This is a genomic window from Thalassiella azotivora (genome assembly GCF_054781695.1).
The window spans coordinates 1-56,274 of the sequence record NZ_BAAGTX010000010.1 but is presented as its reverse complement, the minus strand read 5'-3'; the positions used below and the strand labels follow the sequence as shown (position 1 = coordinate 56,274).

General features: G+C 74.1%; 54 protein-coding genes (1 of these 54 only partly in view). 25 read left to right on the top strand and 29 right to left on the bottom strand.

The window, feature by feature from the left end; all coding sequences use genetic code 11:
• The 3 genes from ACYVQV_RS08460 to ACYVQV_RS08450 form a co-directional block, all read right to left on the bottom strand.
• Positions 1–132, bottom strand: the 5' end (the start) of a protein-coding gene (locus tag ACYVQV_RS08460) for a glycoside hydrolase family 6 protein (RefSeq protein WP_461022843.1). The gene continues 1,194 nt to the left of window position 1, outside the view; only the first 132 of its 1,326 coding nucleotides appear in the window; it begins with the start codon at positions 130–132; its stop codon lies beyond the left edge, outside the window.
• Between the two features lie 88 nt (positions 133–220).
• Positions 221–1,120: a hypothetical protein gene (locus ACYVQV_RS08455; protein ID WP_461022842.1), complete on the bottom strand. Its 900-nt coding sequence runs from the start codon at positions 1,118–1,120 to the stop codon at positions 221–223.
• 103 nt (positions 1,121–1,223) lie between these two features.
• Complete coding sequence (locus ACYVQV_RS08450) at positions 1,224–2,789, bottom strand: methyl-accepting chemotaxis protein (protein WP_461022841.1); 1,566 nt, start codon at positions 2,787–2,789, stop codon at positions 1,224–1,226.
• Positions 2,790–2,998: 209 nt separating this feature from the next.
• Between ACYVQV_RS08450 and ACYVQV_RS08445 the strand changes: the two genes are divergently transcribed.
• Together ACYVQV_RS08445 and ACYVQV_RS08440 are read left to right on the top strand one after the other, a co-directional pair.
• Positions 2,999–4,174, top strand: coding sequence for an RtcB family protein (locus ACYVQV_RS08445; RefSeq protein ID WP_461022840.1), 1,176 nt, complete (start codon positions 2,999–3,001; stop codon positions 4,172–4,174).
• Between the two features lie 53 nt (positions 4,175–4,227).
• The gene (locus ACYVQV_RS08440) at positions 4,228–4,929 is read left to right on the top strand and encodes an HAD family hydrolase (RefSeq protein ID WP_461022839.1); all 702 of its coding nucleotides are present in this window, start codon (positions 4,228–4,230) and stop codon (positions 4,927–4,929) included.
• A gap of 33 nt (positions 4,930–4,962) precedes the next feature.
• Here the strand turns inward: ACYVQV_RS08440 and ACYVQV_RS08435 are convergent, their stop codons facing one another.
• The 3 genes from ACYVQV_RS08435 to ACYVQV_RS08425 all read right to left on the bottom strand — a co-directional run bounded on the left by ACYVQV_RS08435 (position 4,963) and on the right by ACYVQV_RS08425 (position 6,523).
• On the bottom strand, positions 4,963–5,871 hold the full coding sequence (locus ACYVQV_RS08435; protein WP_461022838.1) for a sulfite exporter TauE/SafE family protein: 909 nt from the start codon (positions 5,869–5,871) through the stop codon (positions 4,963–4,965).
• Positions 5,872–5,916: 45 nt separating this feature from the next.
• Entirely contained in the window at positions 5,917–5,997 is an 81-nt protein-coding gene (locus ACYVQV_RS08430) for a putative leader peptide (protein ID WP_461022911.1), read from the bottom strand.
• Positions 5,998–6,064: 67 nt separating this feature from the next.
• Positions 6,065–6,523 (bottom strand): RrF2 family transcriptional regulator, encoded by a 459-nt coding sequence (locus tag ACYVQV_RS08425; protein ID WP_461022837.1) that lies wholly within the window; start codon positions 6,521–6,523, stop codon positions 6,065–6,067.
• 75 nt (positions 6,524–6,598) lie between these two features.
• On the opposite strand from ACYVQV_RS08425, the gene ACYVQV_RS08420 reads away from it, so the two are divergent.
• Complete coding sequence (locus ACYVQV_RS08420; protein WP_461022836.1) at positions 6,599–7,720, top strand: winged helix DNA-binding domain-containing protein; 1,122 nt, start codon at positions 6,599–6,601, stop codon at positions 7,718–7,720.
• A 17-nt stretch (positions 7,721–7,737) separates the two neighbouring features.
• A complete protein-coding gene (locus ACYVQV_RS08415; RefSeq protein ID WP_461022835.1) occupies positions 7,738–8,112 on the top strand; it encodes a VOC family protein in 375 nt (124 codons plus the stop codon).
• A gap of 234 nt (positions 8,113–8,346) precedes the next feature.
• Here ACYVQV_RS08415 and ACYVQV_RS08410 read toward each other — a convergent pair whose 3' ends face one another.
• Positions 8,347–8,736 (bottom strand): heavy metal-responsive transcriptional regulator, encoded by a 390-nt coding sequence (locus ACYVQV_RS08410; protein ID WP_461022834.1) that lies wholly within the window; start codon positions 8,734–8,736, stop codon positions 8,347–8,349.
• 97 nt (positions 8,737–8,833) lie between these two features.
• On the opposite strand from ACYVQV_RS08410, the gene merA reads away from it, so the two are divergent.
• Positions 8,834–10,225, top strand: coding sequence for a mercury(II) reductase (gene merA, locus ACYVQV_RS08405; RefSeq protein WP_461022910.1), 1,392 nt, complete (start codon positions 8,834–8,836; stop codon positions 10,223–10,225).
• 4 nt (positions 10,226–10,229) lie between these two features.
• Here the strand turns inward: merA and ACYVQV_RS08400 are convergent, their stop codons facing one another.
• The 3 genes from ACYVQV_RS08400 to ACYVQV_RS08390 all read right to left on the bottom strand — a co-directional run bounded on the left by ACYVQV_RS08400 (position 10,230) and on the right by ACYVQV_RS08390 (position 14,242).
• On the bottom strand, positions 10,230–11,885 hold the full coding sequence (locus tag ACYVQV_RS08400; protein WP_461022833.1) for a 3'-5' exonuclease: 1,656 nt from the start codon (positions 11,883–11,885) through the stop codon (positions 10,230–10,232).
• On the bottom strand, positions 11,882–13,381 hold the full coding sequence (locus tag ACYVQV_RS08395) for a hypothetical protein (protein ID WP_461022832.1): 1,500 nt from the start codon (positions 13,379–13,381) through the stop codon (positions 11,882–11,884). The genes ACYVQV_RS08400 and ACYVQV_RS08395 overlap by 4 nt, the downstream gene beginning before the upstream one ends.
• Positions 13,382–14,038: 657 nt before the next feature.
• On the bottom strand, positions 14,039–14,242 hold the full coding sequence (locus ACYVQV_RS08390; RefSeq protein ID WP_461022831.1) for a cold-shock protein: 204 nt from the start codon (positions 14,240–14,242) through the stop codon (positions 14,039–14,041).
• 345 nt (positions 14,243–14,587) lie between these two features.
• Between ACYVQV_RS08390 and wrbA the strand changes: the two genes are divergently transcribed.
• A complete protein-coding gene (gene wrbA / locus ACYVQV_RS08385; protein ID WP_461022830.1) occupies positions 14,588–15,196 on the top strand; it encodes an NAD(P)H:quinone oxidoreductase in 609 nt (202 codons plus the stop codon).
• A gap of 53 nt (positions 15,197–15,249) precedes the next feature.
• On the opposite strand, the gene ACYVQV_RS08380 is transcribed toward wrbA, so the two are convergent.
• Genes ACYVQV_RS08380 through ACYVQV_RS08370 form a run of 3 tightly spaced genes read right to left on the bottom strand, consistent with a single transcriptional unit; the run spans position 15,250 to position 18,164 of the window.
• Positions 15,250–16,629 (bottom strand): ArgE/DapE family deacylase, encoded by a 1,380-nt coding sequence (locus ACYVQV_RS08380; protein ID WP_461022829.1) that lies wholly within the window; start codon positions 16,627–16,629, stop codon positions 15,250–15,252.
• Positions 16,626–17,114, bottom strand: a complete 489-nt coding sequence (locus ACYVQV_RS08375; RefSeq protein ID WP_461022828.1) for a hypothetical protein — start codon at positions 17,112–17,114, stop codon at positions 16,626–16,628. The genes ACYVQV_RS08380 and ACYVQV_RS08375 overlap by 4 nt, the downstream gene beginning before the upstream one ends.
• Positions 17,115–17,123: 9 nt before the next feature.
• A complete protein-coding gene (locus ACYVQV_RS08370) occupies positions 17,124–18,164 on the bottom strand; it encodes a PHP domain-containing protein (protein WP_461022827.1) in 1,041 nt (346 codons plus the stop codon).
• Between the two features lie 296 nt (positions 18,165–18,460).
• Between ACYVQV_RS08370 and ACYVQV_RS08365 the strand changes: the two genes are divergently transcribed.
• From ACYVQV_RS08365 to ACYVQV_RS08350, 4 genes are all read left to right on the top strand, one after another.
• Entirely contained in the window at positions 18,461–20,167 is a 1,707-nt protein-coding gene (locus ACYVQV_RS08365) for a metallophosphoesterase family protein (protein WP_461022826.1), read from the top strand.
• A gap of 153 nt (positions 20,168–20,320) precedes the next feature.
• Complete coding sequence (locus ACYVQV_RS08360) at positions 20,321–20,506, top strand: hypothetical protein (protein ID WP_461022825.1); 186 nt, start codon at positions 20,321–20,323, stop codon at positions 20,504–20,506.
• A 167-nt stretch (positions 20,507–20,673) separates the two neighbouring features.
• A complete protein-coding gene (locus ACYVQV_RS08355; protein ID WP_461022824.1) occupies positions 20,674–21,297 on the top strand; it encodes a DUF47 domain-containing protein in 624 nt (207 codons plus the stop codon).
• 5 nt (positions 21,298–21,302) lie between these two features.
• Complete coding sequence (locus ACYVQV_RS08350; protein ID WP_461022823.1) at positions 21,303–22,298, top strand: inorganic phosphate transporter; 996 nt, start codon at positions 21,303–21,305, stop codon at positions 22,296–22,298.
• A gap of 144 nt (positions 22,299–22,442) precedes the next feature.
• Here the strand turns inward: ACYVQV_RS08350 and pstB are convergent, their stop codons facing one another.
• The 7 genes from pstB to mshD all read right to left on the bottom strand — a co-directional run bounded on the left by pstB (position 22,443) and on the right by mshD (position 30,882).
• On the bottom strand, positions 22,443–23,222 hold the full coding sequence (gene pstB, locus ACYVQV_RS08345) for a phosphate ABC transporter ATP-binding protein PstB (protein WP_461022822.1): 780 nt from the start codon (positions 23,220–23,222) through the stop codon (positions 22,443–22,445).
• A 26-nt stretch (positions 23,223–23,248) separates the two neighbouring features.
• Positions 23,249–24,334, bottom strand: a complete 1,086-nt coding sequence (gene pstA / locus ACYVQV_RS08340; protein ID WP_461022821.1) for a phosphate ABC transporter permease PstA — start codon at positions 24,332–24,334, stop codon at positions 23,249–23,251.
• A complete protein-coding gene (pstC, locus tag ACYVQV_RS08335; RefSeq protein ID WP_461022820.1) occupies positions 24,334–25,275 on the bottom strand; it encodes a phosphate ABC transporter permease subunit PstC in 942 nt (313 codons plus the stop codon). The genes pstA and pstC overlap by 1 nt, the downstream gene beginning before the upstream one ends.
• A 133-nt stretch (positions 25,276–25,408) precedes the next feature.
• Complete coding sequence (pstS, locus tag ACYVQV_RS08330) at positions 25,409–26,506, bottom strand: phosphate ABC transporter substrate-binding protein PstS (protein WP_461022819.1); 1,098 nt, start codon at positions 26,504–26,506, stop codon at positions 25,409–25,411.
• A 175-nt stretch (positions 26,507–26,681) separates the two neighbouring features.
• Complete coding sequence (locus tag ACYVQV_RS08325; protein WP_461022818.1) at positions 26,682–27,623, bottom strand: NUDIX hydrolase; 942 nt, start codon at positions 27,621–27,623, stop codon at positions 26,682–26,684.
• Entirely contained in the window at positions 27,620–29,863 is a 2,244-nt protein-coding gene (locus tag ACYVQV_RS08320) for an RNA degradosome polyphosphate kinase (protein ID WP_461022817.1), read from the bottom strand. The genes ACYVQV_RS08325 and ACYVQV_RS08320 overlap by 4 nt, the downstream gene beginning before the upstream one ends.
• 74 nt (positions 29,864–29,937) lie before the next feature.
• Positions 29,938–30,882, bottom strand: a complete 945-nt coding sequence (mshD, locus tag ACYVQV_RS08315; RefSeq protein ID WP_461022816.1) for a mycothiol synthase — start codon at positions 30,880–30,882, stop codon at positions 29,938–29,940.
• Positions 30,883–31,004: 122 nt separating this feature from the next.
• Between mshD and ACYVQV_RS08310 the strand changes: the two genes are divergently transcribed.
• On the top strand, positions 31,005–32,777 hold the full coding sequence (locus ACYVQV_RS08310; RefSeq protein WP_461022815.1) for a bifunctional metallophosphatase/5'-nucleotidase: 1,773 nt from the start codon (positions 31,005–31,007) through the stop codon (positions 32,775–32,777).
• Between the two features lie 84 nt (positions 32,778–32,861).
• Here ACYVQV_RS08310 and ACYVQV_RS08305 read toward each other — a convergent pair whose 3' ends face one another.
• Positions 32,862–33,611: a winged helix-turn-helix domain-containing protein gene (locus ACYVQV_RS08305; protein WP_461022814.1), complete on the bottom strand. Its 750-nt coding sequence runs from the start codon at positions 33,609–33,611 to the stop codon at positions 32,862–32,864.
• A gap of 184 nt (positions 33,612–33,795) precedes the next feature.
• Here ACYVQV_RS08305 and ACYVQV_RS08300 point away from each other — a divergent pair, with 184 nt between their 5' ends.
• The 4 genes from ACYVQV_RS08300 (at position 33,796) to ACYVQV_RS08285 (ending at position 37,023) form a co-directional block, all read left to right on the top strand.
• A complete protein-coding gene (locus ACYVQV_RS08300; RefSeq protein WP_461022813.1) occupies positions 33,796–34,641 on the top strand; it encodes an alpha/beta hydrolase in 846 nt (281 codons plus the stop codon).
• Entirely contained in the window at positions 34,638–35,372 is a 735-nt protein-coding gene (locus ACYVQV_RS08295) for a hypothetical protein (RefSeq protein WP_461022812.1), read from the top strand. The genes ACYVQV_RS08300 and ACYVQV_RS08295 overlap by 4 nt, the downstream gene beginning before the upstream one ends.
• Positions 35,369–35,938 carry an arsenate reductase/protein-tyrosine-phosphatase family protein gene (locus tag ACYVQV_RS08290; RefSeq protein WP_461022811.1) on the top strand — a complete coding sequence of 190 codons (570 nt, stop codon included), beginning with the start codon at positions 35,369–35,371 and terminating at the stop codon, positions 35,936–35,938. The genes ACYVQV_RS08295 and ACYVQV_RS08290 overlap by 4 nt, the downstream gene beginning before the upstream one ends.
• A gap of 146 nt (positions 35,939–36,084) precedes the next feature.
• Positions 36,085–37,023 carry a hypothetical protein gene (locus ACYVQV_RS08285; protein ID WP_461022810.1) on the top strand — a complete coding sequence of 313 codons (939 nt, stop codon included), beginning with the start codon at positions 36,085–36,087 and terminating at the stop codon, positions 37,021–37,023.
• Here the strand turns inward: ACYVQV_RS08285 and ACYVQV_RS08280 are convergent.
• The gene (locus tag ACYVQV_RS08280) at positions 37,017–37,379 is read right to left on the bottom strand and encodes a DsrE family protein (RefSeq protein WP_461022809.1); all 363 of its coding nucleotides are present in this window, start codon (positions 37,377–37,379) and stop codon (positions 37,017–37,019) included. The two genes, ACYVQV_RS08285 and ACYVQV_RS08280, sit on opposite strands and share 7 nt — an antisense overlap.
• Positions 37,380–37,533: 154 nt before the next feature.
• On the opposite strand from ACYVQV_RS08280, the gene ACYVQV_RS08275 reads away from it, so the two are divergent.
• The 5 genes from ACYVQV_RS08275 (at position 37,534) to ygfZ (ending at position 42,342) form a co-directional block, all read left to right on the top strand.
• On the top strand, positions 37,534–38,064 hold the full coding sequence (locus tag ACYVQV_RS08275) for a heme-binding beta-barrel domain-containing protein (protein ID WP_461022808.1): 531 nt from the start codon (positions 37,534–37,536) through the stop codon (positions 38,062–38,064).
• Position 38,065: 1 nt separating this feature from the next.
• Positions 38,066–38,680 carry a hypothetical protein gene (locus ACYVQV_RS08270; RefSeq protein WP_461022807.1) on the top strand — a complete coding sequence of 205 codons (615 nt, stop codon included), beginning with the start codon at positions 38,066–38,068 and terminating at the stop codon, positions 38,678–38,680.
• Positions 38,673–40,454: a DUF4012 domain-containing protein gene (locus ACYVQV_RS08265; protein ID WP_461022806.1), complete on the top strand. Its 1,782-nt coding sequence runs from the start codon at positions 38,673–38,675 to the stop codon at positions 40,452–40,454. The genes ACYVQV_RS08270 and ACYVQV_RS08265 overlap by 8 nt, the downstream gene beginning before the upstream one ends.
• A gap of 118 nt (positions 40,455–40,572) precedes the next feature.
• Positions 40,573–41,082, top strand: coding sequence for an LPXTG cell wall anchor domain-containing protein (locus tag ACYVQV_RS08260; RefSeq protein ID WP_461022805.1), 510 nt, complete (start codon positions 40,573–40,575; stop codon positions 41,080–41,082).
• Positions 41,083–41,256: 174 nt separating this feature from the next.
• On the top strand, positions 41,257–42,342 hold the full coding sequence (gene ygfZ, locus ACYVQV_RS08255) for a CAF17-like 4Fe-4S cluster assembly/insertion protein YgfZ (protein ID WP_461022804.1): 1,086 nt from the start codon (positions 41,257–41,259) through the stop codon (positions 42,340–42,342).
• A gap of 129 nt (positions 42,343–42,471) precedes the next feature.
• Here the strand turns inward: ygfZ and ACYVQV_RS08250 are convergent, their stop codons facing one another.
• A complete protein-coding gene (locus ACYVQV_RS08250; protein WP_461022803.1) occupies positions 42,472–43,914 on the bottom strand; it encodes a tyrosine-protein kinase domain-containing protein in 1,443 nt (480 codons plus the stop codon).
• A gap of 139 nt (positions 43,915–44,053) precedes the next feature.
• Between ACYVQV_RS08250 and ACYVQV_RS08245 the strand changes: the two genes are divergently transcribed.
• Genes ACYVQV_RS08245 through ACYVQV_RS08230 form a run of 4 tightly spaced genes read left to right on the top strand, consistent with a single transcriptional unit; the run spans position 44,054 to position 49,180 of the window.
• Positions 44,054–45,925 (top strand): polysaccharide biosynthesis protein, encoded by a 1,872-nt coding sequence (locus ACYVQV_RS08245; protein ID WP_461022802.1) that lies wholly within the window; start codon positions 44,054–44,056, stop codon positions 45,923–45,925.
• Positions 45,925–47,058 (top strand): DegT/DnrJ/EryC1/StrS family aminotransferase, encoded by a 1,134-nt coding sequence (locus ACYVQV_RS08240; RefSeq protein WP_461022801.1) that lies wholly within the window; start codon positions 45,925–45,927, stop codon positions 47,056–47,058. The genes ACYVQV_RS08245 and ACYVQV_RS08240 overlap by 1 nt, the downstream gene beginning before the upstream one ends.
• Positions 47,055–48,371, top strand: a complete 1,317-nt coding sequence (locus ACYVQV_RS08235) for a lipopolysaccharide biosynthesis protein (RefSeq protein ID WP_461022800.1) — start codon at positions 47,055–47,057, stop codon at positions 48,369–48,371. The genes ACYVQV_RS08240 and ACYVQV_RS08235 overlap by 4 nt, the downstream gene beginning before the upstream one ends.
• The gene (locus ACYVQV_RS08230; RefSeq protein ID WP_461022799.1) at positions 48,368–49,180 is read left to right on the top strand and encodes a glycosyltransferase; all 813 of its coding nucleotides are present in this window, start codon (positions 48,368–48,370) and stop codon (positions 49,178–49,180) included. Before ACYVQV_RS08235 ends, ACYVQV_RS08230 begins: the two co-directional genes overlap by 4 nt.
• Here ACYVQV_RS08230 and ACYVQV_RS08225 read toward each other — a convergent pair.
• The gene (locus ACYVQV_RS08225) at positions 49,144–50,499 is read right to left on the bottom strand and encodes an O-antigen polymerase (RefSeq protein ID WP_461022798.1); all 1,356 of its coding nucleotides are present in this window, start codon (positions 50,497–50,499) and stop codon (positions 49,144–49,146) included. The genes ACYVQV_RS08230 and ACYVQV_RS08225 overlap by 37 nt on opposite strands.
• A 105-nt stretch (positions 50,500–50,604) precedes the next feature.
• Between ACYVQV_RS08225 and ACYVQV_RS08220 the strand changes: the two genes are divergently transcribed.
• Entirely contained in the window at positions 50,605–51,813 is a 1,209-nt protein-coding gene (locus ACYVQV_RS08220; RefSeq protein ID WP_461022797.1) for a glycosyltransferase family 4 protein, read from the top strand.
• Here the strand turns inward: ACYVQV_RS08220 and ACYVQV_RS08215 are convergent.
• The 5 genes from ACYVQV_RS08215 to ACYVQV_RS08195 form a co-directional block, all read right to left on the bottom strand.
• Positions 51,738–52,346 carry a GNAT family N-acetyltransferase gene (locus ACYVQV_RS08215; protein WP_461022796.1) on the bottom strand — a complete coding sequence of 203 codons (609 nt, stop codon included), beginning with the start codon at positions 52,344–52,346 and terminating at the stop codon, positions 51,738–51,740. The genes ACYVQV_RS08220 and ACYVQV_RS08215 overlap by 76 nt on opposite strands.
• A 39-nt stretch (positions 52,347–52,385) precedes the next feature.
• Complete coding sequence (locus tag ACYVQV_RS08210) at positions 52,386–53,018, bottom strand: sugar transferase (RefSeq protein ID WP_461022795.1); 633 nt, start codon at positions 53,016–53,018, stop codon at positions 52,386–52,388.
• Positions 53,011–54,093: a GNAT family N-acetyltransferase gene (locus tag ACYVQV_RS08205; protein ID WP_461022794.1), complete on the bottom strand. Its 1,083-nt coding sequence runs from the start codon at positions 54,091–54,093 to the stop codon at positions 53,011–53,013. The genes ACYVQV_RS08210 and ACYVQV_RS08205 overlap by 8 nt, the downstream gene beginning before the upstream one ends.
• Before the next feature lie 61 nt (positions 54,094–54,154).
• Positions 54,155–55,414, bottom strand: coding sequence for a nucleotide sugar dehydrogenase (locus tag ACYVQV_RS08200; RefSeq protein WP_461022793.1), 1,260 nt, complete (start codon positions 55,412–55,414; stop codon positions 54,155–54,157).
• A 118-nt stretch (positions 55,415–55,532) separates the two neighbouring features.
• Positions 55,533–55,901 (bottom strand): hypothetical protein, encoded by a 369-nt coding sequence (locus ACYVQV_RS08195; RefSeq protein ID WP_461022792.1) that lies wholly within the window; start codon positions 55,899–55,901, stop codon positions 55,533–55,535.
• Positions 55,902–56,274 lie beyond the last annotated feature (373 nt).

The window sequence follows — 56,274 nt, the reverse complement described above, 5'->3', positions numbered from 1 at the left end:
CCCCGGCGTGGAGGCACCCGCCGGCGGGGGTGCGACGTGCGCCACGACCAGGGCGGCGCAGGCCACCGTCAGGGCGACGGCGACGCCGGGACGCCGTACCTCCGCGGGTCGGGGACGGGTGGTGAGGACCATGGCGACCTCCGCGTCGGAGAAATCGTGGGAGCGCTCCCGTGGGTAGTCACGACCGTGCCACCGACGACGGCGTCGCACAAGGGCCGGCTCAGGCGCCGACGACGTCCGGGACCGGCGCCGGCATCCGCGACGCGGGCAGTGCGGCGGCCGGGTCGTCGGGGAGCTCGAGCGGCGCGGACCGCCCACCGAAGACCTTCACCTCGACGGGGGCCTCCAGGCTCACGCCCTGCATCGCGTCGAGCTCGTCCCGCGGGACGGTGCCCCACAGCACGTCGCCCAACGCCATGGACGCCGCGACGAGCCTGCCGCCCCGGGTGATGGTGACGCTGACGGGCACTCGGGCGTGGGTGACGTCGACGCCGTTCTCCTCGATCATGGCGGTCGCCTGAGGGGGCAGTGCCAGCAGCGCGGACGAGCCGGGCAGTGCCAGCTCGTACGTCAGCTCGGGGCTCCACTCGTCACCGACGGCGAGCCAGGCGGGAGTGGTGGCACCCGCGAGGGCCTGCACCGCACCGGAGGGGACCTCGCCGGACTCCAGCCACTGTCCGACGGGCAGTCCCGTCATCTGCGGGATGCTCACCTCGTACCACGTCCCGGGCGGCTGCTCCCAGATCATCGGGGCGCGCAGGTACGCCTGGTCGCCGAGCAGCGCGAAGTGGAGGGTCAACGCGGTCCCGTCCGGCCAGACCGTCTGCGCGACCGTCATCGCGCGCTGCGCGACGTCGTAGCGGTACTCGACGAGGGCCTCGTCACCGACGCCGTCGACGAGGAAGCTGCGGCGCTCCTCCACCGAACCGGCACCCTCGGCGCGCAGGCGGTCCAGCGCCGCCCGAAGCACCCCGACGGGGTCGCCGGGCCCGTACCCCGGTCCGCTGTTGACAGGCGCCGCGCTGGGGGACGCGGTCGACATCGGGGACGACGCCGCGGCGCCACGCCCGCGCGAGGCGGGAGCGCAGCCGGACAGACCGAGGACGGACAGGGCTGACATCCCGAGCAGGGCACGACGGCGCACGAGTCGGGGACCCTACCGGGTGGGCCGGTCGTGTCGCGGGCGATGCCGATCAGGGGCAGTGGCAGGGTCAGCGGCGCGGTCAGTAGCGGAAGTGCCCCAGCAGCCGGCGCAGGTCGGCGGACAGGTCCGCCATCCCGCGCGCCGCGTCCTGCAGCTGGGTGACGCCCTCGCTGCTGGCCCTGGTGGCGGTGGCCAGACCGCCCACGGTGGCGGCGATGCCGTGGCTGCCCTGCGCCGCCTCGCCGACGTTGCGGCTCATCTCCGTGGTGGTGGCGGCCTGCTCCTCCACGGCCGCGGCGATCGTCGTCTGGTGCTGGCTGATGAGCTGGATGACCGCGACGACGCCCTCGATGGCCTCGGCGGCCTCGCGGCTGTCCGAGCGGATGGCCTCCAGGCGCCGGCTGATGTCCTCCGTCGCCTTCGCGGTGCCCTGGGCGAGCTCCTTGACCTCGTTGGCGACGACGGCGAAGCCCTTGCCGGCCTCCCCGGCGCGGGCGGCCTCGATGGTCGCGTTGAGCGCCAGCAGGTTGGTCTGCTCCGCGATGGTGGTGATGACCCGCATGACGTCACCGATGCCCGCGGTCGACTCGCCCAGCCGGCTGACGGTGGCGGTCGTCCCGGTGGCGGCCGCGACCGCCTGGTCGGCGACCGACACGGCCTCGGCGGCGCTGCGGGCGATCTCGTCGATCGCCGAGCCCATCTGCTCGGTGCCCGCGGCGAGCCGGGTGACGTGCTGGCTGACGTCCGCGGCGGACGCGCTCACGGCGCCGGCCTGCGCGGAGGCCTCCTCGGAGCTCGCCGCCACCGACTCGTTGACGTCCCGCAGCTGCGCGGCGGCGGCGTCCAGGGTGGCGGCGTTCTCGGCCACCGCGCCCAGCGTCGCGCCGATCCGCTCGGCGGCCTCGTCGACGGCGCGGCCGAGCTGGGCGATCTCGTCCGAGCCGTCCGTGCGCAGCCGGGTGGTGAGGTCACCGGCGGCCAGTGCGGACAGGGCCTCGACGGCACGGCGCAGCGGACGGCGCAGGCCGCGGACGAGCAGGACGGCCAGTCCGCCGGCCAGCAGGACCGTCAGGACGGCGACGGCCAGCCCGCGGGCGTCGGCGGCCCGGCGGGCACCCGAGAAGGCGGCGACCGCCTGCTCCTGCTCGGCGGCCACGGACTCGGCGTAGGCGGCGGCACCCCCCAGCGCGAGGCCGTAGGGCTCCTGCTCCTGCACGTTGACCACGTTCGCGGCGGTCGGCAGGTCCCCGCTGCGGACGAGGTCGACGACCTCGTCGTCCATGGCCTGGAACTGCTCGAACCCGGCCGCGACGTCGTCGAGCGCCGCGCGCTGCTCCGGTGAGGCGGGCATGCCCTCCAGCTCGGCGAGGACGTCGGTCACCCGGCCACGGGCACCCTCGAAGGCGTCCCGCACACCCGGGTCGCCCTCGATCACGTACGCGGTCTGCAACCCGTACATGTCGGAGAACCGGAACTGCAGCGTGGTGATGGCGACGGCCTTGGGGTCGACCACCTCGACGATGTGGCGGGCCTGCTCGTCGAGCGCACTGCGGACCCGGTAGGCGTCCACGGCCGAGGCGACGAGCATGAGGAGGACCACGCCGAAGGCGGCGTAGGTCCGGTGGGCCAGGGACAGTCGGTGCATCGGGTGCCCTTCTCGATGACGCGAGGTACGTCGACGGGAACCCATCGGCCGGTCGGGCGACGACCTGAGCAGGCGTCGGGGGCACGTCTCTGTGGAAACTCGGGTGCCCCGACGCCGTCCGGCTGGCACGGTGGTGCGCTCCCGCCGGGTCGCAGGCGCCGCGACCGGGCGGGAGCCTTGTGAGAGAACCCTTCGAGACGGAGAGAACCGTGAAGCAGCTCGGCCGCAAGCTCGTGTCCTGGGCGTCGATCCTCGAACCGACGACCGAGGCGCAGGCGCGTGCGGCGTCCACCATGCCCTTCCTCTACCCGCACCTGGCCCTGATGCCCGACGCCCACCTGGGCAAGGGCGCGACCGTCGGGTCGGTCATCCCGACGGAGCGGGCGATCATGCCGGCGGCCGTCGGTGTCGACATCGGCTGCGGCATGGACGCCGTCCTGACGCCGTTCACCCGTGGCGACCTGGTCGGGTCCGGTCCGCTGGGTGACCTGAGGACGGCGATCGAGCGGGCCGTCCCGTTGTCGGCGGGCTCGTACAACGCCGCCGTCACGGACGACCGGACGCGGGAGCGGGTCGAGCAGCTGGAGAAGGCGGCCGAGGCCGCGCGGTTCGACCCCGACCAGTACGCGGGTACGTGGCGGCGCCAGCTCGGCTCGCTGGGGTCGGGCAATCACTTCATCGAGGTGACCGCGGACGAGCAGGACCGGGTCTGGCTGTTCCTGCACTCCGGGTCCCGGGGCGTCGGCAACAAGATCGCGATGCACCACATCAAGGTCGCCCAGCGGATCGCGCAGAAGTGGCACATCGCGCTGCCGGACCGGGACCTGGCGTACCTCGTCGAGGACTCCGAGGAGTTCTGGGCGTACGTGCGGCAGATGCGGTGGGCGCAGGAGTTCGCGCGGCTGAACCGGGCCGAGATGATGGACCGGGTGGCCGACTGCGTGGGCGAGCACACCGGCACGCCGGTGGAGCGGCTGCAGGAGATCTCCTGCCACCACAACTACACGGAGCAGGAGGAGCACTTCGGCCGGACGGTGTGGCTGTCCCGCAAGGGCGCGATCGACGCGTCCGAGGGTCGCTGGGGCCTGATCCCCGGGTCGATGGGCGACGCGTCGTACGTCGTGGTGGGCAAGGGCAACCGGATGTCGCTGAACAGCGCCCCGCACGGCGCGGGCCGGGCGTACTCGCGGGCCGCCGCGCGGCGGACGTTCACGATGGACGACCTGGCCGAGCGGATGGCCGGCATCGAGTGGTCCGGCTCGACGGAGTTCCTCGACGAGCACCCGTCGGCGTACAAGCCGATCGACCAGGTGATGGCCGACGCCGCGGACCTCGTCGAGGTCCGGCACACCCTGCGTCAGGTCGTCAACGTCAAGGGCGACTGACCCGCACGTGGCCCTCGGGTTCGTCCCGGGGGCCACGTGCCAGGGTGGACCACGTGACCGAGCCGACGCCCTTCCCCGAGCCGGCGCCCGTGGAGGGCGTCCTCTTCGACTTCCACTCCACCCTGGTCGACCAGGGGGACGGTGCCGCCTGGCTGCGCCTGGCGTGGCAGCACGCCGGTCGTGACGGCGAGCCGGCCGCGGCCCTCGGGGCGGGGACGGCCGCCGAGCTCGCCGGGTACGTCGACCGCATCTGGGAGCACGCCCGCGAGGTCGACCCGCACAGCCGGCGCGACCTCGGCCCGGCCGAGCACCGCGGGGTGTTCGACACCCTCGTCGGCGCCGTGGAGGCGATCGACGCCGACCTCGCGCACTCCCTGTACGAGGTCATGCTCGAGACGTGGATCCCGTACGACGACGCCGTGCCGGTGCTGCAGGCCCTGCGGGACAAGGGGATCCGCACCGCCCTGGTGTCGAACATCGGTACGGACGTGCGCGCCGTCCTGGACCGCGCGGGCCTCGGCACGCTCCTGGACGCCGTCGTCCTGTCCTACGAGGTGGGGACCGTCAAGCCGCAGCCCGACATCTTCCGTCGCGCCCTGGAGCTGCTCGACGTCGCACCCGAGCGGGCGCTGATGGTCGGCGACAGCTGGAAGGACGACGCGGGGGCGGCTGCCCTCGGGATCCGGACGCTGATCCTGCCGCGCACCTCGGGCGCCAGCCACGGCCTCGACCAGGTGCTGCGGCTCGTCGGCTGACGCGTTCCGCGCCGAGGGCACGCCGACCCTGGGTCAGGCGGCCACCGGCTCGGGTGCCGGTGCACGCTCGTCGAGCCGGGTGTCCCGGCGGTGGCAGCGCACGCTGTGCGCCACGGCCGCCACCCAGACCGCCACGAGCAGGCCGTACGTGCCGTACGCGACGGCGTCGCCGGCGTCCACCCAGTCGCTGCGCAGCAGCGTGCGGGAGTTCGTCACGACGATGACGCCGCCGACGAGCGACCCGAGGACGCGTGGCGGCAGGAGCCGCACGAGCCAGGCGGCGATCGGTGCCGCGACGACCCCTCCGAGCAGCAGCGCCAGCACCCAGGTGAGGTCGATCCCGGCGGTGCCCAGGGCGAGCAGGAACCCACCGCTGGCCGCTAGGGCGACGACGAACTCGCTCGTGTCGACCGAGCCGATGACCTTGCGCGGCTCCAGCCGGCCGCTGGCCAGCAGCGCGGGGGTGCCCACCGGACCCCACCCGCCGCCTCCGGTCGCGTCGAGGAAGCCCGCGAGCAGCCCGACCGGGGACAGGAAGCGACGTCGCAGCGGCAAGTGGGTCCTCCCGGTCGGCAGGCCGCGCAGCGTGAAGCGGGCCAGCACGTACGAGCCGAGGGACAGCAGGATGACGGCCATCAGCGGCGCGGCGACGTCGGTCGACAGCGACGACAGGAAGGTCGCCCCCGCGAACGCGCCGACGGCACCGGGCAGGGCGACGCGGCGGACGACGCGCCAGTCCACGTTGCCGAACCGGGCGTGCGAGACGCCCGAGGCGAGCGTCGTGCCGATCTCCGCCAGGTGGATGGTGGCCGACGCCGCGGCCGGGTTGGTGCCGACGGCCAGCAGCAGCGTCGTGGACGTGACGCCGTAGGCCATGCCCAGGCTGCCGTCGACGAGCTGGGCGCCGAGACCGACGAGGGCGAGGAGGACGAGCCTGCGCACGGGGGCTCCTTCAGGTGGGGTGACGGGTGGGTTCCGGGTCGGCCGTCACCGACACAGCGCGCTGGCGACCCGCAGCAGGTCGACCGCGCGCCGGCTCACCAGCCGCTCGGGGCTCCCGTCGTCCACCACGAGGGCAACAATCCCGATAGGTCCAGTGGGATTTCAACTCGCGACCGCATCGTGGACGGCGGTCTCACGGGTTGTCCCACGCCGCGGCGTCCTGGGACAGCCGCAGCACGTCCTCCGGCAGCCGGCCGGAGGCCAGGTCCGCCAGCGTCACCGTCTCCAGCACCGCGCGGACGTTGGCCCGCACGGCGACCCACAGCGGCAGCAGCGGCTCGGCGGAGCCGGTGTAGGCCAGCTCCGGCGGCCGCGCCCCGCGCACGGACATCAGCGGCCCGTCCACGGCGCGGACGACGTCGGCGACCGACACCCGCGCGGCGTCGTGCGCGAGGTGGTAACCACCGTTGAGGCCCCGCACGCTGCGCACCAGGCCGGCCCGGCGCAGGTCCCCGAGGATCGTCTCCAGGAACTTGCGGGGGATCTCCTGCGCCCGGGCGAGCGCGTCGGCGCTGGTCGCGGCCCCCGGCTCCGCGCTGGCCAGCTCGATCGCCGCGCGCACGGCGTAGTCCGCCTTCGCCGAGATCCGCATCGGGCCATTCTCGCCGGTCGACGACGCGCACGCGGACCGGGAGGCGCTGTCGGCGCGACGGCCTAGCGTGCGGCCGTGCCCGCCCGTCGCGACCCCGTCGCCGTCCTGACCGCGGCCCAGCTGAACCGTGCCACCCTCGACCGGCAGCTGCTGCTGCGGCGACGGCGCCTCGGCGTCGCGCAGGCCCTGACCCGTCTCGTCGGGCTGCAGGCGCAGGCCACCGACCCGCCCTTCCTGGGGCTGCTGGCCCGGCTCGACGACTACCACCCCGAGCAGCTGTCGCGCGCCCTGCTGCGGCGCCGCGCGGTGCGCACGACGCTGCTGCGCGGCACCGTCCGCGTCGTGACCACGGACGACGCGCTGTGGCTGCGCCCGACCGTCCAGCCCGTCCTCGACCGCGGGTTCCGGGCGAACGCGCTCTCGGCCCAGCTGGACGGCGTCGCGGTCGCCGACGTCGCCGCGCACGCCGCCCGGCTGCTCGACGCCCGGGTGCTCACGACCGCGCAGCTCAGGGAGGAGCTGGGACGCGCCTTCGCGCGCCCACCCGCCGCGCTGGCCCACGCCGCGTGGGCGATGGTCCCGACGGCGCGGGTGGGCCCGAGGAACCTCTGGCGGGGCACGGGGCAGGTCCAGCACACGGGCCTCGAGTCGTGGGTGGGGCGACCGCTGGTCGGCGGTGACCACCGCGACGAGCTCGTGCTGAGGTACCTGCGCGGGTACGGGCCGGCGACCGTCGCCGACATGCAGAAGTGGAGCGGTCTGCAGGGTCTGCGGGACGTCGTGGACCGCCTCGGTGAGCGGCTGGTCCCGCTGACCGACGAGCGGGGCCGGCATCTCTGGGACGTCGCGGGTGCCCGCCGGCCACCGGCACGCACGCAGGCGCCGGTCCGGCTGCTGCCGGACTTCGACGACGTCCTCATCGGCTTCGACGACCGCACCAGGGTGATCTCGCCCGAGGCCCTCGGGGAGGTGTTCACCGTCAACGGGATCGTCCGTCCCACCGTGCTCGTCGACGGGCGGGTCGCCGGTACGTGGTCCGTCGAGCGCGACGGCGTGCGGGCCCGGCTCGTGGTGTCGCCGTTCGACCCGCTGCCGCCGTCGGTGACCGAGGGGCTGCGGGGCGAGGCGACGCGCGTCCTCGCCGTCCGCGAACCCGACGCCGACCGGTGCGAGGTCACCGTGGGCTGTCAGCGGTGACCGGCAGGATCGCCACCATGACCTCCTCCGCGTCCCCCAGGCACCACACCATCGACTACGTCGAGCTCACGGTCACCGACCTGCAGGAGGCGAAGCGGTTCTACGCCGAGGCCTTCGGCTGGCGCTTCACCGACTACGGGCCCGGGTACGCCGGGATCACCGACCCCCGCGACGAGTCGCCACCCGAGGTCGGCGGCCTCGCCCTCGGTGACGAGACGCGGCCGGGCGGCCCGCTCGTGCTGCTCTACTCCGACGACCTGGACGAGTCCGTGGACGCGGTGACCCGGGCGGGCGGCCGGGTGGTCGACGGCCCGTACGCCTTCCCCGGCGGCCGCAGGTTCCACTTCGCCGACCCGAGTGGCAACGAGCTCGGCGTCTGGGCGCAGGCGTAGCCCCCGCGGGACGACGAAGGCCCCCCGCCAGTGGCCCTGTTCGGCTTTTAGTGTGGGTTCACGGGGTGCAAATGGCGCACGCTGAGCGCGCCCTGGTTCGTAGAGCCGGGGCGCGCTTCGTCATGAGCGGCGCCACCCTCGGGCACCGGTAGCGTCGCAGCCCGGGTCGGCTTCCCTGCTCAGGCGGGGCGTGTCGGCGTGTCGGCCCAGGGCCGCTCCGCTGGCTTCGTTCTCCTACAGGTAGCGGCAGACGTCCTCGGGCCGGCAGGTGTCGGGGTCGGCTTCGTTGGCGTTGTCACGCAGCTGTGCGACCGTCTCTCGGAGCGCTTGCAGCTCGGCGATTCGCCGGTCGAGGTCGGCGAGTCTGGAGCTGAGCAGCCGGTTCACGTGCCGGCACGGGGTGGTTCCCCCGTCGCGCAGCTCGATGACGTCGCGAATCTGGGCCAGTGTCAGGCCGGCGGCACGGCCGCGGCGGATGAAGTCGAGCCGGTCCACGGCCTCGGCAGTGAACTGGCGGTAGCCGTTCGCGGTGCGTTCGGCAGGGGTGAGCAGGCCGGCGTCCTCGTAGAACCGCAACGTCTTCGGGCTGGTGCCGGTGGCCTTGGCGAGTTCGCCGATGCGCATGGCGGTCTCCTGCTGTGTCGGCTTGACCTTCCAGCACGGTGGAAGGTTGATGCTGGTTCCAGTCAAGCACCCCAGGCAGAGTGGAAGGGAAGCACCCATGGCGCAGGACTACCAGGTCGACTTGGCCGTCATCGGTTCCGGCGGTGCGGCGATGGCCGCGGGCATCGCCGCCAGGCAGGCAGGGGCGAGCGTGGTGCTGGTCGAGTCCGGAGTGCTGGGCGGCACGTGCGTGAACGTGGGCTGCGTTCCGTCGAAGATGCTGCTGGCTGCGGCCGGTGCCCGGCACGCGGCGCTTACGAACCCGTTCGGCGGGTCGCCGACCAGCGCCGACGGCGTGGACCTCGCTGCACTGGTGGCGCAGAAGTCCGAACTTGTCCGGTCGCTGCGGCAGCACAAGTACGCCGACGTTGCTGCTGCTTGGGGGTTCCCGGTCCGGGCGGGTCAGGCCAGGTTCGTGGACCAGGACACCTTGGACGTGGACGGCAAGCTGCTCAGAGCGCGTGCCTACGTCATCGCCACGGGCGCCGAGCCTCACACCGGAGGCATCGCGGGCATCGACGCGGTGGAGTACCTGACCTCGACCACCGCGATGGAGCTCACCGAGGTCCCCGAGTCGTTGGTGGTCATCGGCGGTGGATACGTCGGCCTGGAGCAGGCCCAGTTGTTCGCGCATCTCGGCTCCCGGGTCACGGTCGTCGGCCGGTTGGCGCCACAGGCCGAGCCGGAGCTGCGCGAGGTGATGCGCGGGGTCTTCGCCGGCGACGGCGTCACGGTCATCGAAGAGCACGCCACCAGCGTGACGACCGGCAGCGGCGGGCTGGTCACCGTGACCACCAAATCGGGCGGGGAGGCGACCGGGCACCGGCTGCTGGTGGCGACCGGACGCCGCCCGGGCACCGCCGCGCTCGACCTTGCCACCGCCGGGGTGGAGACCGACGCCCGTGGCTTCATCACCATCGACGCGCACCAGCGCACGAGCAACCCGAAGGTGTACGCGGCCGGGGATGTTGCCGGCACGCCGCAGTACGTGTACGTCGCCGCGGCGGCCGGGCGGGTCGCGGCCACCAACGCCCTGGCCGGCGACGACACCCCGGCCGCCTCGGTGGACTACACCGGCATGCCGGCGGTCATGTTCACCCGCCCGCAGTTAGCGTCCGCGGGACTGACCGAATCGCAGGCGCTGGCCCGGGGGCACGCCTGCGCCTGCCGTGTCCTGAGCCTCTCGGACGTGCCGCGGGCGCTGGTCAACCACGACACCCGCGGTGCGGTGAAACTGGTCGCGGACGTTGGGACCGGCAAGGTCCTCGGGGTGCACGCGGTCGCCGACGGCGCCGGCGAGATGATGCTCGCCGCTATCTACGCCATCAAGGCCGGGATGACCGTCGGCGACCTCGCCGACACCTGGGCGCCGTACCTGACGATGGCCGAGAGCCTGCGCATCGCGGCGGGCTTGTTCCGCGACGAGATGCCCACGTCCTGCTGTGCCTGATGCGTCAGCGGGGCAGGTAGGGGTTGTGGTTGACCCTGCCGGCGGGACGTGCCAGGCGCGGGTGGGTGATGGTGCGTGGCGCCCGGTTGCGCGCTGCCTGCACTGCCGCCTGTTCGTGCCATGTCATCCACAGCGCCAGCTCGTCGTAGGCGGGGTCAGTGGAGCGGGCGGTGAGCACCTTCTGGGCCGTGGCCCTTGCTTCAGTCAGGCTGCGGTTCTCGGCGAGGGACTGGCAGGCGAGTCGAGCTAGACGCGGTTCGAGCAGGTGAAGGTTTTTGGCCATGGTGGTGGCCAGGTAGTCGTTGCCGGCCAGGACGCGGTCGTGCTCCTCAGCGAAGGTGTAGACCATCCAGGCCATGTAGGCGGCCTCGCGAGGGTGGGTGGACGACCACCTGTGGATGCGCCGGTCGGGACGGTTGCCGAAGAGCCGGTCCTTGATGGCCGTCATCGTCAGCGTTCCGCGTTCGCCGAGGACCGCGACCCGGGTCACCGCCTGGTAGAGCGTGTCCCGGGGACAGCCGTGGCCCTCCCGGCAGTCCGGGCAGCAGCGGCTGCCGTTGGACGGGTCGCACGGTGGGGTTGTCTCGACGCGGGGTCGGGTCTTGGCCCACCACCGCAGCGCGCGGCTGTGAGTGAGTGCCGGCTTGGCTGCGGGCGGGTCAGCGCCGGGGGCGGCTGCGGTGATGAGGGCGGCGACGGCGCCGAGCAGGGTGCCTGCGCCACCGGGTTCGGTGACGGCAGGAAGCATCGCGACCAGCGGGTCGAACAGCTGCGCACCGTTCTCGGTGGCGGCCAGCGTGGCCTCGATGCGCAGGTCGGGGCAGCGCAGCTGGGCGCAGTCGGCTGCCATCTTCAGCCATGCCGCGAGTTCAGCGTCGCTGCCGGCGTGGGTGAGCGGTGAGCCGTGCCGGACCAGGTGCTCGAGGGGAACCACCGGAGACTGACGCCGGCCACGGATGTAGCCGGGCAGCCGCGGGGCGTGGGTGGTGCCGCGGGCGTGGTCGGCGAGCAGGGCGTCAAGGCTGTCGTAGGTGAACGCCCCGGCCGCGTGCACCAGCAGCCTGATTAGGGCGTCTGCGGTGGCGCGGGCGTCGCCGCGGGCGTGGTGAGCCGCCGCGTTCCTGACGCCGACGAGTTGGCACAGGGTGGTCAGGCTGACCACGTTGCGGTTGCCCAGTTCGGGGTAGCGCAGCAGCCGCGGCAGGGTGCTGGTGTCGATGATGGGCAGTTCCGGCAGGTCCGCGAGCCCCACCGCCGGACTGGGGTGCGCGTCGGCGGTGTCGGCTTCGTCGAGCCTTTCGAGTTCGCGGCGCAGCACACGGATGTCGCTGCCGGTGTGGCAGACCAGCACCGCGTCCGGCACGTTGAGGGCGGCCATGATGGCGGGGGCGTGGTGGTTGAACCGGCGTTTGCGCGCGACCGCTTCGGTGGTGAAGCCGTGGACCGCGGTCGAGCGAGGGTCGATGGGGACACCCGGGTTCATCTCCCGGTACAGCTCGCCGTCGCGCACGCGCTTGCCGCGCACGATACGGGTGATGGCGATGGAGATGAGGCGGTCCCCGTCGCCGTCAGGGTCGGGCGTGTACTCGGTGTCCAGGACCAGAAAGGTGCGGGCGGTCAGCCGCTGGAACAGGTCGAAGCCAGCATCGGTAAGCGTCATGACCGCCTCCTCAGCCGCTGCTCGGCCAGCGCTGCGACCAGCAGTGGGTTGAGCAGGGAGGAGTAGACCGGGGCGGGTTCGCTCGCGGCGCGCGGTGGGGGTTGCGCGTCCGCCAGCGTCCGTGGTGCCGGCGCCCAGCCGCCGGCGGCCTCGTTGTCCTCGCGGAGCAGGCGCGCAACTTCGTCCAGGTCGGTGAAGGCGCCCTGGGCTCGAGCCACGGCAAGGTCGAGAAGGAAGTTCGTGCGGGCCAGGTTGCGATACAGCTGTTTGCGGTTGTCCAAGAAGGGCTCCAGCGCGTGCCGGATACGGTTCTCCACCGCGGCGTTGGAGGCGGGTAGGTGCGGGTGCTTGGTCAGGATGGGTAGCGCCTTGGCGACGCGTGGCTCGTAGAGACGGCGCTGCTCCAGGAGGCTGGTCACCGGCGCGGGCAGTGCGGCGACCGTGTCGACCAGGTCGTCCCACCACGTCGACCAATCGGCGGGGTTGAGGTTGAGCAGGTCGTCGCGGTCGAGCATGTCGAGGTGCCTGGCCACAGGCTCGGCGAGCACGGTCCGACCTTCGACCTTCGTGGTGGCACCGGGCAGCTTCTTCAGCACTGCCCGGATGTTGCGCTGAATGTGGAACAGGCTCGGGACGAGCCCGACCGCGTCGGGGCCGTAGTGGCTGCTCACGGCGTTGGAAATGGCGCCCGCGTTGTCAGCCACGATGAAGTCCGGTCGGACCCCGAGTTCGTCGAGGACCAGCCGCCACGCCTGCTCGTTAGCGCGTGGGTAGGCGCGGGCCAGTCGCAGGCGGTACTCGCGGCCGGGGAAGCTCATCGGGTCCGGGGCCGGGTGCCAGCGGACTTCGACGGCGACCAGCAGGCTCCACTGCAGCCGCTCCAGCCTGCGCTCCCGGCCGCGGCGGCGGGACAAGATGACCGGCTGCTCGTCCAGCAGCCACGTCACCGGCGTGGCCAACGCGGCATCAGGTGACAACCCGAGCTTCTCGTCGTTCGCGGCGCGCTGCCGCTGGTCTCGCTCCCGCATCTGCTGCTCGACGCCGCGCCACAGCAGCGGCGCGTACTGCTCCACCAAGTTCGCGGCCAGGTGCCAGGCGCTCTTCCCCTGCTTAGCGGTGTACGACTCAGGGCTCCCGGCCGCCTGCCCGTTCAGAAGTACCGCTTCTCCCTGGTGCTCCAGCAGATGCCGGCTGGCTCGGTCACGGTGCTTACGCATCATCAGCGATACCGATGCGTAGCTGGCGCCCATCGACAGGTCGTTGAGCGCCCTGGCGTACAGCGTCAGCGTCCACGGGGTGTGACGGGCGCCGGTGAGGGTGCCGCGGTGCGGGGAGAGCAACTCATCACACGTGGCGCAGCTGTCGGCGCCGACAGCGACCACCTCGCGGGTCAGCGGCGGCGTGAACGTGTGCGCGGCACTCGGGTCGTCGAGCGGGATGCAGCGGTAGCGCTGCCGCTTACGGTGTCCCTTGCCGTAGACGCCGTGTCGGGTCACCCTCGAGCGTTTGTGCTCCGGACAGGGCGGTGGCCGGTCGAGCGAGGTGAGCTGACTGCCAGCGGCGGCAGCGGCGAGGACCTAGAAGTCATGCCGGGTGCCATCGGGCCGGATGCACCTGTAACGCTGCCAAGTGCCGGCCTTGCTCTTCCGTGTGCCGCGGGCGTGGATGCGAGCGTCGGCGTGACGCGGGTCCGGGCACCGCACTCGCGTCGGCGCCGGCGGCTCGACCGGCTGCGGGACGGGCAGGGTGAAGAAGTGCTTGCCGCCGTCGTCCGGCACGCACTCGAGCCGCTGGCGCGTGCCTGCGGCCGAGGTGCGCAACCCGCGGCGGCGTACCCGGCTTCCCACGTGGGACGGGTTCGGGCATGCGGGTGGTGCTTCGCTGTTGGTCAGGTGCCCTCCCGGCGAGGCGAGTTCACCGCATAGCGTGCCCTCCGGGTCATCGACGGCATTGCCAGACATCCCAGCGGCGGCGATGCGGTCAGCCATCGACAACCCCCCCCGACACACGCACGGCCCTCCCGGGCGCTCGACCAGAGGTCAAGCGTACCGGGAGGGCCGAAGGGTGTGCCCCCAAACCAACACTAAAAGCCGAACAGGGCCAGTGGCGGGGGGCCTTCGTGCTCGTCACCCGCGAGCGGGTGACGAGTGGTCTCAGACCGCGCGGACGTTCTCCGCCTGCGGGCCCTTCGGGCCCTGCGTGATGTCGAACTCCACGCGCTGGTTCTCCTCCAGCGAGCGGTAGCCGTCGGACTGGATGGCGGAGAAGTGGACGAACACGTCGTCCCCGCCGCCGTCCTGGGCGATGAAGCCGTAGCCCTTGTCGGCGTTGAACCACTTGACGGTGCCCTGAGTCATCTGGTGCTCCTCGGATCTGGGGCGAAACGGGCCGGCGGGTTGCCTGGCCCGGGCTGCCGAGGTCGCCTCCTGCGATCCAGAGCCTGGATGCACGAAACGCCCGTCGGAATCACACTCCGCGGGCGTTCTCCAACGTGCCACAAACTGCAATCTCAACCGCCGGGAACACTAGCACGGGGTACGGAGCCGGTGAACCAGCGCCGGTGAACCAGCGACGCCCGCCGGGCTGGCGGCCAGCCGCGGCCCTCACCGGCGCGGTTCGGGATGCGACCGCCGGAGCCAGCCCGCAGGCTCGAGTCGTCGCCGTCCCCCACCCCACCCCGTCCCCACCCCAGGAGGAACCCCGTGACCCGGATCGCCGTCGTCTTCTACAGCTCGTCCGGCACCAACCACGCGATGGCCGAGGCCCTCGCCGAGGGGGCTCGTGCCGAGGGGGCCGAGGTGCGCGTGCGCCGGGTCCCCGAGACGGCCCCACGCGAGGCCGTCGAGGGCAACGACGCGTGGCGGCGGTGGGTGGACGAGGTGGCGCCGTCCGTGCCGGAGGCGTCGCTGGACGACCTGGAGTGGGCCGACGGCCTGGCCTTCGGCACGCCCACGCGCTACGGCAACGTCGCCTCCCAGTTCCAGTCCTTCGTCGACACCACCGGGGGGCTGTGGGCCAGTGGCGCCCTCGCCGACAAGGTGGCGACGGCGTTCACCAGCGCCCAGAACCCGCACGGCGGCCTGGAGGCGACCCTGCTCTCCCTGTACACGACGATGTTCCACTGGGGGTGCGTCGTGGTCACCCCCGGCTACACCGACGACGCCGTCTACGCCGCCGGCGGCAACCCGTACGGCACCTCGCACGCCACCGGTCAGGAGGGCGCGCCGCCGTCCGAGGAGGTCCTCGCCGCCGCCCGCTACCAGGGCGGGCGGCTCGCGCGCACGACCGCGCGCCTGCACCCCCGCGACTGACGGAGCGCACGTCTGACGGACCCCGCGACTGACGGGGCCAGCCGGGCGCCGGGTCAGCCGCAGAGCGAGCGGACCGTCTCCACGAGCACCCGGGCGGTCTGCTCGACCTCGGCCACGGGCACCGACTCGTTGGGGGAGTGCGCCGAGCGCAGCGACCCGGGACCGTAGTGCACGACGGACGTCCCGGCGGCGCGCAGCAACCGCAGGTCGCTGCCCGAGGGCAGCCCGCGCACGGCGGGCCCCCAGTCGCCGGTCACCCGCTGGTGGGCCCGGGTGACGGCGTCCACGAGCGGGTCGTCCACCGGCGTCCGGCCGCTGGCGAACTGACCGCCCGTGAACTCCACCGTCGCCGGGTGCCGACTCAACCAGGCGTCCGCGCGGCACGCGGCCGCGACGGCGTCCACCAGGGCCCGCCGCGCGTCGTCGACGGTCTCGTCGAGCGCCACGCCCAGGCGCCCCTCGGCCACGAGCAGGTCCGGGACGGTGGAGGCCCAGTCGCCGGCGTGCAGCGTCCCGAGCGAGATCGCGTACGGCGTGTCCAGGTGATGCATCAGCGGGTCCGGGTCCGCGTTGCGGCGGCTCTCCAGCTCGTGCAGCGCACGCCACACCGGCCAGAACGCCTCGACGGCGCTCACGCCCTCACGCCGGCTGCTGCCGTGCGCGGCCTTGCCCGGCACGGTCAGGCGGAAGGTCAGCGCCCCGGCGCACGCGGGGACCAGCTCGCAGGACGTCGGCTCCGGGATGACCGCGACGTCCCCCCGGTGCCCCCGGCGCAGCGTCGCGAACGTGCCCAGGCCGCCGTCCTCCTCGCCGACGACGCACTGCACCTGGATCCGCCCGCGGCGTGGCAGGCCCTCCGAGCGCAGCGTCTCCACCGCGGCGAGCACGGCGACCAGCCCGGCCTTCATGTCGCACGCGCCGCGGCCGAAGACCGCGTCGCGCCCGTCGGCGTCCTCTCCGCGGTGCGGGGTGAACGCGGGCCGGTCCCACAGCAGCGGGTCGCCGGGCGGGACGACGTCCACGTGCGCGTTGAGCACCACGGTCGGGCCGTCGCCGGCGTCCCCGGCCGCCGGGGTCAGCTCGCCGACGAGGCCCCAGGCCTCCGAGCGGTCCGCCTCCCACCCCGGGAAGCCCGGGTCCCTGGTCAGCACGTCCAGGTCGAGCTGCCACAGGTCGACGGCGAAGCCCGCCTGCTGCAGCCGGTCCGCCAGCAGGTGCTGCAGCGCCGTCTCGCTGGCGGAACCCGTCACGCTCGGGACGGCCACCAGCGAGGCCAGGTCCTCGGCCAGCCGGTCCCGGTCGGCGAGGGCGTCCGGTGCGGCGACCTGATCGCGCTCGCCGCGGCCGTGCCCGATCCCCGGGACCGGCGGTGGTGCCGGGCTGCCGCCGTCGACGTGACGACGGGCCGGGGGCAGGTCGAACCACTCGCTCACGGGAGGGCCTCGTGGTGGCGCCGCCCGTGCGTGCGTCGCTGCTCCTTCATCCTCGCCTCGTGCAGGTGCCGGCGGCCCCCGGCGAGCGCGTCCCGCAGGTCGCGCTCGAGGTCGCGGAAGGGCTGCCAGTACGTGTCGTCGAAGTCCTCGACGAGCTGGAACGTCCACCGGCCCTCGACCACGTTGCGGCCCACCAGCTCGGTCTGCACCCGGTCCGCCCACTCGCCGTGCCCCGCCTCGCGCAGCCGCTCGACCGCGTCGCCGAGGGTGAGGTCGGCCCCGCCGACCAGCTGGTGCAGGTCGTACAGGGCGCCCCGGGCCCGCTCCACCGTCTCCAGGGCCTCGGAGACCAGGCCGAGCGCCTCGACGGTCGCGTCGTCGACGCCGTCCGGGACGCGGTGCGCCTCGTCGGGCCCTTCGTGCCGGTGGGGGCCGTCGTGCCGGTCGGGGCCCGGCGCCTGCTCCGGGGTGCGCTGGTCTGCCATGAGCCGAGGCTAGGGCCGGTGCGCGTGGTCCGCCGTCCAGGCGAGCAGGTCCTCCACCGGCCAGGCGTTCACCACCCGCTCCGGGGGGACGCCGCAGGCCTCGGCGCGCACGCAGCCGTACGGCTGCCAGTCGAGCTGGCCGGGCGCGTGCGCGTCGGTGTCGACGCTGAACAGGCAGCCCACCTCGACGGCCAGCGCCAGCAGGTCGTCCGGCGGGTCCTGGCGCTCCGGCCGGCAGTTCACCTCGACCGCGACCCCGTGCTCGGCGCACGCCTCGAACACGGCGCGGGCGTCGAACTCGCTCGGGGGCCGCGTCCCGCGGTCCCCGGTGACCAGGCGACCCGTGCAGTGGCCGAGGACGTCGGTGTGCGGGTCGCGCACGGCCGCCAGCATCCGCCGGGTCATCGCCGCGCGCTCCATCCTCAGCTTGGAGTGCACCGAGGCGACGACGACGTCCAGCCGCCCCAGCAGTTCGTCGGACTGGTCGAGGGACCCGTCCTCCAGCACGTCCACCTCGATCCCCGACAGCAGCCGGAAGTCGCCGAGGCGGGCGTCGAGGTCGGCGACGACCTCGAGCTGGCGGCGCAGCCGCACCCCGGACAGGCCGTTGGCGACCCGCAGGCGCGGTGAGTGGTCGGTCAGGGCGACGTACTCGTGGCCGAGCTCGAGGGCCGTCACGGCCATCTCCTCGATCGGCGAGCCGCCGTCGCTCCAGTCCGAGTGCGTGTGCAGGTCGCCGCGCAGGGCGGCGCGCAGGTCCTGGCCGCCGTCGACGAGCGGACCGGCCTGGTCCTCGAGCTCGGCGAGGGTCGCCGGGGTGCGGCCGCGGGCGACGTCGGCGACGACGGCCGCGGTCTTCGGGCCCACCCCCGGCAGGTCCGTGAGGGTGCGGGTGCGCAGCCGGTGGGCCAGCTCGTCGGCGGTCGTCCCGGCGACGGCGAGCGCCGCCGTCCGGTACGCCTTGACCCGGTACGTGGAGGCCCGGGAGCGCTCCAGGAGGAAGGCGATCCGCCGCAGCGCGGCGACGGCCTCCTCGGGTCCACTCGGCACGCCCGTGCTCCCTCCTGCGACGGTCCGACGCGTGGCCGTGAACCCGGCCGAACGCGTTGCCCCATTCGCATTGACACCGGTTCGTGTCTGCCGGATCGTCAAACTACTGCGCTCCCGCACCGGGCGCGCGGTCCCCGGTCCCGGCGTCCGGGCGCGGACTCCCCCCTTCCGCGTCCGGGCGTCGGCTCGTCCGGACGGTCCGCCGGCGAACCGTCCCGCCCGCCGTCCCGCGCGTCGCCCCGCCGGGTCCTCGGGTCGCGGGGCGGGAGCGCGGGCGGGGCGGCACAATCGACGCGATGGACGACGCGACGCGGGACCCCAGCCCCGGCGCCCTCGAGAGGGTCCGCCGCGTCCTGCGCACGGAGGTCAGGGTCGACGGTCGTCGGCTCGGCCGCTGGCTGCTGGTGGTCGTCGTCGCGGTCCTGGGGGCGGGCGCCGGCTGGAGCCTGGCCCCGCAGACCACCACGCGGGTCGGGCCGCTGACGGTCGCCGTGGACGTCGTCCCCACCCTCGAACCGGGCGTGCACGTCGAGCTGCCGCCGGTAGGGCGGGTGCAGTTCGCCACGCACGACGCTCCGGTCGCGGTGACCGGGACGGTCACCGGCGTGGACCTCGAGCAGGCGCAGCAGCTCATCGCCTCGCCGCAGGGCCTGCTGGCCCTGCAGCTGTCCGCTCCGCAGGTCGTGCGCGACGCCGCGGTGCGGGCGATCGCCTGGGAGGTGGGCTGCGCGCTCCTGGGTGCCGCCGTGGCCGGCGCGGTGGCGTACCGCGGCGTGCGCCGGGCCCTGCAGACGACGGCCGTGGCCACCGTCGGCGTCCTCGCGCTCGGCGCCGGAGCCGTGGCCACGTTCGACGGCGCGGCCCTGCGCGAACCCCGGTTCACCGGCCTGCTCTCGCGCGCCCCCTACATCGCGGGCGAGGGGCGCGAGGTCGCCGCCCGGCTGGAGTCCTACCGCAGCGGCCTGGCGGACTTCGTCGGGGCGGTCACCACCCTGTACGCCGTGGCCGACCGGCTGCCGGCGCCCCGCTCGCCGGGCGACACGACGACGGTGCTGCACATCTCGGACATCCACCTCAGCCCGCTGGGGTTCGACCTCGCCGAGCAGCTGGTCGAGCAGTTCGCGGTCGACGTGGTGGTGGACACGGGCGACATCACCACCTGGGGCACGGCCGTCGAGTCGAGCACCCTGTCCCGGATCAGCGACCTGGGCGTGCCGTACGTCTTCGTGCGCGGCAACCACGACTCCCTCGGCACGCAGGCCGCGGTGGCGCAGCAGCCCGGGGCGGTCGTCCTGGACGGGGACGTGGTGGAGGTCGAGGGCCTGACGTTCGCGGGGATCGGGGACCCGGTGTTCACCCCCGACGGCGAGGAGGGGACGGGCGACGACGCCGACCGCGACCTCATCGGCGAGGCGACGGAGGAGCTCGCCGAGGTCGTCGCCGAGCACGAGGCGCGGGACGACGGCCGGGGGGTGGACGTCGCGCTGCTGCACGACCCGAGCCGGCTCGACGCGCTGTTCGGGCAGGTGCCGCTGGTCCTGGCGGGCCACTACCACCGGCGGGTCGTGCGCGTCGACGAGTCCGGCACCCGGGTGATGGTGCAGGGGTCCACCGGCGGGGCCGGTCTGACGGCGGCGGGCCTGCAGCGGCTGGGCGAGGGCGAGCCGCTGCCGCTGACGGCGACGTTGCTCTACTTCGCCGACGAGGGCGAGCGCGCCGGGCGGCTCGTGGCGTTCGACCAGGTGACCGTCGGGGGTCTGGGGCTGCAGTCCGTGACGGTCGAGCGGACCACGGTCACGCAGGACGAGCCGCTGACCCCTCCCGAGGACGGCACCGAGGACCGCACCGGGGACGGCCCCGAGAGCGGCCCCCAGACCGGCACCGGGGGCGAGGTGGGTGCCGGCGACGAGGCGGCCGAGCCGCGGGGGACCACCGGGACGGCGTCACCGCGGCCCACCCCGACGACGGGCCGGACCGGTCCGACGTCGGGGCCGTCACCCTGACCGTTTCGCCGCGGCATGTGACGCCTGTCACCTATGCTGTGACGAGCGCGCGGGACCGTGCCGGCGGGCGCACCGGATTCTTCGCTTCGGGGGGTCCGGCGACGCGCCGACGCGTAGCGTTGTGGAGTCAGGACCCAGCTCCGGAGGTGGCTCGTGAACGGCGCCGTACCCCGTCGTCACTGGGCTGAGGACGACGCGCTCGCCGACGAGATCGAGCTGTACGGCGAGCTGGTCGTCGCCGCGTCCGAGAGCGAGGACCAGCTCTCCCTCCCGCAGATCGACCGCGTGCTCGGTGTGGACGCCGCAGCCGGCGACCAGGCCCACGTCGGGGAGCGCTGACGGGCGTCGGGATCGGGCGTGACCGCCACGGCGTCACCGCTGGTGACCCCGTGAACGGCGGGTGACCACCGGGCGGCCGGTGGGTTGCGAGCCTCTGCCGGGACTGCCCTACTCTGATGCCGCCATCTCGGCTCCTCCGGAGCCGACGTCTCGCTCCGGAGTGCTCCGTGCGTCTGCGCCTGACCCCCCAGGACTCGTCCTTCTTCGACCTCTTCGCCGCCCAGGCCAGGCACCTCGTCGTCGGGGCCGGGCTGCTGGCCGAGCTGCTCGGCCACGAGCGCGGCACCGAGCGCGAGGGCATCGCCCAGAAGCTGCGTGCCGTCGAGCACGACTGCGACGAGGCGACGCACGACATCATGCGGCGGCTCAACTCCACGTTCGTCACGCCGTTCGACCGTGAGGACATCTACGCCCTGGCCAGCGGCCTGGACGACTGCATGGACCACATGGAGGCCGCCGGGGACCTCATCGTGCTGTACAGGCTCGATGGCGTCCCCGCGCTGGTCTCCGACCAGGTCGAGGTGCTCCAGCGGGCCGCCGAGCTGACCGCCGCGGCGATGCCCCGGCTGCGTTCCATGAAGGACCTCGCCGACTACTGGGTCGAGGTCAACCGGCTCGAGAACCAGGCCGACCGCACCTACCGGCGCCTCGTGGCCGAGATGTTCGACGGCATCACCGACGCGATCCTGCTGATGAAGCTCAAGGAGGTCGTGGACGAGCTCGAGGCGGCCGCCGACGCGTTCGAGAAGGTCGCGAACCACGTCGAGACCATCGCGGTCAAGGAGTCCTGACCTCCGTGGAGCTCGCGCTCGTCGTCCTGGTCGTCGCCGTCGCGCTGACCTTCGACTACACCAACGGCTTCCACGACGCCGCGAACGCCATCGCGACGTCGGTGTCCACCCGGGCGCTGACCCCGCGGGTCGCGCTCGCGATGGCCGCCGTGTTCAACCTCATCGGGGCACTGCTGGGCGAGGGGGTCGCCCGCACCATCGGCAGCGGGATCATCGTCCCGCCGGGAGGCACCCACGGCCTCGTCGTGGTGTTCGCCGGCCTCATCGGTGCCATCGCCTGGAACCTCATCACCTGGTGGTTCGGGCTGCCGTCGTCGTCCTCGCACGCGCTGATCGGCGGGCTGATGGGTGCCGGCGTCGCGTCCGCGACGCAGGTCCAGTGGGGCGTGATCGGGACGAAGGTCGTCATCCCGATGATCGTGTCGCCGCTGGTGGGCTTCACCCTCGCCTACCTGCTCATGGTCGCCATCCTGTGGCGGTTCCGTAACTCCCAGCCGAGCCGGACGAACCGCCGGTTCCGGATGGCGCAGACCGTCTCGGCCGCGGCGATGGCTCTCGGGCACGGGCTGCAGGACGCCCAGAAGACGATGGGCGTGATCGTGCTGGCCCTCGTCGCCGGCGGGTACCACGCCGGTGACTCCATCCCGCTGTGGGTGAAGATCTCGGCCGCCGTCGCGATCAGCCTCGGCACGTACGCCGGCGGCTGGCGGATCATGCGGACCCTCGGCCGGCGCGTGATCGAGCTCGACCCGCCGCGCGGGTTCGCGGCCGAGACCGTCGCGGCCGGCGTCCTCTACACCACGGCGTTCGTCTTCAAGGCGCCGATCAGCACGACCCACACGATCACCTCGGCGATCATGGGCGTCGGTGCCACCCGGCGCCTGTCCGCCGTCCGCTGGGGCGTGGCGGGCAACATCCTCGGCGCGTGGGTGCTGACGATCCCGATGGCCGGTCTGATGGCCGGTGGGACCTACCTCCTGGCGCACCTGCTCCTGGAGTGACCGCCGCACCCCCTCGACCGCAGGTTGGTGGAAAGGTGCGGTCCGAAGGCGCCGCCGGGGCGCACGTTGGTGGAAAGGTGCGGTCCCCGGGCCGGTGGTGACCGCAGGTTGGTGGAAAGGTGCGGTCCCCGGGCCGGTGGCCGGTCAGCCGAAGCGGCCGGAGATGTAGTCCTCGGTGGCCTTCTGCGCGGGGGTCGAGAAGATCGTCGCCGTGTCGCCCATCTCGATCAGCTTGCCCGGCTTGCCGGTGCCCTCGATGGTGAAGAACCCCGTGTAGTCGCTGACGCGGGCCGCCTGCTGCATGTTGTGGGTGACGATCACGATCGTGTACTCGGTCTTCAGCTCCTCGATCAGGTCCTCGATCGCGAGGGTCGAGATCGGGTCCAGGGCCGAGCACGGCTCGTCCATGAGCAGGACCTGCGGGCGGACGGCGATCGCGCGGGCGATGCACAGCCGCTGCTGCTGGCCGCCGGACAGGCCGGAGCCCGGCTTGTCGAGACGGTCCTTGACCTCGTTCCACAGGTTCGCGCCGCGCAGGGAGCGCTCCACCAGGTCGTCCAGGTCCGAGCGCTTCATCCGCTTGCTGTTCAGGCGCAGCCCCGCGGCGACGTTCTCGTAGATCGACATGGTCGGGAACGGGTTGGGTCGCTGGAAGACCATCCCGATCCGGGTCCGCACGTCGACCGGGTCGACCCCGGGGGCGTAGAGGTCCTGGCCGTCCATCGCGACCTTGCCCTCGACCCGCGCCCCGGGGATGACCTCGTGCATGCGGTTGAGCGACCGCAGGAACGTGGACTTGCCGCAGCCGGACGGCCCGATCAGCGCGGTCACGCTGCGGGGCTCGATGGTCATCGACACCTTCTCCACGGCCAGGAACGAGCCGTAGTAGATGTCGAGGTCGGAGACGTCGATGCGCTTGGCCACAGGGTTTCCTTCTCGCAGTCGCCGCGTCAGCGGCCGGTCCGGGGGGAGAACAGGCGGGAGATCAGCCGTGCCACGAGGTTGAGCAGCATGACGATCAGGATGAGCGTCAGGGCGGCGGCCCAGGCGCGGTCGAGGTAGGGGTCGCGCGGCACGCCGGGCGCCACGTAGGAGTAGTAGGAGAAGACCGGCAGGGTCGCCATCCGGCCCTCGAACGGGTTGAGGTTCATCGAGGTCGTGGTGCCGGCGACGATGAGCAGCGGGGCCGTCTCGCCGATCACGCGCGCCACGGCCAACGTGACGCCGGTCGCGATGCCTGCGAGGGACGTCGGCAGGACGACCTTGACGATCGTCCGCCACTTGGGGACGCCGAGGGCGTACGCGGCCTCGCGCAGCTCGTTGGGCACGAGCTTGAGCATCTCCTCGGTGGACCGGACGACCACGGGGATCATCAGCACCGACAGCGCCACGGACCCCGCGAAGCCCATCCGGACACCGGGCCCGAAGAAGATCACGAACAGGGCGTACGCGAACAGGCCCGCCACGATCGACGGGATGCCGGTCATCACGTCGACGAAGAAGGTGATGGCCCGGGCCAGGCGGCCGCGTCCGTACTCCACGAGGTAGATGGCGGCGAGCAGCCCGATCGGGACCGACATCAGGGCGGCCAGGCCGGTGATGATCAGCGTGCCCATGATCGCGTGGTAGGCGCCGCCGCCCTCGCCGACGACGCCGCGCATCGACCAGGTGAAGAACTCGGCGTCCATCCTCCCGACGCCGTTCTGCACGACGGTGACGACGACGGACACCAGCGGGACGAGGGCCAGCAGGAAGGCGGAGGTGACGACGACGGTCACGAGCCGGTCGAGGGCCTTGCGGGACCCCTCGACGGCGCGGGCCCACACGTAGGTGGCGGCCCCGTGCAGGACGGCGGTCGCCACCGCCAGACCGGCGACCCCCGTGCCCGTGGCGCCGGCCAGCGCCCAGCCGACGACGGCCGATGCGGCCAGCACGCCGAGCGTGGCCCATCCGGGCAGCCGGCCGTGCTCGCTGATGACCCGGTCGTGCCGGGGCGGCGTGACCGGGGGACTCGGCTGGGCGGTCTGGGAGACCATCAGTTCGCTCCGGAGAAGTCGGCGCGGCGGGCGATGACCCGGCGCGCGGCCGTGTTCACCGCGAGGGTGATGACGAACAGCACCAGGCCGGTGAAGATCAGCGTGTTGACGGCGACACCGGTGGACTCGGGGAACTGCAGTGCGATGTTCGCGGCGATCGTCGAGGGGTTGCCGGAGCTGATCAGGTTGAACGTGATGCCTCCGGAGCCCGACAGGATGATCGCGACGGCCATCGTCTCGCCGAGCGCCCGCCCCAGGCCCAGCATGGCGCCGCTGACGATGCCCGAGCGGCCGAACGGCAGCACGGTCATCCGGATCATCTCCCAGCGCGTCGCGCCGAGGGCCAGGGCGGCCTCCTCGTGCAGCCGCGGGGTCTGCAGGAACACCTCGCGCGTCACCGCGGTGATGATCGGCAGGATCATGATCGCCAGGACCACGCCCGTCACGAGCATCGTGCGGCCCGTCGTCGTGGTCGGCCCGGCGAACAGCGGCACGAACCCCAGGTTGCCCTCCAGCCACTGGGAGACGCCGACGGAGCGGGGCGCGACCACCTGGAGGCCCCACAGGCCGAAGATGATGCTCGGGACGGCGGCGAGCAGGTCGACCAGGTAGCCCAGGCCCTGCGCGAGCCGGCGGGGCGCGTAGTGGGTGATGAACAGGGCGATGGCGATCGCCAGCGGCGTGGCCAGCACGAGGGCGATCGCCGCGGCGAGCAGGGTCCCGAACGCGAGGGGCAGGACGTACCGGACGACGCCCTCGCCGCCGGGCACGGCCTGCGCCGGCGCGGTGATCGCCGGCCACGCCTCCGACAGCAGGAAGGCGGCGACACCGGCGAGGACGACGAGGATGAGCACGCCGGCCGCCTTGGCGGTGCCGGAGAAGACCCGGTCGCCGGGCCGCTGGGTGACCCGGTCCGGTCCGGGCGCGGTGGTGGAGCTCAACGGGGGGCCTTCCGTGGGGGGCGAGAACGGCCGTCGTGGCGCGGTGGGGGCAGGGCGCGCGGCCCCGCCGGACGAGCCGAGGTCCGGAGGGCCACCGTGACGGTAACCCCCCGGACCCGGCGGTGGTGACGTGTCACCCGGCGCTGATCGCCTCGAACGCCTCGGTGGCGGCGTCGCGGACGCCGTCGGAGATGGGCGCCGCACCCGCCGCGTCGGCCGCGGCCTGCTGGCCCTCCTCGCTCGCGACGTAGGTCAGGAAGGCCTTGACCAGCTCGGCGGTCTCCTCGTCCTCGTAGCTCGTGCAGGCCAGGCTGTAGGAGACCAGGACGATCGGGTAGGTGCCGGCCTCGGTGGTGTCGCGGGCGAGGTCGATGGCGTAGTCGTACTCGCCGCGGCCCTCGACCCGCTCGGACGCCTCGACCACGGCGGCGGCCGCCTCGGGCGAGTACTCCACGAACTCCTCGCCGACCTTGACCTTGGCGATGCCCAGGTCACCGGCCTGGCTGGCGTCCGCGTAGCCGATGGCGCCGTCACCGGCGCCGACGGCGCCGACCACGCCGGAGGTGCCCTGGGCGGCCTCGCCGCCGGAGACGGGCCAGTCGCCGCTCGGCTCGTGCGGCCAGGCGTCGCCCGCGGCGGCGGCGAGGTACTCGGTGAAGTTCTCCGTGGTGCCGGACTCGTCGGACCGGTTGACGGGCGTGATCGGGGTGTCCGGGAGCGTCACGCCGGGGTTGTCGGCGGCGATCTCCGGCGCGTTCCAGGTGGTGATCTCCTGGTTGAAGATGCCGGCGATCGTGGCGGGCGACAGGTTGAGCTCCTCGACGCCCTCGAGGTTGAAGACCACCGCGATCGGGGACACGTACAGCGGCATCTCGATGAGCTCGCCGGGCGCGCAGCGCTCCTCCGCCTGCGCCAGCTCCTCCTCGTCCAGCGCGGCGTCGGACCCGGCGAACGCCGTGCCGCCGGAGAGGAACTGCTCGCGGCCGCCGCCCGAGCCCACCGGGTCGTAGTTGACCGTGACGTCGGGGTTGGCGCTGTTGAACCCGGCGATCCACGCCTCCATCGCCGCGGCCTGCGAGCTGGCGCCGGCGCCGGCGACGGTGCCGCTGAGGTCGCTGCCCGAGCCCTCGGCGGACGAGCCCGACTCGTTGCCGGCCGCGCAGGCGCTCAGGCCGAGGGAGAGCACGACGGCCGCGGGGATCGCGGCGCGGCTCAGGGTGCTGCGCTTCACAGGTGTCCTCCAGGTCTGGGGAGGGCCGGTCAGGCGCCGGCCCGCTCGTCGAACACCGGGGACGGTAGGGAGGGCAGGTGAAGCCGCCGGGCGGCGAAGGTGAACCGGCGGTGAACGACGCCGGGTCTTTCGTCGTCCGGCGCGCTGCCGCCGACCGACGAGCAGGTGAACCGGGTCACGTGAGGGGTCGGTGCCGCTCCACGGAGACCACCCGGCCGGTGCGCACGGCCACGTGCGCGACGAGCGCCTCCCCGGGCGCGAGGAACGGGTCGCGCGTCGGCACCTCCAGCGACGTCCCGGCGGCCGCCCGCCCGGCGAGCGCGCCCAGCAGCGTGCCCAGGACCGGGCGGTGGGTGCACACGACGGCGGGGCGGCCGACGCCGACGACCTTGCCGATGAGGTCCGCGACCTTCTGCGGGTTGCGGCGGTGCCCCTCCTCGGACAGCCGGCGCTTGGTGACCAGCCGGGCGGGGTGGTTCTTGGTGTACGGCAGCACCGTGTCGGTGCAGCGCCGCCACGGGCTGCTCCACACCCGCTCCGGCCGCCACACCGCGAGCAGGTCCGTCAGGGCGTCCGCCTGCCGGGAGCCGGCCTCGGCCAGCGGCCGCTCGGCGTCCTCGCGCCCCCACGCCGACCTCGGGTAGGCGTGCCCGTGCCGCAGCACCACGAGCGGCCACGTCTCCAGCGCGCCGTCGGCGTCGGCGTCGAGCAGCGCCTGGAGCTGCACGCGGTCCCCGCGGCGGGTCAGCCGCCGCTGGGCCTCGCGGGGCGCGACCCACTCGGTGCGGTCCACCTCCCGCGGTCGAGGTGGCGGCGGCAACCTCCCCTTGGGCAGCTGCGCCGCCCAGTACGCCACGTGCTTGTCGGCGTCGTCCGAGAGGCGGTACCTGGCCGTCGGCAGGGGGACCCCGAGCCGCACCTGCAGGCCCGTCTCCTCGGCGACCTCGCGGACGGCGGCCACGGCGACGCCCTCCCCGGGGTCGAGCTTGCCCTTGGGCCACGACCAGTCGTCGTAGGCGGGACGGTGGACGAGCAGCACCCGCAGCTCGCGGCCCTCCCGGCGCCAGCACACCGCGCCGGCCGCGCGCACCACGGCCGACGCCCCGGACCCGCTCATCGGGCCCGGGTGCCCCGGCGTCGGGCCCGCGCCTCGATCAGGTGCGCCTGCAGGTCCCGCAGGGGTCCGCCGTCGTCGTCCAGGTGGTGGCGGGTCCACGTGCCGTCCGGCCCCAGGTGCCAGCTGGCCGTCGCGTCGTCCACGTTGAGGTCGAACAGCTCCTCCAGCTCCCGGACGTGGCCCGGGTCGGTCAGCCGCACCAGCGCCTCCACCCGGCGGTCCAGGTTGCGGTGCATCATGTCGGCGCTGCCGATGTAGACGACGGGGTCGCCGCCGTCGGCGAAGGAGAAGACCCGGGAGTGCTCCAGGAAGCGGCCGAGGACGCTGCGCACCCGGATGGTCTCGCTGAGCCCGGGCACACCCGGCCGCAGCGCGCAGATGCCGCGCACCACGACGTCCACGGGCACGCCCGCCCGCGAGGCCCGGTAGAGCGCGTCGATGACCGTCTCGTCGACCATCGAGTTGACCTTGATCCGGATGGCCGCGGGCCGGCCCTCCCGGTGGTGCACGACCTCCCGCTCGATCCGGTCCACGAGGCCGGTGCGCAGCGAGCGGGGCGCGACCAGGAGGCGCCGGAACGCGGTCTTGGGGGCGTAGCCGGAGAGCTGGTTGAACAACCGGGTGAGGTCCTCGCCGACCTCCGGGTCGCTGGTCAGCAGCCCCAGGTCCTCGTACAGGCGGGCGGTCTTGGGGTTGTAGTTGCCCGTGCCTACGTGGCAGTAGCGGCGCAGCCCGTCGGCCTCCTGGCGGACGACGAGGCTGAGCTTGGCGTGCGTCTTCAGCCCGACGATCCCGTACACGACGTGGACGCCGGCCTGCTCGAGCTTGCGCGCCCAGGTGATGTTGGCCTGCTCGTCGAAGCGGGCCTTGATCTCCACCAGCGCGAGCACCTGCTTGCCGGCCTCGGCCGCGTCGATGAGCGCGTCGACGATCGGGGAGTCGCCGCTGGTGCGGTACAGCGTCTGCTTGATCGCCAGCACCTGCGGGTCGTCGGCCGCCTGCTCCAGGAAGTGCTGGACGCTGGTGGAGAACGAGTCGTACGGGTGGTGCAGCAGGATGTCCCGGGCCCGGATCGCGGCGAACACGTCGCTGGGCTTGGCGGTCTCCACCTCGTTGAGGTGCCGGTGCGTCGTCGGCACGTGCTTGGGGTAGTGCATGGACCGCGAGTCGACGTCCGCGACGAGGTTCAGCCCCCGCAGGTCCAGCGGCGCGGGCAGCTCGTACACCTCCGCCTCGTGCACGCCGAGCTCGCGGACCAGCAGGTCGCGCACGTGCGGGTCGACGTCCTGCACGACCTCGAGCCGGACGGGCGGGCCGAAGCGCCGGCGCAGCAGCTCCTTCTCCAGGGCCTGCAGGAGGTTCTCCGCGTCGTCCTCCTCCACCTCGAGGTCCTCGTTGCGGGTGACCCGGAACGTGTGGTGCTGCAGCACCTCCATCCCCGGGAAGAGCGTGTCGAGGTGGACGGCGATGAGGTCCTCGAGGCCGATGAAGCGCACCCGCCGCTCCGTGGGGGCGCCGGGCTCGGTCTCGGGCTCGTCGATGCTGACGAACCGCGGCAGCAGCGGAGGCACCTTCACCCGGGCGAAGTGCTCGGCGTCCGTGGTCGGGTTGCGCACGACGACGGCCAGGTTCAGCGACAGCCCGGAGATGTACGGGAACGGGTGGGCGGGGTCGACGGCCAGAGGCGTGAGCACCGGGAAGACGCGGTCGCGGAAGAACTCGTGCAGCCGCTCCTGCTCGTCCTCGGTGAGCTCGGTCCAGCCGACCCGGCAGATCCCCGCCTCCGTCAGCTGCGGGACGACGTCCTCGGCGTACACGCGGGCGTGCCGCTCCATCAGCTCGTGCGCGCGCACGGAGATCGCCTCGAGCACCTGCCGGGGCTCCAGGCCCGAGGCCGCGGTGACCGCCAGGCCGGTGGCGATGCGCCGCTTGAGGCCGGCCACCCGGACCATGAAGAACTCGTCGAGGTTGCTGGCGAAGATCGCCAGGAAGCGGACGCGCTCGAGCAGCGGGACCAGCGGGTCCTCGGCCAGCTCCAGGACGCGCTCGTTGAACGCCAGCCAGCTGAGCTCACGGTCCAGGAACCGGTCGTCCGGCAGGGGAGCCGGCTCGTCGGACCCCGCCACGGGGGAGGGGTGGCCGTCGCCGGTGCGCGACGCCTCGGCCCCCAGCGGCGCGGGCACGGGTCTGCCCAGGCGCGGGGAGGTCACCGTCGCCGCTCGCGTCACCGGGTGGCTCATCCACGCATGATGACAGGGAGCGACGGGCGCCACCCGTCCGGTCACCCGGCCGGTCGGCGGGTCGGGGCCGCTGGTCAGGGCAGGGCGTACCGGGTGTCGCGCGCGGCCTCGGTGAAACCCAGCCTGCGGTACACCGCGAGCGCCGGGCCGTTGTCGGCCTCGACGTAGAGGTCGACCGCGTGGACGCCGCGCTCGTGCAGGTGGTGCAGGCCGACGAGGGTCAGCCACGACCCGAGCCGCCGGCCCTGGGCGGCGGGGTCGACCCCCACGACGTACACCTCGCCCACCGGCGTCTGGTCGTCGGCGGGCTCCAGCTTGGTCCAGTGGTAGCCCAGCAGGCGCCCGTCGTCCTCGTCCACGGCGAGGAAGAACCCGGCCGGGTCGAACCACTCCGAGCGCAGGCGGGCCGCCAGGTCCTCGGCCGTCCAGCGCCCCTGCTCGGGGTGGTCGGCGAACGCGCGCGCGTTCAGCGCCAGCCACGCCTCGTCGTCCGCGCCCGGACGGAACGTCCGCAGCTCCGCCCCCGGCCGCGGCTGCGGGTCGGGCAACGGCTGGTCGGCCGGCCGGCGCATCCGCAGCAGGGTGCGGACCGGGACGAACCCGGCGGACGCCGCCAGCCCACGGGCCGCGGGCAGGTCCCCGTGCGCCCACAGGCGCAGCGCCGGACCGGCCAGGGCCAGGGCCTCGTCGAGCAGCGCCCGTCCGGCGCCCTGGCGACGGTGCGCCGGTGCCACCACCAGCTCGGCCTCGGGGCCGGCGCCCGCCGGTGCGCCGCCGTACGGCTCCGTCGCCGCGAGACCGCTGACCTGGGCGTAGCCGACCGGCGCGTCCGCGGGACCGGCGACGAGGTGCCGGGTCGAGGCCTGCGGGTGCGGCGAGGGCGCCAGGCGCAGCGACGCGGCCTCGTTCAGCGCGCTGACGCCGTCCTCGGCCTGCGCCTCGCGGACGAGCCGCGCGACCGCCCCGCCGTCGGCGGCGGACAGCTGCTCGTGCGCGCGGACCTGCGCCGGTGCTCCCATCCGCGCAGGCTAGCCCGCCAGGTCGTCACCTGCTGTCCGCCTCGAGGCCCTGTCCCGGCTACGCCGAGCGGGTTAAGGTCCAGCGGTCACCATCCGCCTCGGGGGAGAAGTCCGGGAGTGCCATGAGAACCCCAGCTCGTCGCCGCGCAGCCACCACGCTGCTCGCGGCCGGCGCCGTCGTCGCGGCGATGACCGCGGGCGCCACCTCCGCCACCGCAGGAGACCGCGCAGCAGACCGCCAGGGTCCCCCGGCGCACGCCCAGGGACCGCGCGCCGTGCAGCTGCAGATGCTGTCCTTCAACGACTTCCACGGGCACCTGGAGGCCACGGACGGGCCGCTGGACGAGGCGCAGGACCCGTCCCAGACCGAGGTGGGCGGGGTCGAGCACCTCTCCGCGAAGATCAAGGCCCTGCGCGCCGAGCACGGTGACCGCACGTCCCTGACCGTCGCCGCGGGCGACCTCATCGGCGGGTCGCCGTTCCTGTCCGGGCTCTTCCACGACGAGCCCAGCGTCGAGGCGCTCGACGAGCTGGGCCTGGACGTCAGCAGCGTCGGCAACCACGAGTTCGACGAGGGCACCGAGGAGCTGCTGCGCATGCAGTACGGCGGCTGCCACCCGGACGACGGCTGCTACTTCCAGAAGCGCAACGGCCGGGACGTCGTCTACCCCGGCGCCGACTTCGACTGGCTGGCCGCCAACGTCGTCCGCAAGGACACCGGCGAGCCGCTGCTCCCCGGCACGAAGGTCGAGCGGGTCCAGGGCATCAAGGTCGGCTTCATCGGGATGACCCTCGAGGACACCGACACCCTCGTGTCCCCGGCCGGCGTCAGCACCGTCGACTTCCTCGACGAGGTCGAGACCGCCAACGCCCAGGCGGCCCGGCTGCGGCAGCAGGGTGTCGAGGCCATCGTCGTCCTGCTGCACGAGGGCGGCTACCAGACCGGCACGTACCAGCAGTGCCAGGGCATCTCCGGCCCGGTCGTGGAGATCGCGGAGAACCTGGACCCGGCGATCGACGCGGTCGTCACCGGCCACACCCACGAGCCGTACGTGTGCAACGTGCCGGACCCGGCCGGCCAGCCGCGGATGGTGACCAGCGCCGCCGAGTACGGCAAGGTCGTGACCGAGACGATCCTCCCGCTCGACCGCCGCACCCGCGACGTCGTCCGCGCGGACGTCACCGCCACCAACCACCTGGTGACCCGTGACGCCACCGACCCCGAGCAGACCGAGATCATCGAGAAGTGGAACGCGATCAGCGCCCCGATCGCGGGCCGGGTCGTCGGCACCGTCGCCGAGGACGTCACGGGTGACGCGTCCGGCAACCGCGGGATCGAGACCCCGATGGCGAACCTCGTCGCCGACTCCATCCTGTGGGGCACCTCCGGCGAGGCCGGCGGCGCGCAGATCTCCTTCATGAACGTCGGCGGCGTGCGGGCCAGCCTGCTCGTCGACCAGATCACCAACGGCGAGCAGCCGGGCGAGGTCACCTACGCGGAGGCGTTCGCCGTCGCCCCGTTCGGCAACCTGCTCGTCAGCATGGACCTCACCGGCGAGCAGATCGAGGAGGTCCTCGAGCAGCAGTACGTGCCGACCCGCGGGCGCCCGACCCTGGCCCTGGGTGTGTCCGAGGGCTTCACGTACACCTGGGACGACACCCAGCCGCAGGGCGAGCGCGTCAGCGACATGCAGCTGGACGGCGTCGCGATCGACCCCGACGCGACGTACCGGGTGTCCACGCTGAACTTCCTCGCCAGCGGCGGTGACCAGTTCACCGCCTTCACCCAGGGCACGAACATCCTGGGCGGCGCGGAGGACCTCGCCAACCTGGTGGCCTACCTCGAGGCGCACCCGGACCTGACCGCACCCGGCGACCGGGTCGACGGCATCTGACCGGTCCGCCCTGACCGGTCCGCCCTGACCGGCCCGACGACGAGGGCCCGGCACCCGAGCGGTGCCGGGCCCTCGCGCCGTCCCTCAGGGACTCGGCTCGTCGACGGGACCGGTCGCCGGCACGCTCCGGCCGGTCCGCTCGGCCTCCCGGCGCTCGCGGCTGGGCGGCACGAACCGGTAGCCGACGTTGCGCACGGTGCCGATGAGCTGCTCGTGCTCCGGGCCCAGCTTGGCGCGCAGGCGGCGTACGTGGACGTCCACGGTCCGGGTGCCACCGAAGTAGTCGTAGCCCCACACCTCCTGCAGCAGCTGGGCCCTGGTGAACACCCGGCCCGGGTGCTGCGCCAGGTACTTCAGCAGCTCGAACTCCTTGTACGTCAGGTCCAGGGCGCGGCCGCGCAGCCGCGCGGTGTACGTCGACTCCTCGATGACGACGTCGCCGGCGCGGATCTCCTCCGGCTCGTCGTCGTCCTGGGCGGCCTGCTGCAGGCGGCCGGCCGCCAGCCGCAGCCGTGCCTCGACCTCAGCGGGCCCGGCGCTGTCGAGCAGCACGTCGTCGGCCCCCCAGTCGGCGGCGACCGCGGCGAGTCCCCCCTCGGTGAGCACCAGCAGCAAGGGCGAGGACACCCCCGTGGTGCGCAGCAGCCGGCACAGGGAGCGCGCCGAGGCCAGCTCGCGACGGCCGTCCACGAGCACCGCGTCGGCAGGGGGGGCGTCCACGAGGGCCGCGGGCTCGGCGGGCATCACGCGCACCTGGTGGGCGAGCAGGCCCAGGGCCGGGAGCACCTCCGCCGAGGGCGCGAGGGCGTTCGTGAGCAGGAGCAGCTGGGCCACCCGGACCACCTCCTGGCAAGCGCCGGCGCCGTGACCGGCTCCGTCGCTGTCCGGGCCGAGGGTACCCGCGCGTCCACCTCACGGACACCCACCGCCCACCTGGCGGGACGCTCGGTGACGGCGGCAGCCGCCGGCGCGGCCTGCCGTGGCGGCGGCCGGACGTGCGCCGGGAGAGGATGGGACGGTGCGCGCAGCCCTGCGACCCCTCGTCCGCGACCCCGCCCGGGGCCGCGTGCTGCTGACCGTCGACGGGGTGCGGCTGAGCGCCCACCACGACCCGGCGGCGGACGGCGGCACGGACCTGGCCGTCGTCACCGCGCACGGTTTCACGATGTCCTGGCGGTCGCCGGCGTCCCGGCGGGTCGCCCACCTGCTGGCCGAGTCGGCGGGCGTCGTCGGGCTCGACTTCCGCGGCCACGGCGCCTCCGGCGGGCACACGACGGCGGGTGACCGCGAGGTCCTCGACCTCGACGCCGCGGTCCGGTGGGCGCGGCTGCTCGGCTACCGGCGGGTGGTGACGCTCGGCTGGTCCATGGGCGCCGCGGTCGCCGTCCGGCACGCCGCGCTCGCCCCCGGCCGGTGCGACCTGGGCGAGGAGCTGTCCGCCGCGCCGGACGCCGTCGCCGCGGTGAGCGGACCGAGCCGCTGGCGCTACACGGGCACCCCGGCGATGCGGCGGATCGACCGCGGCCTGACCACCCGCCCCGGCCGGGTCGTCGTCCGGTGGCTGTTCGGCACCCGCGTGCTCGCCGGGGGGTGGACGGTGGAACCCGGGTCGCCGCAGGCCCTCGCCGCGCGGGTGGCGCCGACGCCGCTCCTCGTCGTCCACGGGGACGCCGACCCGTTCTTCCCGCTCGACCACGCGACCGACCTGCACGCCGCGGCGCCGGGCTCGACGCTGTGGGTGGAGCCCGGTTTCGGCCACGCCGAGCTGGCCGCGCCCGACGACCTGGTGCGCCGCGTCGGGGCGTGGCTGGACGAGGCGACGCGGGCCGCCGCGGGGTCCGCGTCTGCCAGGATGCCGCGGTGAGCCGAGCAGTACCCGCCCTCAGCGCCGCCGTCCTGTCCGCCCTCGTCGGGCTCGGGGCGGTCGCGGGGACGCCGGTGCTCGTCGTCGCCCTGCTGCTCGTCGTCGTGACGGTCGCCAGCGGCTGGCCCGGGCTGCTGTCCCTGCCCACGCAGCGCGGCAGCACGTCCGTCATCGCGCTGTGCGGCGCCGGTGCGGTCGCGGTCGTCGCCCTCACCCCCGGTGAGCCGCTGCTGCGCTGGCTCCCGGTGGTGCTGGCGCTGTCGGTGCTGCTGTCGTTCTGGCACCAGCTGCTGCGCCGGGACATGCGGCCCCGGCTGGTGGAGTCGGTGACCGGCGTGGTGTCGGGTGTCGTGGCGGTCGCCTTCGCGTCGGGCTGGGTGGGGGCGCTGCGGGCGGTCGGCGAGTGGCAGCTCGTGCTCGTCGGGGTGGCAGCGGTGGCCGCGGCCGGCCTGGCCACGGGGCTGCCCTTCCCGCAGCGGGTCACCGGCGTGCTGGGCCTGCTCGGAGGGACGGCGTTCGCGGGACTGGCCGGTGGGCTGCTGCCCGACCTGCGCGCCGTGCCCGCGGCCCTCGTCGGTGCGGCCGCTGCCGTGGTCGTCGTGGCGCTCGACCGGCTCCTGGCCCGGCTGCCGACCGCCGGCGGTCGGCAGACCGGGATGACGATCGGGGCGACCGCGGTCGCCTGCGCCGGCACCGTCGTGTACCTCGTCTCGAGAGTGGTGATCGGATGAACCCCGCCCGGGTGCTCGTGGTGTGCACCGGCAACGTGTGCCGGTCCCCGATGACGGAGCGGCTGCTGCGGGCCGGGCTCGCCGAGCGCGGCGCCGCGGACGCCGTGCTCGTGCACAGCGCGGGCACGGGTGCGCTGGTGGGGTCGGCGATGACGGACCAGACCGCGGCCCTCGTGACGGAGTCCGGCGGGTCGGCTGACGGGTTCGTCTCGCGGGCACTGACGCCGGCGATGGTGCAGGAGGCGGACCTGGTGCTGGCCCTGACCCGGGCGCACCGGGCCGCGGTGGTGTCGGCCTACCCGCGCGCGAACCGCTACGCGTTCACCCTGCGCGAGGTGGAGCGGCTGCTGCGCCAGGTCGACGGGGTCCCCGGTGCCGACGTCGCCGAGCGGGTGCGCAACCTGGCCCCGACGGTCGCGGCCCGGCGGGGGTTCGAGGCCGTGGCCGACCCGTCGGTCGACGACGTGGTGGACCCCTATCGGCGGGACGACGCGGTGTACCGGCAGATGGCCGGCGAGCTCGTCCCGGCGGTGGACGCCGTGCTGGACGCCGTGGCGCCGCGCTGAACGGCCGCTGAGGGGCGCCGTTGAGGGGGGCCGTTGAGGGACGCCGCTGACCCCGGTGGGTGAACCTCGGTCGGGGTGACCCCGCCACGACCGGACCGGCCGTCACCCTGCGTGAATCACCGGGCGCGCGCGGTTACCGTGGTGACATGGGGACCTGGCGTGCGCACTGGCTGACGGTCGCGCTCGTGGTCGTCGTGGTCGCGGACGTCGTCCTGGTCACCCTCGCGCTGCGCGGCCCGGCGTCACCGGACCGGTCCGGGACCCTGTCGGGCGACGCGCAGGTCGCCGCCTCCCCGACGCAGACCCCCGTGCCGACCCCCGTGCCGACGGAGACCGGCCCGCCGCCGCCCCCGGCCGGTGCGCCGACGAACCGGCTGCTGGACGTGGTCTCCGACCAGGCCGCGTGGCGCGCGGTCGTCGGCAGCTGCCCCGCCGGGGGCTCGACCGTGCAACGGACCGACGACGGCGGGCTCACCTGGGAGGACGCCGGGGTGGACCTGCCCTCCGTCGTGCGGCTGAAGGCGGACGCCGCGTCGACGGCGTTCGTGGTCGGCCAGGACGCCGAGGACTGCGAGCCGGCGTTCTCCCGCACCACCGGCGAGGACTGGCGACGCTCGGCGTCCAGCCTCGAGGTCGCCTGGTTCGTCTCCCCCTCGGACCGGACCACGGTGAGCTCGCCGGCGGGCGCGTTCCCCGGGCCGTGCGGTGGCCCGCTCGTCGACGTCGCGCCGGTGACCTCCGACGAGGCGGCCGCCCTGTGCCCCGACGGCTCGGTCCACCTCACGCAGGACGGCGCGGCGACCTGGTCGCCGGTCGCCGCCGTACCGGGCGCGGTCGCGCTGACCGACCAGGCCGGCGGCTACCTCGTGGCGGTGGCCGGCGACCCCACCTGCGCGGGGCTGGTCGTGACCAGGATCGGCGCCGAGGACGCGCCGCAGCCGGTGGCGTGCGCGCCCGCGTCGGGCACCCCGGCGGAGGTGGCGCTGTCCGCCGCCGACGACGCCGTGTGGTTGTGGGCCGGGGACGCCGTGCTGCGCTCCGACGACGGTGGCGTCACCTGGGACGACACCGGGGACGGTCAGTAGACGAGCGCCTGGGCGCCGTCCGCCGTGACCTCCTCGACGAAGGTCGCCGATCCCGCGAGGCGGACCCCCTCCAGCAGGTCGTCGGTGCCGAGCCCACGCCGCTGGGCGCACTGCGTGCACACCGTCACCGTGCCGGTGGCGAGCACGGCGGCGAGGAGGTCGTCGAACGGTGCGGCGTGCTCCAGCACCACCTCGCCGGCGCGCCCGGGGACGGCGAGCCACGTCGCCTCTCCCGCGAGCCACAGGCTCACGTCCACCCCGGCCGCCGCCGCGGTGGCCGCGACGTTGAGCGCCTGGTTGCACCGCTCGGGTGCCTCGGCGCCGCAGGTGCTCTTGACCACGAGGCGTCTGCTCACGGCGGCACCTTACGAGGCGGCCCGCCGACCGGCGGATACCATCGGCGCATGGCGACCTTCTTCACCGCGCTCCTCGTGCTCGCAGCCGTGGTCATCACCTGGTTCGCCGGGTTCGTGGTCTACCGGCTCTTCCGCGGCCAGGCCTGAGCCGTCCGTGCCGGTCGAGATCCCCGCGGACACCCCCGCGCCGCTCGTCCCCCTGGCCTGGCTGCTCGGCCGCTGGGAGGGCGCCGGCGTCGTCGGCTACCCGACGATCGAGGAGCGGCGGTTCGGACAGGAGGTCGAGTTCCGCCACGACGGCCGGCCGTTCCTGCACTACCGGTCGCAGGCCTGGCTGCTGGACGACGCCGGGGAGCGCGTGCGCCCGCTGGCCAGCGAGAGCGGCTACTGGCGGGTCGTCGTCCCCGAGGACCCGGAGCGCGCCGCGCGTGAGCAGGCCGGCGTCGACCTCGAGGTCCTGCTGAGCCACCCGACGGGCATCGTCGAGGTGTACACGGGCCGGGCGAGCGGCGGCCGGGTCGAGCTGTCCACCGACGTGGTGGCCCGTACGACGACCGCCAAGGAGTACACGGCGGCGACGCGGATGTACGGCCAGGTCGAGGGTGACCTGCTGTGGGTGATGGACATGGCCGCCGTCGGGGAGCCGATGACCGCGCACGCCTCGGCGCGGCTGAAGCGGGTCTGACGTGGGGCGCGCCGTCCGCACCCTGCTCGTCCTGCTCTTCCTCGCGGCGTTCGCCGCCGCGGCGTGGGTCACCGTCCGCGGCGCCCAGGCGCGCGGTCACCTGGAGGAGGCCGCCGACCGGGTGGGCCGGCTCCAGCTGCAGGTCACCCGGGGCGAGACGGACGCGGCGGAGGAGACCGTGCGCGCGGTCCGGCGGGACGTCGCCCGGGCCCGCGACCTCACGGGGGACCCCGTGTGGACGACGTTCGCGCGCTTCCCGTGGGGCGGCCAGAACCTGCGGGCGGTCACCGAGGCGACCCGGGCGGTGGACACCCTGGCGGACGACGGCCTGCCCGCCCTCGTCCGCGCCGGCGAGGGTCTGCGGACGCTGCGCGAGGAGCAGGAGCAGGGTCGCCAGAGCCCCGCGTCGGTCCAGCTGGTGGTCGACGAGGTGCGGGTCGTCGAGACCTCGACCGATCGCGCACGTCGCATCGTCGAGGCCGTGGACCGGGACCACCTGGTCCCTGCGGTGGACGACGCGTTGGACGACCTGCTGGAGAGCCTCGGGACGGCGCGCGAGGTGGGGGCCGGCCTGGCCGTCGACGCCGGCGTGCAGGAGGGGGCTGCAGGTGGCTGACGGCAGGCGGGTCGCTCGCCGGCGTCTGGCGTGGGCCGCCCTGGCGCTCGGGCTCGTGCTCGGGGTCGTGGCGGCGGTCATGGGGTGGCAGGCGTCGCGCGTGCGCGCCGACCTCGCCGCCGCCCAACCGCTGGTGCCCCGGCTGCAGGCGCAGGTCACCGACGGCGACCTGCCGGCCGCCGAGCAGACCCTCGCCGAGCTGCAGGAGCGGACGTCGCGGGCCGCGGAGACGACCGGTGGCCCGCTGTGGTCGGTCACGGCGCGGCTGCCGTGGGTGGGTGACGACGTGCACGCGGTGCGCGAGGTCGCCGCGGTCGTGGACGAGGTCGCGGCCACGGCGATGCCGGCGCTGCTCGAGGCGGCTCAGGGTGCGACCCCGCAGGCCCTGGCGCCTCGGGACGGCGTCGTGGACCTCGGGCCGCTGGTGGCGGCGCGCGAGCCGCTCGGCCGGGCCGAGGCGTCGATGTCCGCGGCGGCCGACCGGGTCGCCGCGGTGGAGACGGAGAGCGCCCTCGGGCAGGTCGCGGGGCCCGTGGAGACGCTGCAGGCGCAGCTCGCCGACGCCGCGGGGACCGTCGCGACGGCGCACCGGCTCGCGACCGTCCTGCCGCCGATGCTGGGCGCGGACGGCCCGCGGACGTACCTGCTGCTGTTCCAGAACAACGCGGAGGTCCGGGCGACCGGCGGGCTTCCGGGCTCGCTCGCCGTGGTGAGGGCGGACGGGGGACGCATCGACTTCCTCGAGCAGGTGCCCGCCGCGGTGGTCCCGCAGTTCGACGAGCCGGTGCTGCCGCTCGAGGGACGCGCCCTGCCGGTGCACGGCGAGCGGGCCGGTGTCTACGTCGGGGACGTGAACTTCAGCCCGCACTTCCCGACGGCGGCCGAGCTGGCGCGGGAGATGTGGCGTCGGGTCAGCGCCGAGCGGGGGGAGGAGACGGTCGTGGACGGCGTCGTCGCCGTCGACCCGGTGGCGCTGTCCTACCTGCTGGAGGCGACCGGTCCGATCCCCGTCGAAGGGGTCGGGGTCGAGCTGACCGCGGAGTCGGTCGTCCCGTTGCTGCTGTCCGACTCCTACCGGCTGTTCGGGCCCCGGGCGGACCAGGACGCGTTCTTCGCGGCGGCGACCTCGGCGGTGACGCGGGCGCTCCTGGGCGGGGACGTCGACCCCCGGGCCCTCGTCGACCAGGTTGGCCGGGCGGCGGACGAGGGGCGGCTGCTGGTCTGGTCGTCCGTTCCCGCCGAGCAGGAGGCCCTGGTGGACCTCGGGGTGGCCGGGGTGGTGCCCACCGGGGACGAGGGCCGCCGGACCGTCGGCATCTACCTCAACGACGGCACCGGGGCCAAGATGAGCTGGTACCTGAGGGAGCGCGTCGTCCTCGAACCCGCCTGCGACACCGAGGACGCCACGCACCGGCTGGCGCTCGAGCTGTCCTCGACGGCGCCGGCCGACGCGGCGCAGTCGCTTCCGGAGTACGTGACGGGAGGGTCCTTCGGTGTGCCGCGCGGCGAGTTCCGCACCCAGGTGCTGGTGTTCGCCCCGCTGGACGGCGGCGTCGTGCGCGGGGCCGTGGACGGTGAACCCGTTGCGCTGTCGACGTTCCAGGCTCTCGACCGGCAGGTCGCGGTGTTCGACGTCCAGCTCGGACCCGGGGAGAGCCGCACGGTCGAGGTGGAGCTCGACGTGGCCGCCGACGGCCTGCTGGAGCTGGACACGACACCGCTCGCCGTCCCCGTCGACGCGGCGGTGACGTCCCACGATTGCTACGAGCGGTAGTCGACCCGTCACGCATCTGCTACCTTTCGTCGCGGCTGCATGGGGGGCCCGGCTCAAGTCACGGGCGGCCCTGCCGATAAGTAGAGAGCCGATCTGACTTCTCCCAGGGGGAGCCCACATGTTCCGTCGTATCACCGCGATCCTCGCGCTGGCCCTCGCCACCGTGCTCGGCCTCGCGTCCGCCTCCCACTCCTACCCCGCCCCGCCGTCCGACACCGGTGTCGTCAGCGACGGGACCGTCGCCCCCGGTGAGGCGTTCACGTTCTCCGCCGACGGGTTCCGGGCCGGCTCCACGGTGCGGATCGAGGTGCTCGGGACGAGCTACGCGCAGTCCACCACCGCGAACGAGGACGGCGAGGTCGCTGCACGCATCTCCCTCACCGAGAGCGGCACCTACACGATCCAGGCCAGCGGCGTTGCTCCCGACGGTTCCGCGCGCGTCGTGACCGCCTCCGTCCGCGTGGTCGCGGGCGCCGGCGGCGGCGCGGGCTCCGGCGACGAGCTGCCCCGCACCGGGTCCTCCACCGCCACCCAGGTGTGGGCGGGCCTCGGCCTGCTCGGCCTCGGCGCGGGCATGGTCGCCCTGACCGTCGCCCGCCGTCGCCAGGGCGCCGGCTCCGTCGCCTGACGCAGCCGCGCACGGCACCACCTCCGCACGACACCACCCCGCACGACGCAGGCGCACCGACGCCGGGCCCCGGGTCACCCCGGGCGCCCGGCGTCGGTGCGCCTACGCTCGTCGGGTACGGCCCGGCGCGGACGACAGCCGCGAGCGGGCGCCCACGCCGAAGGGACCAGCCGTATGCCAGCCACGCAGCCCTCCACCCCGGCGGACGCCGTCGCCTCCGAGAGCCGGGTCGCGCCCGTCGCCTACCGCAGCCCGTTGCTCACGCGACCGGGTGCCGTCGAGGGCGAGGGCGCGGACGCGGGGGTCGCCTGGCACTACGGCGACCCGGTCCGTGAGCAGCGTCTGCTCGAGCAGGGTGTGGGCTTCGTGGACCTGTCCCACCGCGGCGTGGTGACCGTCACCGGTCCGGACCGGTTGACCTGGTTGCACTCGCTGACCACCCAGCAGCTCGCCGACCTGCCTGCGCGCACCTCCGTCGAGTCCTTGGTGCTCACGCCCAAGGGGCACGTGGAGCACGCCCTGCACGTCGTCGACGACGGGGAGACGACGTGGGTCACCGTCGAGCCCGGTTCGGCGGGCGCGCTCACCGCGTGGTTGGACCGGATGCGCTTCATGCTGCGCGTCGAGGTCGCCGACGTCACCGACCAGTGGGCCGTCCTCGGCGAACCCGTCGACCGGGAGTCCGTCGAGGGTGAGCCGCTGGCGTGGGTGGACCCGTGGCCGCGCACCGGTCCCGTGTCGACCCGGTACGCCCCGGTGGATGACGCCGAGCACCCGGGGGCGCAGCGGTCGTGGCGCGAGGTACTCGTGCCCCGCGAGCGGTTGGTCGAGCACGTCGGCGACTGGGACGTCGCCGGGACGTGGGCGTCCGAGGCGCTGCGGGTGGCGGCGTGGCGGCCGCGGTGGGGCCTGGAGACCGACCACCGCACCATCCCGCACGAGGTCGACTGGCTGCGCACCGCCGTCCACCTGCAGAAGGGCTGCTACCGCGGCCAGGAGACCGTCGCGCGGGTGCACAACCTCGGGCGTCCCCCGCGACGGCTGGTGATGCTCCACCTCGACGGGTCCGCCCACGCGCTGCCCGTCCACGGGGCCGAGGTGCTGGCCGGTGGGCGGCCGGTCGGGTTCGTGACCTCGGCCGCGCGCCACCACGAGCTCGGGCCGGTGGCGCTGGCGCTGGTGAAGCGCTCGCTGCCCGTGGACGCCGCGCTGCTCGTGGACGGCGTCGCCGCTGCCCAGGAGACCGTCGTCGCGCCCTGACCGCCCGGGTCGGGTGGGCTGCTCAGCCTCCGGCGGTCGCGACCAGCCAGCCGCCGATGGCCGCGAGCACGCAGCCGAGGACGACGATCACCACGTCGAGCCGCCTCCAGCGCCGCGGGCTCACGTCCCTCACCCCCGGTCCCGGGAGCCGGACAGGCCCAGTCGGTCCGCGAGGTGGCGACCCGGGGTGCCGGCGCCGTCGACCGCGGGGGTGCTGCTGCGGTACTCGCCGGCGTAGCCGTAGTAGTAGCCGGCGGCGCGCCGCTTGGCCGGCAGCAGGTTCAGGACGACGCCGAGGAGCCGCGCGTCCACGTTCTCGAGATGGGACAGCGCCCGGGTCAGCTGGTCCCGGTGGATGCGCTGCGAGCCCACGATGAGCAGCGCCCCGTCGGCCAGCTTGCTGAGCACGGCCGCGTCGGTGACGGGCAGCAGCGGGGGCGCGTCGATGAGGACGACGTCGAAGGACGCGGTGAGCTGGCCGATGAGCCGCTCCATCGCCGCCGACCCGAGCAGCTCGCTGGGGTTCGGCGGCAGCTGGCCCGCGGCCAGGACCTGCAGGTTGCCGTCACCCCACGGCTGCAGCACGTCGGCGAGGTCGGCCTGCCCGATCAGCACGGTGGTCAGGCCGGCGGCCCGTTCCATCCCCATGTAGTCGGAGACCTTGGGCCGGCGCAGGTCGCCCTCCACCAGGCAGATCCTGCTGCCCGCGGCGGCCATGGTGATCGCCAGGTTCACCGCCGTGCTCGTCTTGCCCTCGCCGGGGATCGACGACGTGACGACGATGGCCCGCGGGTGGTCGGCCGCGTCGATGAACTGCAGGTTGGTCCGGATCTGCCGGAACGCCTCCGAGCGGATCTCGCCGGGGTCGCCCTGGACGACGAGCGGCCGCTTCGGGACGTCCGGGTCGAACGCGATGCCCCCGAGCACGCTGGCCTCGGTCAGCGCCGAGACGTCGTCCTCGTCCACGACGCTGGTGTCCAGGGTCTCCCGCAGCAGGGCCGCGCCGACGCCCAGGACGAGCCCCAGGACGAGCCCGAGGCCCAGGTTGCGGGGGACGTTCGGCGACGCCGGCCGCTCGGGTGCCGTGGCGGGCTCGATGGTGGAGATGCGGACGGGGGAGCCGCCCTCGGCGGACGGCTGCTCCAGCTCGGCGACCACGGCGGTGAACGAGGCGCCGACCGCGTTGGCGACCCGGGCGGCGTCCTCGGGTGACTCGTCGGCCACGGTCACCGTGATGAGGACGGAGTCCGGCGGCGTGGTGGCGGTGACGACGCGAGCCAGCTCGTCGGTCGTGACGTCGAGGTCCAGCTCGTCGATGACGGGGGCGAGCACCCGGGTGCTGGTCACGACGTCCCGGTAGGACGTCACGCGCTGCTGGGTGAAGTTGCTGCCCTGCAGCAGGTCGGCGGCCGACCCCGACGCCTGCGCCGCCACGAACAGCTGGGTGCTGGCGCGGTACACGGGCGTGCTGAGCAGCGACGCCGCGGCCGCTCCCCCCAGGGACAACAGGGTGAGCAGGGCGACGAAGCGCCACCGCTCCCGGAGCACCCGGAGGTACTGAGAGATCTCCACCAGCCAACTCCCGCAGTCGAGTGAGGCCTCATGCTGTCACAACCGGGTGACGCGTTTCGCTCTGCGTGGTTAGCCCGCCACGCACGGCGACGCTAGTCTGGCGGTGCGTGAGGCTCCACCGACGACCTGGGAGGGTGTGATGGCCTGGCCGCCGCGGGGCCTCACCCGGTCCTCCTGGAAGTGGCTGCCCTTCGACCTCGCCGTCTGGTGGGGCGCCCTGTGCCTGGCCGTCTGGACGAGGTACGACTTCTCCGTCGCCGCGGTCGACTGGTCCGGGGTCGTCGTGTTCGCGGTCGTCGTCGCGGCGCTGCAGTCGGCGTCCGGCGCGGTCGTCGGCATCTACCTGGGCCGGTTCGTGCCCGGGAGCTTCGAGGAGGCCGCGGCGCTGGCCTGGACCGGCGCCGCCGTGACGGCCGCCGCCTTCGGCTGGACCCTCGTGGTCGGCCCCCTCTACGTGCCGCGCAGCGTGCCCCTGGCCACGGGGGCCGCCGCGGTCGTCGGGTGCCTGGCCCTGCGCTTCGTGGGTCGGGCCTGGTCGTCGCGGAGCGCCGTGAGCAGCCCGGACGCCCTGCCCGTCGTGGTCTACGGCGCCGGCAGCGCCGGCACCCAGCTGATCCGGCACATGCAGACCGACTCGCCCCGCCGGTTCGTCCCGAGGGCGCTGCTCGACGACGACCCGGCGAAGCGGCGGCTGGAGGTCAGCGGCGTCGCGGTCCGTGGGGGCCTCGGTGACCTGGCGCGGGTGGCCGAGCGGGTCCGCGCCGAGGCCGTCGTCGTCGCCCTCCCCAACGCGGCGTCCGACCTGATGCGCGACGTGACCCGCCGCGCCGAGGCCGCGGGCCTGCGGGTCCTCGTGCTGCCGCCGCTGCACCAGATGATGCACCGGCAGGTCGGGTCGGGTGACCTGCGGGACGTCGACGTGTTCGACCTGCTGGGACGGCGTCCCGTCCAGCTGGAGGAGAGCGCCATCGCCTCCTCCATCACCCGCAGGCGGGTCCTGGTCACCGGCGCCGGGGGCTCGATCGGCTCGGAGCTGTGCCGCCAGATCGACCGCTTCGGCCCCGCCGAGCTCGTGATGCTCGACCGGGACGAGTCGGCCCTGCACGCGGTGCAGCTCTCGCTGCGCGGCAGCGCGATGCTCGACGGGCAGGACACCGTCCTGGCGGACATCCGCGACCCCCGGGCCGTGCACCGCGTCTTCCAGGAGCGGCGCCCCGAGGTGGTGTTCCACGCCGCCGCGCTCAAGCACCTGCCGCTGCTCGAGCAGTACCCGCTCGAGGCGTGGATGACGAACGTCCTCGGCACGCAGACGGTGCTGGAGGCCGCCCGCGACGCGGGTGTCTCGGTCTTCGTCAACATCTCCACCGACAAGGCCGCGAACCCCACCAGCGTGCTCGGCTGGAGCAAGCGGGTCGCGGAGCGGCTGACCGCGGGGATGGCCCACGAGGCGCCCGGCTGCTACGTGAGCGTCCGGTTCGGCAACGTGCTCGGCTCCCGCGGCTCGGTCCTCACCGCGTTCGAGAAGCAGATCGCCGCCGGCGGGCCGGTGACGGTCACGGACCCGGAGGTGACCCGGTTCTTCATGACCATCGCCGAGGCCTGCCAGCTCGTCCTGCAGGCCGCGGCGATCGGCGCGGACGGCGAGGCGATGGTCCTCGACATGGGTGAGCCGGTGAGCATCGTCGAGGTCGCCCGCACCCTCATCGACCGGTCCGGCCGCACGGACGTCGGCATCGTGTACACAGGCCTGCGGGCGGGGGAGAAGCTGCACGAGGAGCTCTTCGGGGACGAGGAGCCGCAGTCGCAGCGCCCCAAGCACCCGCTCGTCTCCCACGTCCCCGTCCCCGCGCTGAGGCTGGGACGTGACGACCTGGACCCGCAGCGGTTCGCCGACGGCGGGCAGGCGCGAGCCTGGCTCGTCGCGGCGTCACGGCCCCAGCAGCAGCCGGCGGGGCAGCCGCTCTCGCGGGCCCAGGCGCGCCGACGGGCCAGCGGCGTGGGCTCCGGCTGATGACGTCACGGATCTTCCTGTCCTCACCGGACGTCGGCCCGGTGGAGGAGCAGTACGTGCTCGACGCCCTGCGGTCCGGGTGGGTGGCCCCCGTGGGCCCCGACCTGGAGGCCTTCGAGCAGGAGCTGGCGAAGCGGTGCGAGCGGCGGTTCGCCGTCGGGCTGGCGTCCGGCACCGCCGGACTGCACCTCGGGCTGCTCGAGCTCGGGGCCCGAGCCGGGACCGCCGTCGTCGTCCCCACGATGACGTTCGCCGCCACGGCCAACGCCGTCGTGTACACGGGCGCGACGCCGGTGTTCGTGGACGGCGACCCGCGCACCGGCAACATCGACCCCGCCCTGCTGGAGCAGGCCCTGACCACGCTGCGCTCGGAGGGCCAGGACGTCGCGGCCGTGGTCCCGGTGGACCTGCTGGGACGCTGCGCGGACTACGACGCGATCCTCCCGCTCTGCGAGCGGTTCGGCGTCCCGGTCCTCGAGGACGCCGCCGAGGCGCTCGGCTCGACGTACCGCGACCGGCCGGCGGGTGCGTTCGGACGCGCCTCGGTGCTGTCCTTCAACGGCAACAAGATCATGACGACCGGCGGCGGCGGGATGCTGCTGACGGACGACGAGCAGCTGGCCCGCCGGGTCCGGCACCTGAGCACGCAGGCCCGTGAGCCGGTGGCCCACTACGAGCACTCCGAGGTCGGCTACAACTACCGGCTGAGCAACGTGCTCGCCGCCCTGGGCCGGGCCCAGCTCAGCCGCCTCGACGAGATGGTCGCCCGGCGCCGCGCCGTCCGGGCGCGGTACACCGCCCTGTTCGCGGACGTCCCGGGCGTCACCGTGTTCCAGGGGGACGGGGACGCCGAGGACAACTGCTGGCTGACCGCCGTCCTGGTGGACCCCGCCGAGGCCGGCTGGGACGGGGCCTCCCTGGCCGAGGCGCTGGCGAACGCGGACATCGAGTCCCGCCCGCTGTGGAAGCCGATGCACGCGCAACCGGTGTTCGTGGGCAGCCGGGCCTTCACGAACGGCGCGTCGGACACGCTGTTCGCGACCGGGCTGGCCCTGCCGAGCGGCTCCGCTCTGACCGACCGGGACCTGCGGTCGGTGACGGAGGCCGTCGAGGCGTTCCTGGCCCGCCGGTGAGTGGCGTGGACAGCCCGCCGGGTACCGGGCAGGAGGCTCCGCCGACCACGCGGGCGGTCGCCGGGTCCTTCCTCGGGTCCGTCAGCTGGTACGCCGTGGGAAAGCTCCTGCCGGCCGTGCTGACGCTCCTCGCCGTGCCGGTCTGGCTGCGGCTGTACGGCGCCGCCGACTACGGGCTCTACACCGTCACCTGGGCGGTCGCCACGCTCCTGTCCTCCGTGGCCACCGGGTGGCTCCGCCAGGCGCTGCTGCGGTACACGGGGACGTCGACGCACGACCTGCGGGGCGTCCCGTGGTGGTCCTGGTGCCTGCCCGTCCTCGCCTGCGGCACCGGGGCGGCGGGAGCGGCGTGGTGGCAGGTCGTCGACCGCGGCCCCGGCGTGGTCGTCGCGTACGTGGCGGTGGCGGGCCTGTTCGCCCTGACCACCGCGGGGTACGCGCTGCTCACGGCACTGGCCCAGCGACACGGTGAGGCGTCGCGCTTCGCCGCGGCGGAGACGGCTCGCATCGCCGTGGCCCTGGGCGTGACGGTCGTGCTCCACGTGGCGTCGGACGTCCCCGGAGCGACGCAGATCGTGGCCGGTCACCTGGTGGGGACGCTCGTGGCGGTGGCGGTCACGTACCGACGGGGTCGTCTGGGCCTGGGGACGCCCGGTTCGCGGGCGGTCGCGAGCGAGTTCTGGACCTACGGGTGGCCCGTGGGCGTCTGGGTCGCCCTGTCCACGGGCATGCTCTACGTCGACCGGCTGGTGCTCGGCGCCGTCGCGTCGCCGGAGGCGGTGGGGCAGTACGCCGCCGTGGCCGACGTCCTGATCCGCGGCATGGCGATCGTGACCTTCCCGGTCATCGTGACCGTGCACCCGCTCGTGATGGGGCGGTGGAACGCCGGCGACCGCGACGCGGCGCTCGCCCTGGCCCGCCTCTGGACCGTCCGCGTCGCGCTCGCCCTCGTCGCCGTGGTCGGCCTGTCCGCCGTCGTCGGTCCGGCGGCGCTCGGCGTCCTGACCGGTGTCCGCGCCGACCCGGTGCTGGTCGCGGTGCTGGCCGCCGCGGGGGGCACGTGGCAGCTCGCGCTGCTGGTGCACAAGCCGCTGGAGCTCCGGCGACGGACCGACCTGATGCTCGGCATCGTCGTGCTCTCGCTCGCGCTGTCGCTGGCCGTCCAGCTGGCCACGGCCGGCGCGTGGGGTGCCCGGGGCGTTGCTGCGGGCCTCGCGGTCGGCGCCGTGACGTACTGCGCCGTGGCGTGGTGGGTGGGGGCCCGGGGGCAGGGGCCACGACCGCGCGGCACCGTCGCCGAGGGGGCCGCATGATCTGGCTGTGCGCCGTCAGCTACTTCGGGTCGGCGACCGTGGACGGTCTGGTCGAGTCACTGCGCGCCCAGGGCCACCAGGCCTGGCGCCTGGTGCTGGTCGACAACTCGTCGGACCCCGACGAGGCGCACCGCCTGCGAGGGGTCGCCGAGCGCGACGAGCGGGTCAGCGTCCTGGAGGCCGGGGAGAACCTGGGCTACCTCGGTGGCGCCCGGTACGCGCTCGACCGCGTCACCCTGGACGACGGGGACTGGTTCGTCGTGGCCAACACGGACCTCGAGCTCGGTGACGGCGCCCTGGACGCCCTGGCCGGCGTCGACGACCCGGACGTCGGGGTCGTCGCGCCGCGGATCCTCGACGTCCGCAGCGGTCGGGACAGCAACCCCTACTGGCTGCACCGCCCCACCCGTCGACGGCTCCTCAAGGCGCGGCTCGCGTTCTCGACGGTCACCACCGCCCGGCTCGCCGTCGCGCTGGCCGTCGTGGGCCGCCGGCGCACGAGCCCCCCGACCGAGCATGTCGAAGGGGACCTCTACGGGGCGCACGGGTCGTTCATGGCCTTCTCGAGCCGCTACTTCTCCGCCGGCGGGACGCTCGACTTCCCCCTGTTCCTGTTCGGCGAGGAGATGTTCGTGGCGGAGGAGTGCCGCAGGTTGGGCCTGCGCACCCGGTACCTGCCCACCATGCGCGTCCGGCACGCCGGTCACGAGTCGACGGGCGTCTGGCGCTCGCGCGAGGTCCTGCGGCACCAGATGCGCGCGGTCAGGTACTGCTACGAGCTCGCTGCGGACCGCTCGACCGCGGGCTGAGCGACCCGCCCGCCGCCGCCGCGGGGGGTGAGCTGCTGGCGTCGGCGGCCCGAGCGGTGGACGACCCACGTCCCGAGCAGGACGCCGGCGACGACGTTGGTGAACGTCGTGATGAGGATGGTCTGGGACAGCAGGACGACGGCGTAGCCGGCCCCGAGCCCCGCTGCCGCGGCCGCGCCACCGCGCCGCGCCGCCCTGAAGGCACGGGTGGCCGCGAACCCGGCGACGACCAGGAGCAGAGCCGACCCCGCCTCCCCGAAGTCGTACAGCAGGCTGCGGAAGCCCGTGTAGACGTTCGTGCTGTTGCCCTGGTTGTCGATCACCACGCGGTCGGAGTACGCGCGGGTGTCGTCACGCTCCTGGCCGGTGAGGAACTCGACGCCCGCGACGCTCGCGGTGCCGAGCCCCAGCGGCTGCGAGGGGCGCACGTGGTACTCGTCGAGCCAGCGCGAGAACGCGGGCAGGTACCCGAACGCGTAGACCTCGACCTTCGCGAGGACGACCCGCTGGACGGTGGCGTCCGTGGCACCGACCCGGATGAACGCGATGGCGACGAAGAGCGCTGCGATCGCCAGCGCGCTCGCGCCCGCGGCGAGCGCCCGCCTCACGGTCACGCGCGGCAGGTCCCCGTCCCTCAGCAGCCGCATCCCCAGGTACCCGCCCACCATGAACGAACCGGACAGGAGCAGACCCAGGCGCTCGGTGGTGAAGGCGCTGTAGGCGAGGACCGAGACGAACGGCCCGGCGACGAGCAGGCGGCGGGGACGCGCGGAGCTGAGCAGGAACGGCGCGGCGAGCGAGCCGGCGTAGGCCACGGCGAGGAGAGCGGACACCAGACCACCGCCGCCGCTGACGCCGGCGTACCGGCGGACGCTGATGGCGTTGCCCGTGGCGAGCAACGCGTCGACCGAGAGCACCGCACCGAGGTCGAAGCCGTTGCGGCGCAGGGCGACGACCGCCGCGAGGAAACCGGCCGCCGTCCCCGCGGCGACCAGCCGGGTGAGGAGGGTCCCGTCCAGCGGGGCGCGCCGCGTCGAGGAGGCGGCGGGTCCCGACGGTCGGCGGGCCGGGCCGAACCTGGGTCGGCCCGGTGCGGCCGACGCGGCCGCCGCACCGAGCACCCACAGGGAGACCGCCGCGGCCACGTACGCCGTCCCCTTCGCCGTGACGTACGCCCCGGGGACGAGGAGGAGGGGCGCCGACACCGCGACCAGCCAGAAGGCCGCGAAGAAGGGAGCCGGGGCGAGCAGGCGTCTCTGCAGGAAGAGCGCAGCCAGCAGGACCGGCAGGAGCCAGCCCAGCACGATCACGACGTTCACGACACGACGGTAACCCGGCTGCGCCTCCGTCCCCGCGACGTCGCCGGTGGCAGACTCACCCGAGGCGGGTGGCCACCAGGCACGTGGGGAACCGGAGGAGGCCGAGTGAGGATCACCTACATCCACCAGCACTTCCGCCTGCCCAGCGAGCCCGGGGGGACACGGTCGTGGGAGTTCGCCCGCCGCCTCGTCGCCGACGGCCACCAGGTGACGGTGCTCGCAGCGGGCGAGCAGGCCGAGGACCGCGTCGTCGACGGCGTGCGGCTGCTGCGGCTGCCGGTGACCTACGACAACTCGATGGGTTTCGCGCGCCGGCTCCTGGCCTTCGCGCTGTTCATGGTCCGGGCGACCGTGGCCGCCGTTCGCCTGCCTGCCGACGTCGTGCTCGCGTCGAGCACGCCGCTGACGGTGGCCGTGCCGGGCATGGTGGCCTCCGTCGTGCGCCGAGCACGCTTCGTCCTGGAGGTCCGCGACCTCTGGCCCACGGTCCCGGTCGAGCTCGGCCTCCTGCGCAACCCCGTGCTCAAGGTCGTGGCTCGCTGGCTGGAGCTCCTGGCCTACCGGCGGGCCCGGCCCGTGGTCGCGCTGTCCCCGGGCATGGCCGAGGGGGTCCTCGACCGGCACCCCGGCGCCGAGGTGGTCGTCGTCCCGAACGCCGCTGACCGGGAGCTGTTCGGCTGCGACGACGCCCGCAGGGCCGGCCTGCGGCGCGAGCTGGGCTGGTCGGACGACGAGCGGGTCGTCGTCTACGCGGGGTCGTTCGGTCACATCTACGGCATGGAGTGGGTCGTCCGGCTGGCGGCCGCGCTGGCGGGACGCGGCTACCGCTTCGTGCTGATCGGGTCAGGCGCGACGTGGGAGGCCTGCCGGAGGCTCGCCGTCGAGCAGGGTCTCGACGCGGACGAGCTCCTCCCCGGGCCCGTCGCCAAGCAGGACGTGGTGCGGTACGTGCAGGCCTGCGACGCGACGCTGTCCTCGGTGCTGGAGCTGCCCGTCCTCGAGCCGGCCTCGATCAACAAGGTGTTCGACTCCCTGGCCGCCGGGCGCCCCGTGCTGATGGCGCACGGCGGCTGGCTCACCGACGTCGTGGTGGAGGCGGGCGCCGGCTGGCGCGTCCCCCGCAGCTCCGTGGAGGCGGCGGCGCGGGTCGTGGCGAACGCCCTGGCGACCGAGAGGCGCACGGGCGCAGCAGCCGCAGCCGCCGACGTCCTGGCCCTGGAGTTCGACCGCGACCGTCTCTACGAGCGCTTCCGCGCAGCCGTCGTCGGCGACGGCGCGTTCTCGGCCCCTGCCTCGACGGCCAGACGCCGGTAGGTCGCAGCGTCGGGCAGGCGCTCGAAGTCCTCACGGAGGATCCCGAGCTGGTGGACGTCGACGAAGTCCCCGTCGCGGAACACGTGCGAGCGGGCGGTGCCCTCGAGCGCCCAGCCGCACCTGTCGCGGTAGACCCGCAGAGACGCGGCGTTGGTGGCGAGGATCGGTGCGTGCAGCCGGTGGAGGCCGACGTCGTAGAAGGCGAACGCCATCACCGCCATGACGACGTCGACCGCGAGGCCGCGCCCGCGTCCCCCGGCCGACAGCTTGAGGCCGGTGACCGCGTTGCGGTTGTGCCAGTCGACCTGCCAGAGCCCGGTCATCCCGACGAGCTCGCCGTCCGACTCGATGACCCAGCGCCGGTCGGCCGTCGACCCGGCGGTCTCGAACCACCGTCGCTGCTCGTGCAGGGAGAGCGGCCAGGACCAGCCCACGACGCCGCGGCGCACCGCGGGGTCCGCGCTCAGGGACTGGAGGAACGGCTGGTCGTCCTCCTCGATCGGGCGCCCCCTGAACGTGCGGCCGTAGAGCATCGTGTCTCCTCGTCTCGGGTCTGCGTCCCGCAGAGCAGGTCAGGGGCTCGCCGGCGGGGCCGGAGCCAGGTCGTCCACGTCGGCCGCCTGCTGGCCGACGACCTGCCCGGTGCCGAAGAGGACGGTCCGGGCGGTCAGGACCACCAGCTTGAGGTCCAGCCGGGCGGACACGGCGTCGACGTACTCCAGGTCGCTCTCGATGCGCACCGACCACGGGGCGTTGTTGCGGTACCGGACCTGCGCCAGGCCGGTGAGACCGGGGCGGACGGTGAGCCTGCGGCGCTGGTGGGCCGTGTAGCGCGCGACGTGGGAGACGAGTGCCGGTCTCGGGCCGACGAAGCTCATGTCGCCGACGGCGATGTTGTACAGCTGCGGGATCTCGTCGAGGCTCAGGCGCCGCAGGACCCTGCCCACGGGCGTCACCATGTCCGGCGTGGGGAAGTTGTTCGAGACCTGCTCCGTCCCGACCTTCATGGTGCGGAACTTGTGCAGACGGAACGGCTCGCCGTCCCGTCCCGCGCGCTGCTGGGAGAAGTACACGGGACGACCGGACGACGCCAGCACAGCCGCCGCGCAGGCGACGTGCAGGGGCGACGTCACGACCCCCAGGGCGATGGCGCCGACGACGTCCAGAGGCCGCTTGAGTCGCCTGGCGTAGAACGAGTCAGGCACGAGGACCTCCAGCCCGGTACGCCGGGAAGTAGCCGCTCGACGACAGGGCCTCCGGCGACGTCCCGAGGCGCGCGGCGTGACGCCTCGTGAGGTCGACGTAGCGCTCCTCGTCGACGACGACGCCCCGTGCCTCGAAACTCAGGACGCGGGTCCCCATGGACCGCTTGAAACGGAAGAGGCCGTCGTCTGCGGACACGCCACCTCCGAGGTGGAAGGTGTCCACCCCCTCACCGGCGAAGTAGCGGGCGGCGTGCCACAGCATCAGGTTGTTGGCTCCCCCGCGCGCGCCCTCGGCGTCCGAACCGGACAGGTGGTAGTGCAGCCGCGGACCGTGACGCATCAGCAGCGCCGCCGACACGCAGCCACGGGCCGGGTGCTCGACGCCGGCCAGCCACAGGTCCTCGCCGAGGCCGTCCAGGAGGGCGTCGTAGTACGCGTCCCCGAACACGTACTCGGGCCTGGCCGACAGGCGCCGCATGGTGGCCTCGTAGAGGGTCCGGAACGGTGCGTCGGGTGCGAGGTCGTCGCGGGTGGCCCGCCGGACGTCCGCGCGCATCCCCAGCCGCTCCGCCTTGCGGACCGCGGTCCGTGCCCGTCCGCTCAGCGCGGACCACGCGGCGTCGGGGTCCGACAGCGTCATCGCGACGGTGGGGTGGTCGCGCACCACAGCCCGACCGAGGTGCGTCGGGACGTCCTGCGGGACCAGGGGGGAGTGGCGCAGGAACAGGCTGACGACGCCCATCGAGCGCAGGGCGTCCAGCGCGGCCTCCCAGGCGTCCCGGCGGTCCGAGGCGGACAGCGCCGGGTCCGCGTACACGCCGGAGTAGCCGTACGGCGACTGCGCGTCCCGCACCCCGTCGACCCCCAGCGCGGTGTCGACGGGGCGGGCGACCAGGGGCATGAGCCACGCGTCCTCGTGCACGGACAGACCGACCCACTCACCCGCCTCCCCGACCGCGCAGGCGAGCCCGTACCCGGAGCGGAAGTACACGTCCGGCCCCGTCGGCCAGTCGCCCACGTCGTGGGCTCCGCGGACGGCTGCGCGGGCGGCAGACCGGCACGGCTGTCCTCTCACGCAGTCAGCGTAAGGCGTGACCGGTCCGGAGCCGGGGAACCCGGGAGGGTGCGAGCCGCCGTCACAGGCGGTGGACGTCGTCGCTGGTCGTCACACCCCGCGTGTCGAAGAGGCGGGCCGCGCGGCTCTCCAGGTCGCGGACGTCGTAGTCGGTGTGCGCCTGGAGGAGGACCGCGACGTCACTGGCGTCCAGCGCCTCGTCCAGGTCCCCGACCCGCGAGAGGACGCGGTCGCCGACCCGCCACTCCGGCACGAACGGGTCGTGGAAGTCGACCTGCGCGCCGGCAGCGAGGAGCTGCTCCGCCAGCGGGCTGGCCGGGGACTCCCGCTGGTCGGCGATGTCCGGCTTGTAGGTGACACCGAGCAGCAGGACGCGCGAACCGCGCAACGGCTTCGCGTCGTCGTTGAGGACGTCCTGGATGCGGCGCACGACGTACGCGGGCATCGACCGGTTGATCTCCTGCGCCAGCTCCACGAAGCGGAAGGGGTACCCGAGCTTCGCCTTCACCCTGTGGCTCAGGTAGTTGGGGTCGATGGGGATGCAGTGGCCGCCGACCCCCGGTCCGGGGCGGAACGCCTGGAAGCCGAACGGCTTGCTGCTGGCGCACTCGATGACGTTCCACAGGTCGATGCCCAGCTCGTGGCAGAACTTGGACATCTCGTTGACCAGCGCGATGTTGATGTGCCGGTAGGTGTTCTCCAGGAGCTTGGCCGTCTCGGCCTCCCTGGTCCCCCGAGCGACGACGACCTCGTCGACGAAGCCCCCGTAGAAGCTGCTCGCCCGCCGCGTGCAGGCGTCGGTGACGCCGCCGACCACCTTGGGGGTGTTCGTCATGCCGTACGTCGGGTTGCCGGGGTCGACGCGCTCGGGGGAGAAGGCGAGGAAGAGGTCCTCGCCGATCGTGAACCCCCGGGCCGTGAACATGGGAAGCAGGAGGTCCTCGGTCGTCCCCGGGTACGTCGTCGACTCGAGGACGACCAGGGTCCCCGGCGTGACGTGCTCGGCGGTCACCCGGGCGGCCGCCTCCACCGCCGACAGGTCCGGTCCGCCGTCGGGCGACAGCGGCGTCGGCACGCAGATCACGACGACGTCGGCCTCGCCCAGCACCGACGCGTCGTCCGTCGCCCGGAAGCCGCCGACCACCATCCGCGCGACGTCGTCGTCGGACAGGTCGTCCACGTGGGAGCGTCCCGCGTTGAGCGAGCCGACCACCCGTCGGTCGGTGTCCAGCCCGAGGACCGTGACACCGCTGGCGGTCGCCGCCTGGGCGAGCGGGAGGCCCACGTAACCGAGCCCCACGACTGCTGCCGTCAGCGCCATCGCCATCCCCTCCGTGGACCAGCTGGACGAGTCCCCGCGGACGCCGTCATGCCCTCCGACCCTACCCACGGCCTGCGCGGGAGCGGGCGAGGCCGCCCTCCGCGGCGTCCGCGGGAGGTCACTCGCAGCCGGCCTCACGCAGGCGGTCGTCGATGTAGCTGAGCAGGTCCTCCGTCCCCGAGTCGGTGGCCTCGCGGGTGCTGGCGTCCGCGGCGAGGGCCTGGTCGAACTCCGCGTGGAGCCCGGTGCAGTCACCTTGTGCGGCGAGGGCGTCGATCCGCGGCTGCGTGGACGGGTCGTAGCGGGCCCAGTCCACCGCCCCGGCGGCACCGGCACTGCCTTCGGACGGGATCACCGGCTCGGCCGTCGGCGCCGGTGAGGCGACCGGGTCGGCGCCGGGGTCGTCGTCCGATCCCGCGGTGCAACCGGTCAGGCCCAGGGCCAGGGCGAGCGCCAGGCCCGCCAGTCGAGTCGTACGTCGGTGCATGTCGTGAGGTCCTCACTGTGGTCTGGGGAGCTCGGTGGTCTGGGGAGCTCGGTGGTCTGGGGAGCCCGGTGGTGTGGGGCGCTCGGTGAGTCCGGCGACGGCGGCCCAAGCGTGGCTATCGGCTGGTCCGGGACCCGCCTGAAGCGGGCCCGCCGGGGCCTGCCCGGGTCACCGGCCGGAGTCGTCCGGACCCGCGCCCCACGGACGGCACCGGGCCCGCCCCCGGAGGGCACGGGCCCGGTGCCGTCGTTCGTGCACCGTCAGGTGGTCACGGCGCGGTGGTGAAGGTCCAGCTGGTGGTCTCCAGCGGGACGTCGGTGGTGGTGCGGATGGCGGTGGGACCGCCGGTGAGGGTGACCCGGTACTGGGTGCC

Bases quoted from the DNA above. Each gene is read 5' to 3' on its own strand.
- ACYVQV_RS08290 (WP_461022811.1), top strand. From the start codon at position 35,369: ATGAACCCCGCCCGGGTGCTCGTGGTGTGCACCGGCAACGTGTGCCGG.
- ACYVQV_RS08285 (WP_461022810.1), top strand. From the start codon at position 36,085: ATGGGGACCTGGCGTGCGCACTGGCTGACGGTCGCGCTCGTGGTCGTC.
- ACYVQV_RS08195 (WP_461022792.1), bottom strand. From the start codon at position 55,901: ATGCACCGACGTACGACTCGACTGGCGGGCCTGGCGCTCGCCCTGGCC.
- ACYVQV_RS08260 (WP_461022805.1), top strand. From the start codon at position 40,573: ATGTTCCGTCGTATCACCGCGATCCTCGCGCTGGCCCTCGCCACCGTG.
- mshD (WP_461022816.1), bottom strand. From the start codon at position 30,882: ATGGGAGCACCGGCGCAGGTCCGCGCGCACGAGCAGCTGTCCGCCGCC.
- ACYVQV_RS08320 (WP_461022817.1), bottom strand. From the start codon at position 29,863: ATGAGCCACCCGGTGACGCGAGCGGCGACGGTGACCTCCCCGCGCCTG.
- ACYVQV_RS08410 (WP_461022834.1), bottom strand. From the start codon at position 8,736: ATGCGCATCGGCGAACTCGCCAAGGCCACCGGCACCAGCCCGAAGACG.
- ACYVQV_RS08245 (WP_461022802.1), top strand. From the start codon at position 44,054: ATGGCCTGGCCGCCGCGGGGCCTCACCCGGTCCTCCTGGAAGTGGCTG.
- ACYVQV_RS08240 (WP_461022801.1), top strand. From the start codon at position 45,925: ATGACGTCACGGATCTTCCTGTCCTCACCGGACGTCGGCCCGGTGGAG.
- ACYVQV_RS08325 (WP_461022818.1), bottom strand. From the start codon at position 27,623: ATGAGCGGGTCCGGGGCGTCGGCCGTGGTGCGCGCGGCCGGCGCGGTG.
- ygfZ (WP_461022804.1), top strand. From the start codon at position 41,257: ATGCCAGCCACGCAGCCCTCCACCCCGGCGGACGCCGTCGCCTCCGAG.
- ACYVQV_RS08400 (WP_461022833.1), bottom strand. From the start codon at position 11,885: ATGACGCTTACCGATGCTGGCTTCGACCTGTTCCAGCGGCTGACCGCC.
- ACYVQV_RS08375 (WP_461022828.1), bottom strand. From the start codon at position 17,114: ATGGCAGACCAGCGCACCCCGGAGCAGGCGCCGGGCCCCGACCGGCAC.
- ACYVQV_RS08215 (WP_461022796.1), bottom strand. From the start codon at position 52,346: ATGCTCTACGGCCGCACGTTCAGGGGGCGCCCGATCGAGGAGGACGAC.
- ACYVQV_RS08425 (WP_461022837.1), bottom strand. From the start codon at position 6,523: ATGCGGATCTCGGCGAAGGCGGACTACGCCGTGCGCGCGGCGATCGAG.
- ACYVQV_RS08230 (WP_461022799.1), top strand. From the start codon at position 48,368: ATGATCTGGCTGTGCGCCGTCAGCTACTTCGGGTCGGCGACCGTGGAC.
- merA (WP_461022910.1), top strand. From the start codon at position 8,834: ATGGCGCAGGACTACCAGGTCGACTTGGCCGTCATCGGTTCCGGCGGT.
- pstA (WP_461022821.1), bottom strand. From the start codon at position 24,334: ATGGTCTCCCAGACCGCCCAGCCGAGTCCCCCGGTCACGCCGCCCCGG.
- ACYVQV_RS08390 (WP_461022831.1), bottom strand. From the start codon at position 14,242: ATGACTCAGGGCACCGTCAAGTGGTTCAACGCCGACAAGGGCTACGGC.
- ACYVQV_RS08365 (WP_461022826.1), top strand. From the start codon at position 18,461: ATGGACGACGCGACGCGGGACCCCAGCCCCGGCGCCCTCGAGAGGGTC.
- ACYVQV_RS08200 (WP_461022793.1), bottom strand. From the start codon at position 55,414: ATGGCGCTGACGGCAGCAGTCGTGGGGCTCGGTTACGTGGGCCTCCCG.
- ACYVQV_RS08415 (WP_461022835.1), top strand. From the start codon at position 7,738: ATGACCTCCTCCGCGTCCCCCAGGCACCACACCATCGACTACGTCGAG.
- ACYVQV_RS08450 (WP_461022841.1), bottom strand. From the start codon at position 2,789: ATGCACCGACTGTCCCTGGCCCACCGGACCTACGCCGCCTTCGGCGTG.
- ACYVQV_RS08310 (WP_461022815.1), top strand. From the start codon at position 31,005: ATGAGAACCCCAGCTCGTCGCCGCGCAGCCACCACGCTGCTCGCGGCC.
- ACYVQV_RS08455 (WP_461022842.1), bottom strand. From the start codon at position 1,120: ATGTCAGCCCTGTCCGTCCTCGGTCTGTCCGGCTGCGCTCCCGCCTCG.